The following is a 57,671-nucleotide window of genomic DNA, read 5'->3' as shown; positions in this document are numbered from 1 at the left end:
GTTTTCCACCACCTGTCGGCGCAAGGCCTCACGCTGTTGCTCGGTCTGGCTCAGGCGCGAATAGGATTCGCGGACCTGCGAACTGGTCAGGCCGCCGCTGTAGAGCGGGATGCTCAATTGCAGGCCGACCGTGGTCTGTTTCACCGGGCCACCATAGTTGCGGCCCAATGCATTGGGGTTGCTCAGGCCGAAGCCATCGTTATCGCCGGTCTGGTACTGGGCCACGGCATCCAGGGTCGGCGCATGGCCGGCCTTGCGCTGCTTGAGGGTTTCTTCGGCGGCGCCGACCGCATAGTTGCTGGCCAGCAGGTTGAGGTTCTGCTTGGCGGCGGTATCGACCCAGGCCTTGGCGTCATTGGGTGTTGGCGCCAGCACCGGCAACGTATGAACGATGCCCTGGATCGAATTGTACTGGCGGTTGGTCAGGGTGATCAGCGCTTCGAAGGTGTCTTCGACCTGGCGCTGAGCGACGATCCGGTTGGCTCGTGACGTGTCGTAGCTGGCTTGGGATTGCAGCACATCGGTCTTGTCCGAGAGGCCGACATCGAAGCGTTCGCTGGACTGATCGAGCTGGCGCTTGAATGCCGCTTCCTCGGCCTTGGTCGAAGCCAGGTTGTCCTGGGCCCGCAACACCGCGAAGTAGCTTTCGGCGCTTTGCAGGATCAGGTTTTGCTCGATGGCGGAGAGCTGCAGAGCAGCCTGTTGGTTGACGTTCTTCGCCGCCTGGAACTGGAACCAGCGGTCGGCGCGGAAGATCGGCTGGCTCAGCGTCGCCTGGTAGACATTGGCGCTGCGGTTCAGGGTCGCCGACGGTCGGTCGATCGAGGTGTGGATGTTGCTGCTGCTGGCCCCCGCCGAGAGGTTCGGTAACAGGCCGGCACGGGCCTGGGGCACGACTTCCTTGCGTGCATCATAGTCGGCGCGGGCGGCGGCCAGATCGGCGTTGTTGTCCAGTGCTTCCTGATAGACACTGACCAGGTCAGTCTTGGTCGACAGGGGCGCTTCAACTGCCCAGACCAGTCCGCTGGTCGCACAAGACACGGCCAGAGCCAGTGAGAGTTTGTGCAGCATTGAGGCGATCCTTGGAATAAATATTGCTATAATAACTTCGGCGACCGAGGCTACTGTGCAGTGCCGATAGCGTCAAGCGCACAGGCGAGTGTAGTTGGTGCGCAGGTTCGCAACAATCCAGCCTGTCGGCCATTTGTCCAGGCCAGCGCGAGGGTGGTGGCGTTATGTCGCAGTCTTGTCTAAACTCGGTCAGTTCTTGTCGGGGTGCCTTGCAATAGGCTGAGATCGGATAATTCCGGATCCCGTTGAACCTGATCAGGTTAGCGCCTGCGTAGGGAACAAGATTGCTCGTCCCGCGACGAGTCCTCTTGTGCGCCGTCCGCCATGTTGTTCGACAATCGAACGGCGTTCGCGAGGACAGAGCACGGCACCGCTCCTGGTGCGTCCGCGCCTTTCAGGTTCGTCCCGACAATCCCCCTGGATGCTGTCTGGAGAGCCGTGATGAGTACCAAATTGAGAGATGCCGCCAACCTCAGCGATAGCGCCAAGGTCGACGAGCAATCCGTGCAGCCGTTTACCCGCTCGCAAAAAATCTACGTGCAGGGTTCGCGCCCGGATATCCGCGTGCCGATGCGCGAAATCAGCCTCGACGTGACCCCGACCGACTTCGGCGGTGAGATCAACGCCCCGGTGTTGGTCTACGATACCTCGGGTCCCTACACCGATCCGAACGTGAGCATCGATGTACGCAAGGGCTTGGCCGATGTGCGCTCGCCGTGGATCGACAGCCGTGGCGACACGGAGCGCCTGTCTGGTCTGAGCTCGAACTTCGGTCAGCAGCGGCTGGCCGACCCTGAACTGACCAAACTGCGTTTTGCCCATGTCAACAACCCGCGTCGAGCCAGGGCTGGGGTAAACGTCAGCCAGATGCACTACGCTCGCCGGGGCATCATCACCGCCGAGATGGAGTATGTGGCCATCCGCGAAAACCTCAAGCTGCAGGAAGCCCGTGCCGCCGGCCTGCTGGAGCAGCAGCATCCGGGCCACAGCTTCGGCGCGAGCATCCCGAAAGAGATCACCGCCGAATTCGTCCGCGAGGAAATCGCCCGCGGTCGCGCGATCATTCCAGCCAACATCAACCATGTGGAGCTGGAGCCAATGATCATTGGCCGCAACTTCCTGGTGAAGATCAACGGCAATATCGGCAACAGCGCCCTGGGCTCTTCCATTGAGGAAGAAGTGGCCAAGTTGACCTGGGGGATTCGTTGGGGGTCGGACACGGTCATGGATCTGTCCACCGGCAAGCACATCCATGAAACCCGCGAATGGATCATCCGCAATTCGCCCGTGCCGATCGGTACCGTGCCGATCTACCAGGCGTTGGAGAAGGTCAACGGCGTGGCCGAGGACCTGACCTGGGAGCTGTTTCGCGACACGCTGATCGAACAGGCCGAGCAGGGCGTCGACTACTTCACCATCCACGCCGGCGTACTGCTGCGCTACGTGCCGATGACCGCCAAGCGCGTCACCGGGATTGTCTCCCGTGGCGGTTCGATCATGGCTAAATGGTGCCTGGCGCACCACAAGGAAAACTTCCTCTACACCCATTTCGACGAAATCTGCGAAATCATGAAGGCCTATGACGTCAGCTTCTCGCTGGGCGATGGTCTGCGTCCGGGTTCGATTGCCGATGCCAACGACGAAGCGCAGTTTGGCGAACTGGAGACCCTGGGCGAGTTGACCAAGATCGCCTGGAAGCACGACGTGCAATGCATGATCGAAGGTCCGGGTCATGTGCCGATGCAACTGATCAAGGAGAACATGGACAAGCAGTTGGCGTGCTGCGACGAGGCGCCGTTCTACACCCTTGGTCCGCTGACTACCGACATCGCCCCAGGCTACGACCACATCACCTCCGGTATCGGCGCGGCGATGATCGGCTGGTTCGGTTGCGCCATGCTTTGCTACGTCACGCCCAAGGAGCACTTGGGCTTGCCGAACAAGGATGATGTGAAGACCGGGATCATCACCTACAAAATCGCCGCGCATGCCGCCGACCTTGCCAAGGGCCATCCGGGCGCGCAGATTCGTGACAATGCCCTGAGTAAGGCGCGTTTCGAATTTCGTTGGGAAGACCAGTTCAATCTGGGCCTGGACCCGGATACCGCACGTGCCTACCACGACGAGACCCTACCGAAGGATTCGGCCAAGGTGGCGCATTTCTGTTCCATGTGCGGGCCGAAGTTCTGCTCGATGAAGATCACCCAGGAGGTCCGTGAGTACGCGGCCAACCAGCGCATCGAAGCGGTCGATGTGGACGCTGCCCAGGGCATGGCGGAACAAGCTGAGCGCTTTAAGCGCGAAGGCAGCCAGCTTTACCAGAAGGTCTGATCGATTCGGCTCCAGGGAGCGGAGCCGAACCTGAGTGCTGAACGGGCTGGTCTTATCGACGGGCGGGAAACCGCTCGGGCTTGAGGATGCCGTTGAGGCGCGAGTAGTCGATCTTCAGCTCGATCAGGCCCGTTGCGTAAGGCGCGATGGTCAGCACGTTGTACTTGAGGATCGCACCTTCGCTGGTCAGGGTGACGTTCGGGGTTTTCTGGAAGGGCCAGGACTGCACGAAGTCCTGATCCGCGCGGTTGTCGATCTGCCAGTTGTTGTGGGCGACCTTGGCCAGTTTCCAGAAAGCCTCTTCCTGGCCGGGTAGCAGCATGTCCTGTAGGCTCAGGGCTTTGTGCTCCTGGCGCGACCAGGTAATGAAGCCGCGTCCCGGCATGCCGTGGGCACCACCTTCATCCAGGTAGCTGGACAATTCGATGATCACCAAGCCGTCATGCTGCTCGCGTACCTTGGCTTGCAAGTAGCTGCTGTGACGGCTGGCGGCGGTGGCGAGGAACTGGTCCCGATAAACCTTGAGTGAAGGTGGTAACGGTGTGCCGGGCGCGGTGTGGGCCATCTGTAGCAGGCTGTGCTCGATCAATTGGTCCAGTTGCGGTTCCCCCGCAAAGTGCACCGTATCGATATTCACCAGCGGGCAATCCGGATCGCTGCAGCCTGGCTTGATCTGTTCCCAAGCCTCGGCCTTGAATGCCAGCGGTTTCTGCAGGGCCGGTTGGAACAAGCTTTGGCAGGCACCCAGAGTCAGGGCGATGCAGGTCAGTGAAGCGACTTTTAAAAACGACATGTACGTCCTTGGTCAGCGAAAGAAAGGCCAAAGTGATCGAGCTTCGACTCCCGGCGGCGTACTCGGTTCGCCACTAAGCTAATTAGAGTAGGTTTCAGGGCCAGCCGTCTATCCCGGCGATGGGAAAGGGGCTGCATTGGCGGGTAGCGGCGCGTTAGGATGGCGCGAAGTCGAGGGGGAACCTCGCCGCCACAGCAAAGAGGATCAGCATGACCGATACTATCAAGACCAGCCCGACGACCGTCGAAATCATCCGGCGGGAGAACTGCTTCAAAGGGTTCTATCAGCTTGATCGCCTGCACTTGCGTCACGAACTCTTCGCGGGCGGCATGGGTAAGGAGATGACTCGCGAAGTGTTCGTGCGCCACGATGCGGTCTGCGTCCTACCTTATGATGCGCGGCGCGATGAAGTGGTTCTGCTGGAGCAGTTTCGGGTGGGCGCCTTGATGGGCAAGGCCGCCAATCCGTGGCTGGTCGAACTGGTCGCCGGTCTGATCGACAAGGATGAATCACCGGAAGAGGTTGCTCACCGCGAGGCGCAGGAGGAAGCTGACCTGAGTCTGCAGGCGTTGTGGCCGATCACCCGCTATTTTCCGTCGCCGGGTGGCAGCAACGAGTTCGTCCACCTGTACCTGGGGCGCTGCGAGACCGAGGGGGCAGGCGGCCTGTATGGCCTGGCGCAAGAGAGTGAGGATATCCGGGCAACGGTCTGGGCTTTCGAAGACGCCCTGCAAGCTGTGCGTGACGGGCGAATTGCCAATGCGGCGTCGATCATTGCCTTGCAATGGTTGGCATTGAATCGCGCCGAAGTGAGGGGGTTATGGTCGTAGGTCTGCTGCGTGAGCGTTATCGGGTTGATCTGATCGGGCTGCAGGCGGCCTGCGAGGCAAACTATGCCCGCTTGATGCGCCTGCTGCCCGAGATGCGCGACCCGCAGCGCCGCGCCCGGCGGATCGCCGTGACCCAGGGCGAGCAGATGCTCGGCGTACTGGCGTTGGAGGTCTTGCAGGACAACCCTTACACCACCACTTTACTGGTTCGCCAGGAGCACAGCTTGCCCTGGTTGCCGGTGCCGCAGTTGCAGGTGCAGGTCTATCACGATGCGCGTATGGCTGAGGTCATCAGCGCCGAACATGCCCGACGCTTTCGTAGCATTTATCCGTACCCGAACGCGGCCATGCACCAGCCGGACGAGAAGGCCCAGCTCAACGTGTTCCTGGGCGAGTGGTTGAGCCATTGCCTGGCCTGTGGCCATGAATTTGAGGTAGTGCGCTAGTGGCCTGTACGGTGAGTTCGTTAGCTCAAGCTCGGATGCCATAAGTCCCTGGCCAAGGCGCTGTGACGAGTCATAGCCGGGCTATGGCGAGGAACAGCAACGCAGGCCAGGGATTTAGGGCGCCGAAATGGACTCATAGAACTCACCATACAGGCCACTAGGGTCTGTACGAGCTGTTTTCGAGCGAAGGCCAGGCATCGCGAGCCTGATTTCAACGCCACATGGGCGAGCGCAGATGCATTTCGTACAAAGCCTAGATATATCGGACTAAATGTGAACTGTGCCCTGTTTCGCCATTTCCTCTTTGCAAGTTCCTCGATCATAATTGCGCCCTATGCGTTTTGAACGAGCGGGTTCAAAACGGTCCCGCTGGTATTTCCCTGGAGAGCGCCTTGTCGAGCGTATCCACTCAGTCGGTCCCTGCTGATTCGGTGCTGTTGGTGCAGTTGTCCGACAGCCATCTGTTTGCCGAGGCGGACGGTACGCTGCTGGGCATGAACACCCGTGACAGCCTGCGACGGGTGATCGATTGTGTGCTGACCGAGCAGTGGCGGGTCGACCTGGTGTTGGCCAGCGGCGACCTGTCCCAGGACGGCACGCTGGCGTCCTATCAATGCTTTCGCCAGATGATCGGGAGCATCCCGGCCCCGGCTCGCTGGTTCCCGGGCAACCATGACCAATTGCATGAAATGGCTCAGGCGGCCCGTCACAGTGACTTGCTCGAGGCGGTGGTGGATATCGGCAACTGGCGCGTGACCCTGCTGGACTCCGCCGTGCCGGGCTCGGTGCCGGGGTATCTGCAGGACGAACAGTTGCGGTTGCTGGCGCGGTCGTTGAGCGAGGCGCCGCAACGTCATCATCTGGTCTGCTTGCATCACCATCCGGTGTCCATCCAGTGTGCCTGGATGGAACCGATCGGCTTGCGCAACCCAGAGGCCCTGTTCGCCGTGCTCGATCGCTTTCCCCAGGTGCGGGCGCTGCTCTGGGGCCATATCCACCAGGAATTCGACCAGCGGCGCAATGATGTGCGCCTGCTGGCTTCGCCCTCGACCTGTGTGCAGTTCGCGCCGGGTAGCGAAGATTTCAAAGTCGACGACAAGGCGCCGGGCTATCGCTGGCTGCGCTTGCATTCGGACGGACGGCTGGATACTGGTGTTTCGCGGGTCCAGGGCTTCGATTTCAGTGTTGATTACGGCGGCGGCGGTTACTGAAATTTGCCGCCTGACACGGAAAAGCCGCACGACCCACCCCACACGCCACCAGGCAGTCGATCTACCCGTGAAGCCGCCAGCGCCGCCATGCAGCGGTGGGCTGCTCGCGCCTCCAGTTCCCTGTAGAGTACGCTCTTTGGCTGCAGCACGGAGAGCTCTGCATGTCGGCGTCGATCTTGTATATCCACGGTTTCAACAGCTCGCCCGAGTCGAACAAGGCCACTCAATTGACCTCGGTGATGAGCCGCCTGGGCCTGGGCGAGCTGTTACGGGTCCCGGCCCTGCACCATCATCCACGCCAGGCCATGTGCCAGTTAGAGGCCGCCATTACCGAACTCGGTCGCCCGCTGCTGGTCGGCAGCTCGCTCGGCGGCTACTATGCGACTCACTTGGCTGAACGCCATGGTCTGAAGGCCCTGTTAGTCAATCCGGCAGTCAGCCCGCACAGGATGTTCGACGGTCGTCTCGGCCCACAGCAGAACCTCTATAGCGGCGAGTGCTGGGAACTGACCCTCGACCATGTGACGGCCCTGGCCGAACTGGAAGTACCGGCGCCCCAAGACCCGCACCGATTTCAGGTATGGTTGCAAACGGCCGATGAAACCCTGGATTATCGCGCGGCCCAACAGTATTACCGTGCGTGTGCCTTGCGTATCCAGGCCGGCGGCGACCATGGTTTCCAGGGCTTTGCCCGACAATTGCCGGCGTTGCTCGGCTTTGCCGGCATCGCTGCCGATAAGTACCAAGCGATTGATTTCTCTGCACTTTAGAGAATGACTCCTATTCATAGACGACTGACGACGAGACCCCATGGCTACTCCCAGCGCTAGCTCTTATAACGCAGACGCCATCGAAGTCCTCTCGGGCCTCGACCCGGTGCGCAAACGCCCGGGCATGTACACCGACACCAGTCGGCCAAACCACCTTGCCCAGGAAGTCATCGACAACAGCGTCGACGAAGCCTTGGCCGGGCATGCGAAATCGGTGCAGGTCATCCTGCATGCCGACCATTCCTTGGAAGTGTCCGACGACGGGCGCGGCATGCCGGTGGACATCCACCCGGAAGAGGGCGTGTCGGGTGTCGAACTGATCCTCACCAAATTGCACGCTGGCGGCAAGTTCTCCAACAAGAACTACCAGTTCTCCGGCGGCCTGCACGGCGTGGGGATTTCCGTGGTCAACGCCTTGTCGACCCAGGTGCGGGTTCGGGTCAAGCGCGACGGCAACGAATACCAGATGACCTTCGCCGACGGCTATAAGGCTACCGAGTTGGAGGTGGTCGGGAGCGTTGGCAAGCGCAACACCGGCACCAGCGTGTACTTTGCGCCGGATCCGAAGTATTTCGATTCAGCGAAATTCTCCGTCAGCCGCCTCAAGCATGTGCTCAAGGCCAAGGCGGTGTTGTGTCCGGGGTTGCTGGTCAGTTTCGAAGACAAGGCCAGTGGCGAGAAGGTCGAGTGGCATTACGAAGACGGCCTGCGTTCCTACCTGGTGGACGCGGTCAGCGAATTCGAACGCCTGCCGGACGAGCCGTTCTGTGGCAGCCTGGCTGGTAACAAGGAGGCAGTGGACTGGGCGTTGCTGTGGCTGCCTGAGGGTGGCGACAGCGTCCAGGAAAGCTACGTCAACCTGATCCCCACGGCCCAGGGCGGTACCCATGTCAACGGTTTGCGCCAAGGCTTGCTCGATGCCATGCGTGAGTTCTGCGAATTTCGCAGCCTGTTGCCGCGTGGTGTGAAGCTGGCGCCGGAAGATGTCTGGGAGCGGATCGCCTTTGTCCTGTCGATGAAGATGCAGGAACCACAGTTCTCCGGACAGACCAAGGAGCGCCTGTCATCCCGCGAAGCCGCGGCATTTGTCTCGGGGGTGGTCAAGGACGCCTTCAGCCTGTGGCTCAACGCCCACCCCGAACTGGGCATGCAACTGGCCGAGCTGGCGATCAACAACGCCGGTCGACGCCTGAAGGCCAGCAAGAAGGTCGAACGCAAGCGTATTACCCAGGGGCCGGCACTGCCGGGCAAGCTGGCCGACTGCGCCGGTCAGGACCCGGCGCGCTCCGAGCTGTTCCTGGTGGAGGGCGATTCCGCCGGTGGTTCGGCCAAGCAGGCGCGGGACAAGGAGTTCCAGGCGATTCTGCCGTTGCGCGGCAAGATCCTCAACACCTGGGAAGTCGACGGCAGCGAAGTGCTGGCCAGCCAGGAAGTACACAATATTGCCGTGGCCATTGGCGTCGATCCGGGCGCGGCGGACATGAGCCAGTTACGCTACGGCAAGATCTGCATTCTCGCCGACGCCGATTCCGACGGCTTGCACATCGCCACCCTGCTCTGTGCATTATTCGTCCAGCATTTCCGTCCGCTGGTAGATGCCGGTCACGTTTACGTGGCCATGCCGCCGCTGTACCGGATCGACCTGGGCAAGGAAATCTTCTATGCCCTGGATGAGGCTGAGCGTGACGGTATTCTTGACCGCCTGGTGGCCGAGAAGAAACGCGGCAAGCCGCAAGTCACCCGCTTCAAGGGCTTGGGCGAAATGAACCCGCCGCAACTGCGCGAAACCACCATGGATCCGAACACCCGACGCCTGGTGCAGTTGACCCTGGACGATTTCGAGGCCACTTCGGAAATGATGGACATGCTGCTGGCAAAAAAACGCGCCGGCGACCGCAAGAGCTGGCTGGAATCCAAGGGCGACCTGGCACAGGTGCTCGCCTGATGCGCGGAGCACTGGCGGCGCTGTGGCTGCTCGTCGCATGGCCGGCGTTCGCCGATTCGAGCACGCAGCTCAAGTTTACCGAGCTCAAGTTGTTGTCCGAGCATCCGGTCGAAGGCATGCGTGGCGGCAATCTGTCCGGGCTGGCGCGGTGCGGTAAGACTTTGTGGACGGTCTCGGACCGCGATGACGACCTGCTCTATCGGCTGGACATCTCGGACCGGGTCTGGCGGGCCGAGGGCGTGCACTTGGAGGTGCCGTCGATACCGGACAGCGGTTTGCCCAAGGATTTGCAGGTGCCGGCTTCGTTAAATCGCGGTGGCGATCTGGATTTCGAAGGGGTGAGCTGCGATGACGCGGGTAACCGTTATATCGTCAGCGAGTCCCATGCGACGGTATTGAAAGTACCCGTCAGCGGCGAGCCGCAGTGGCTCAAGATTGCTCCGAACCTGGTACGTCAGGCGCGAGATAATGAGATGTTGCTGCATTTCAATGCAATCTTCGAGGGCCTGGCCGTCAACCCGAAAGGCGATCGGATCTGGTTGGCCGCCGAACGCGAGCGCCGTGGCCTGTTGCAGATCAAGCGCCGGCAAACGAGGTGGGACTGCGATGGCGCCTGCGTGCTGTTCAGTGAAGGCGGTAGCGAGATGCAACCGCCGCAGTTCCCCAATGCCAAGGCGGGCAGCCGGGACTTTGCCGATTTGTCGCTGTTCAATGGCAAGCTGTTCACCCTGGAGCGCAATGCCTACAGGATCTGTCGTCGTAACGTGCGCGACGGGCAGGTCGAGCACTGCTGGTCGTTTGCCGCCGAAGCGCTCGCGGCCCCGCGCCTGTACCCACAGAACTACGGGCTGGCCGAGGCCCTGGTGGTGGATGCCGAAGGAGCCTGGCTTGGCCTGGATAACAACAACGGTGCCCGCGCCGATGGCGAGACCCGACCGATCGTCTGGCGCTTTGCCGCGCCGCAAGGCGGTTGGAGCGCCAGGCCATGAGTCAGCCGCCTGGCCGGCGTGCTGGACGTGTATTGATGATGTTGGCCTGGTGCGCCGGGTTGTTTCTCGCCACGCGCTTTTTCGGACAGTGGCAGCAGCACCAGGAAAACCCCAACAAAGTCATCGTCTCGCAACAGGGCGATGGTTACATAGACGTCCAACTGACGGGTAACGGCCAGGGGCATTTTGTCGCCGACGGCCTGATCAATGGCGTGCCGGTGGTGTTCATGCTCGACACCGGGGCCACCGACGTGGCTATTCCCACTGAGGTGGCGGATCGCCTGAGGTTGGAAAGAGGCCTGCCGGTCACCTTGAGCACCGCGAACGGGCGGGCCGAGGGCTACCGGACCCGGCTCGACCGCGTGCAAGTGGGTGATATCGTCCTGCGCGATGTCAGGGCGCTGGTGGTGCCCGGCTTAGGTGGCGAGCAGGTATTGTTGGGCATGAGTGCCTTGAAAAAACTTGAATTCACCCAGCGTGGCGGCACCTTGCTGCTGCGCCAGACAACGAACTGATGAGGCCCGCATGAGCGATTCCCTTGATCTCAGCCTGGATGGCGTGGAACGCCGGTCATTGGCTGACTTCACCGAACAGGCCTACCTCAACTACTCCATGTACGTGATCATGGACCGTGCGCTGCCGCATATCGGCGATGGCCTGAAACCGGTACAGCGGCGGATCGTCTACGCCATGAGTGAGCTGGGGCTGGATGCCGACGCCAAGCACAAGAAGTCCGCGCGGACCGTGGGTGACGTGCTCGGTAAATTCCACCCTCACGGCGATTCGGCCTGCTACGAAGCCATGGTGCTGATGGCGCAGCCATTCAGCTACCGCTACACGTTGGTGGATGGCCAGGGTAACTGGGGGGCACCGGATGATCCCAAGTCCTTCGCCGCCATGCGTTACACCGAGTCGCGGCTGTCGCGCTATTCCGAAGTGCTGCTCAGTGAGCTGGGCCAGGGCACCGTGGACTGGGTGCCGAACTTCGACGGCACCCTTGATGAGCCTGCCGTATTGCCGGCTCGTTTGCCGAACATCCTCCTCAATGGCACCACCGGCATCGCCGTGGGCATGGCCACCGATGTGCCGCCACACAACCTGCGGGAAGTGGCTAACGCTTGTGTGCACCTGTTGGACCAGCCTGATGCGGGTGTCGAAGAGTTGTGCAAATTCATTCCCGGCCCGGATTATCCGACCGAAGCCGAGATCATCACCCCGCAAGCCGACCTGCTGAAGATCTACGAAACCGGACGTGGCTCGGTGCGTATGCGGGCGGTCTATCGCATCGAGGATGGCGATATCGTCGTGCATGCGCTGCCGCATCAGGTCTCCGGAGCCAAGGTGCTGGAGCAGATTGCCGCGCAGATGCAGGCCAAGAAGTTGCCGATGGTCGCCGATCTGCGAGATGAATCCGACCATGAGCATCCCTGCCGGATCGTGATCATCCCGCGTTCCAATCGGATCGATCTCGATGAGCTGATGCAGCATCTGTTCGCCACCACCGACCTTGAGTCCAGCTATCGGGTCAACATTAATATCATCGGCCTGGATGGCAAACCGCAGTTGAAGAACCTGCGCACCTTGCTGGTGGAGTGGCTGGCGTTTCGGGTCAACACCGTCCGTCGCCGCCTGAAGTTTCGTCTGGACAAGGTCGAGAAGCGCCTGCACCTGTTGGACGGCTTGCTGATTGCCTACCTCAACCTGGATGAAGTGATCCATATCATCCGTACCGAGGAACACCCGCGAGCCAGGCTGATCGAGCGTTTCGCCCTCAGCGAGATCCAGGCCGATTACATCCTCGACACCCGCTTGCGCCAGTTGGCGCGGTTGGAAGAGATGAAGTTGCGCGCCGAGCAGGATGAACTGCTCAAGGAGCAGGCCAAGCTGCAAGCGCTGCTGGCCAGCGAAACCAAGTTGAAGAAACTGGTGCGCAGCGAACTGCTCGCTGACGCGCAAACCTATGGCGACGACCGTCGTTCGCCGATCGTTTCCCGTAGCGAAGCCAAGGCACTGTCGGAAAACGAATTGATGCCCGCCGAGCCGGTCACGGTCGTTTTGTCGGAAAAAGGTTGGGTTCGCTGTGCAAAAGGCCATGATATCGATGCCACGGGCCTGTCCTATAAGGCCGGCGATGGCTTCAAAACCTCGGCGGCGGGGCGCTCCAACCAGTTTGCGGTGTTTATCGACTCCACCGGTCGCAGTTATTCGTTGGCGAGCCACACGTTGCCTTCGGCGCGTGGTCAGGGTGAACCGCTGACGGGGCGCCTGACACCGCCGCCAGGCGCCGGCTTCGAATGTGTGCTGTTGCCAGAAGATGAGGCGTTGTACGTCATCGCTTCCGATGCCGGGTATGGTTTCGTGGTCAAGGGTGAAGATCTGCAGGCGAAGAACAAGGCGGGCAAGGCGCTGTTGAGCCTGCCCACTGGTTCCAAGGTGATGCTGCCCAAGCCGGTGACCGATCGCGAGCAGAACTGGCTGGCGGCGGTGACCACTGAAGGCCGCCTGCTGATCTTCAAAATCAGCGACCTGCCACAACTGGGCAAGGGCAAAGGCAACAAGATCATCGGTGTCCCCGGTGAGCGGGTTGCCAGTCGTGAAGAGTACGTCACCGACCTGGCGGTGATCCCGGACGGTGCGACGCTAATATTGCAGGCCGGCAAACGCACCTTGTCGCTCAAGGCCGATGACCTGGAGCACTACAAGGGTGAGCGTGGGCGACGTGGCAATAAACTGCCACGAGGCTTCCAGCGGGTCGATGCATTATTGGTAGAAGCTGGCAATTAAGCCTGTTTCGAGCGTTTGTCCTGGCTTTTTTACCGCAGGGCCGACGTTGCACACTGGAGTCACGGCGCATATTCACGGATGATATGCGCCTCTTGGGTACCCGCGTGGCGGAGTGTTCAAACGAATTTTCTGAATCAGACTGTGGCATGCCTTGTGGCGGCCACCTGGATGGGATGATGACTGTTCTGCGCCTTCCTCTTATGTTGCTGCTCACCAATGTACTCGGTTTGGCCGGTTGCAGTGTTCAGCAACCCGTTTCTTTGTATCAATTGGACGGTGGCACGCCGGGCCAACCTCAACAAAGCGCGGGTATGTTCGTGGTTCTGGGGCCTGTGTCTCTGGCAGATTACCTGCAACGCGAAACGCTCCTGCAACGTCAGCCAGATGGCAGCCTGACAGCGGCGACCGATGGTCGCTGGGCGGGCAGCCTGTCTTCGGACATCAATCAGTTGCTGGTTCGGCAACTGGCCTGGCGCCTGGATAGCCAGCGGGTGGTGCTGTCACCGGCGACGCCGGGCGCGACGCCGGATGTGCAGGTGCTGCTATCGATTACCCGCCTGGACTCCGGTGCCCAGCAGCCGGCGATCCTGGACGCGCAATGGCGCCTGCTCGACCGTCGTGGCCAGGTGCGCGATAACCGCATCGTCCACCTTGAGCAGCAACATGCCGGCACGTCGGCGGCGCAGGTCCAGGCCCAGGGTGAGCTATTGCAGCGCCTGGCCGAGCAGATGAGCGTGGCGCTCAAGCCATTGGCCAACCAGCCACCGCTGGTAGAGGTGCGCAAACCTGCTGCGGCGGCTCCGGCTAAACAGACCGAACCGGACAAGCCGAAGATCCCGATGGTTTCGCCGATCCGCACGGATATGGAAGTGTTTCGTTTCTGAAGTGATTGCCAGACAACAAAAAGCCCGCATCAGAGTGCAATGTTGTTTATTTAAGCGTGATCACTGAACTTAGCGAAATAGGTGGCGTTCGGACAAGTCTGCTCGCCACCAGACCACGCGGCGCCAAACATTGCTGATGGATAATCTTATGCCTCGTGCCAGTGCTGGCCGAGTTTTTCACCCTGGGCTGGTTAATGGCCTAGCAGAGTTGCTGGGTTTACTCATCCTTGATCACAGAACAAGGTGAATAAACGCCAGATTGTTCACGATTGGTCGCGGCACTCAGGCTCGCGTTTCATGCATCCGCGCCAGTTGGCGTTCGAGCATCGACGGATAAGGCTCCATCAAGCGTTCCACGCAGCACGCACCTTCAGGGCTGGCAATCGGACGGATACGTGCGCGCTGGCGGATCAGCGGGTCGTCGCTGATCTGGCGCTCCACCAGCAGCAGGTTGCGGCTGTGCTGTGACAGCGCCAGGGCATCCTGCGCGGTTTCGGTCAGCAGCAAGTCGATCTGGCTCATGCCGAACAGCTCGTCACCCAAGGTCAGGCCCAACTGCAGTTGCAGGGTGATGCCACTGTCGGCGACTTCGATCTGTAACTGGTGACCCAGCGCCCTGAGCAATTCACCACAGCAGATGGCATTGGTCAGGTAGTCGTCGCCGCTGTCCTCGCTATGGAACAGCATCAGCGTACTGCCGTCATTCAAGGTATGCAGTTCGCTCTGGTACAGCGAGGCAGCCTGGTCCAGGCAGTCGCGATAACGTTCCAGCAATTCGGTCAGGCGCGTGCGTGGCAGGCGACGTAGCTGATCCTGGGCGCCCAGTTGTACCGCGAGCACGGCGCTGTGCCGGGGTTGCGCGGGGGCTGATGGCTGGGGCCTTGGCGCAGCGGCCATGGCACCGGGCGGACTTTCCCGCAGGTCGGCGAACGGATCTTCTTCGTCCAGGTCCAGATCGTCTTCGGTAGCGCTGACGATAGGCCGCGATGCTGGCTTGGGCAGCGGCACCGTGGCGCTTTCGTCGAAGCTCGGGTCACGCAGGTTGCGGACCTGAAAGGCCGGCTCATCGGGCTCTTGATCGTAGTCGCCCTCGTCGTAGTCGATGGGCGCTTCGGGCTCGGGTTCCGGCTTGACCGGGGCAAAGCGCGAATGCAGTTGGCGGGCGAGGTCGCCGATTTCGTCCTGGCGCTGAGTGGCCGGGGTGTGTTCGTCCATGTCCCGCAACCAGACCCGCAGTTGCAGCAACGGCGTGGAGATATGCCGTCCCAGGCGCAGGCTCAAGGCCAGGGCCAATGCCAGCAGGATCGCACTGAGAATCCCCATGCTTTGTAGACTGATGGTCATTGGCTGCTGGAACTGGGCCATGTCCAGACTGATCCGCAGGTTACCGGCGGTCATCTCCTGGAAGGTGATCTTGGTCTGGTAGACCCCTTCGGTCTCCCCCAACAGGCCGCTTTTGGGCCGTTGGCCGGCCTCGGCGAGGATCCGGTTATCGACGCTGTAGATCGCCGCGTGGGCCACCAGCGGGTTTTTCGTCAGGTTGTTGAGCAGCACGTTGAGGCTGAGAATGTCGTTGGACACCAGCAGCTCGGTCGCCGATGTGGCGGTCTGAGTGGTCAGGCTCTGCCCAAGGGCATCGGCCTGCTGGTGCATGGCTTCCTTGAACTGCAATCCCATCACGCACGCGTAGATGACCAGCGCCAGCGCGACAAGAATCACGTTGTGGCTGGCGATACGCAATGCAAGCGGTACACGGCGATGACGCAATGCCCGGAAGATCAGCAGGAAGAAGTTATCGGTTTTGACTGGCGTGGGCCGGTTCACTGAGCGCGGCTCTTTTGTCCGTGAAGTTGACGCGCAGTATAGCGAGAGGCCCTAGGCCGGCAAAGCGCTGACGGTGCCGATGGTCACTGAAAGTGCGTAGAATGCGACTTTTTTAAGCAACGGGGGTGCGCTTTGCGCGAAATCGTCCTGATTAACATCACCGGCAGGGATCGTCCGGGTCTCACGGCGGCCATTACCGGCGTGCTGGCACACGGTGGTGTGAACATTCTCGACATCGGTCAGGCGGTTATCCACGACACGTTGTCGTTTGGCATCCTGGTTGAAATCCCGAGCACCGAGCCGGCCTCGTCGGTGCTCGCGGATATTCTGTTCACCGCCCACGCGCTCGACCAGCAGGTGCGCTTCACCTCGGTGTCGCCAGTCGATTACCAACATTGGGTCGACGGCCAGGGCCAGCGGCGCCATATCGTTACCCTGCTGACCCGCAAGGTCACGGCCGAGCAGTTGCAAAGAGTGAGTTCGATCACCGCGCGCTACGGACTGAACATCGAGCACATCGACCGCCTGTCCGGGCGCCTGCCGCTGGACGCTCCGGTTGACCGGGGCAAGGGTTGCATCGAGTTCTCGGTACGCGGCGAGCCGCTCGATGCGCAGGCGCTGCGCGCCGAATTCCTCGGCGTGGCTCAGGAGCTGAATGTCGACATCGCCTTTCAGGAAGACTCGCTGTTTCGGCGCAATCGGCGCTTGGCGGTGTTCGACATGGACTCGACGCTGATCGAGGCCGAAGTCATCGACGAGTTGGCCAAGGCGGCGGGCGTGGGTGAGCAGGTGTCGGCGATCACCGAGCGGGCGATGGCTGGTGAACTGGATTTTCGCGCCAGCTTCAAGGAGCGTCTGGCGCTGCTCAAGGGGCTGGATGTGAGCGTGCTGGATTCGATTGGTGCTTCGCTACGCTTGACCGAAGGGGCCGAGACCTTGTTCGCCGAGTTGAAGCGCCTGGGTTACAAGACCGCGATCCTCTCAGGCGGCTTTACCTATTTTGCCCGACAGTTGCAGGCAAAACTGGGTATCGACTACGTGTTTGCCAATGAGCTGGAAGTGGTGGATGGCAAGTGTACCGGGGTTGCTATCGAGCCGATCGTCGATGCCCAGCGTAAGGCGGACCTGCTGCGCGAACTGGCCCACAAGGAGGGCCTATGCCTGGAGCAGACCATTGCGGTCGGTGATGGCGCCAACGACTTGCCGATGCTGGCGATTGCCGGGTTGGGCGTGGCATTCCGGGCCAAGCCGCTGGTCAGGCAGTCGGCCCAGCAGGCGATCTCCACCCTGGGACTGGATGGAGTGCTGTACCTGCTGGGGTTGCGCGATCGCGAAGGGCAGAACTAGTTAAGGCTGCGATCATTCCCGTGCGAGGCGTGGGGATGATCGGAGCTTAAAGCGTTTTCCACAGCGAACCGAAATCTTCTTCGGGTCCCGTTGTGCCGCCCGTCGCCCATTCGTTGCCGATCGCTACCGGCTGATCGAGCAGTCGATATTCGAACTGATTGAAACCGCCGGTGCTGATCAAGCGTTTGTTCAGCCTACCGCGGTGTTCGTCGCCATTGGTATTGATCGTCACCTTGTGGCCTTCCTGGAACGGCAGGCGCGGTGTCAGCAGCGTTGCGGGAACTCCGATGGCGTTGATTTCCGGCAACAACAGGGCACGCAGGTAGTGGCTGTTCTCTTCGTTACCGCGCACCAGTTGCAGGCCACAGGGTTGGGCATGCGGCGCTATCAGTTCGATCCCCATCTGCGTGCCGCCGCGCACCTGGCGAATCCAGCGTACCACCGCGACGCTCCAGCCTCGAGCCGTCGAATCCTGGAGGCCGACCAGTTCTCCCGCCTGTAACTGGTCGGGCACTTCCTTGGGCCACACCAGGCAATAGCCACTGGGACTGTGGTTGATGATCTGTAAGCTGAAAATCGGAAAGTCTTCGGCACTGTTGGCCGCCGCTTGGTTGATCTGGGCCTGCGTGGGGTGATACTGGATTTCCTCGTAGGGCAGCAGGGTATCCGCACTGCCGTGGCGCTCGGCATCGAATGCAAGAGCCCAATTGTCCTTTTCGCTGCTGTCGGCCCGTTGCGCGGCGAAATGCGCCGGGCGGCTGGCGTCCGGGCGTTTGAGGATCTCGCTGAAGGAGCGTTGCCCGCCCAGGTAGTAGTGCAGGGCGCTCATGCCGATACACAAGGTCAGTTCTCCCTGGCTCGGCGTGCGCTGGAAGGTGCGCTCGGCCTCTTCGCCCCAGGCGGCGCTAAGGTGTTGCAGGGTGTCCAGGCTCAGCCCCCCAGGCACCGGCAGAGGCGACTCGGCGCGTTGGTCGGCGGGCAGTTCGAGGTAGTCCTGTATGGCCTTGACCAGTTGCAGGGTGTTGATGCCTACCAGACCCGGCCGTTGTTCGTCGAGCAACAGCGAGGTATATCGCGGTGGCTCACCGGCTTGCGGAGCAACAGCGAAGAGGCATGAAGCCAGCCCTGCGCCCTGGAGTGTGACCAGCGCGCTCCAGGGTTCGAGGACCTGCGCCAGGCGGGCGATATTACCCTGACGCATCTGGTTGCTACGCGAACAGCCCAGCAACAACGCGACAATATAAGTCTGCTCGATAGTCAGGGACGGGGTCTGGCTGGCCAGTTCGTCTCGTACCGGGTTGCCCTGCACCTGATGGGCGATGGCCAACTGGTACAACTGGTGGACGTCGAGCCACAGGCTTTGCGGTATCGGGCTATAGAGTTGACTGGCTCGGATCAGCGGACCGTTCAGACAATGCAGGGCCCGTTGTATGGCCAGGGTCAGCAGCGCCGCGCGGCTCTTGCGAAAGCGCGAGGCGACGCGCATCGCGATCTGCTTGTAACCGATGGCCAGGTGGTTTTGCAGGGCCTGGCAAAGGTTGGCGATCTTGCGTGGGCGCTCATCAAGGACGATGGACTGATTGAGGAAGTGGCGCTCCAGGTGCTTGCAGACGTAATACACCTCGGGACGCATCTGTTCGAGCAACTGCAGGCGGTTTTCGCTAGGAGTGAGCAACTGGTTGAGCTCACCTAGCCCTTGATACAGCAAGCGCGCGGTCTCGCCGAGATTAGCTTTGGGCAGCTCGGCGATCCAACGCTTCAGATCGCGTGGTGTTCCATCGCAGAATGACAAGCTCAACTGCGTGGGCGTCGGGGCGCGCAACAACAGATCGGGGCTCGGATTGCTCATGTAACGGGCCAGCTCCAGCAAAGAAACAACGTGCGCCATCCGTTGGCGGGGTGACCGTAAGATGGTGGCAATATGATGTTGCAACTCTAACAGCAATACGGGGTGAATGCAGCTTCGTCGGGCGGATTGGCATGCGCCCGATTGTCCGCTACGCGCACCCCGTCAGGTGCGAGTTTAGTCGTTCCCGCGAGCTCGTCGAAGTTTTCAGGCGCCTGCCGGCAAGCCCAGCCCCTGGCCCATGGTGACGGGAGAGCCGGCCACCAGGTCTTCGGCCCATTGCACCTGATCGGGACCGAACAGCACGATGGCCGTGGAGCCCAGTTTGAAACGTCCCAACTCCGCACCCTTTTCCAAGTGGATCGGTGCGCGGGCGGCTTCGTCATAACGCACGCTCTTGCGTTCGCGCTTGGGTGGCGTCACCAGTCCGGCCCAGACGGTTTCGATCGAGGCGACGATCATCGCGCCGACCAGCACCACGGCCATCGGGCCACGTTCGGTATCGAACAGACAGACCACACGCTCGTTGCGGGCGAACAGTTCCGGGACGTTTTCGGCGGTGGTCTGGTTGACCGAGAAGATCCGGCCAGGCACGTAGACCATTTCCCGCAAGGTGCCGGCCAGTGGCATGTGTACCCGATGGTAGTCCTTGGGCGACAGGTAGATCGTCGCGAAGTCACCGCCCATGAACGGCGCTGCGACACTGGCATCGCCGCCCAACAGCTCAAGGACGCTGTAGCTGTGGCCCTTGGCCTGGAATACCCGACCATGTTCGATAGGGCCCAGTTGGCTGACGGCACCGTCTGCCGGACAGAGGATCGCTCCCGGCGTCTGGTCCAGGGGCCGTGCTCCTTCCTTCAGGGCACGGGTGAAGAAGGCGTTGAAGTGCTCGTAGGCGGTCAGGTCTTCCACCAGCGCCTGGGACATGTCCACCTGGTAGCGTCTGGCAAACCAGGCGGTGAAGGCATTCTTGAACCAGCGCACGCGGCATTCGGCGATACAGCCGGCCAGGCGCGACAGCAGGTGGTGAGGCAACAGGTACTGGCTGAGGATGAACAAACACTTTTTCATCAGGGGTCCTTGGAAATCTCAAATCTCTACGGGGGTGTCGGGGTGGTTGCCCCATTCGCCCCAGGAGCCGGCATAACCTTTGACGCGCGGATAACCGAGCGCCTTGGCCACCAGATAGGTGAAGCCGGAACGGTGATGGGTCTGGCAGTGGGTGATGACTTCTTTGTCCGGGGTGATCCCCAGGCGATCAAGAATCTCCGGCATGTCCTTGCGGATGCGCAGGTTACGGGTTGGGTCCATGCCGGCGGTCCATTCGAAATTCACCGCGCCAGGGATATGCCCGCCCTTGGCGGCGAGAATTTTTTCGCCGCGATACTCCTGCGGGCTGCGGGCATCCCAGATCGCCAGATCGGCGGCGCCCAGGCGCGATTGCAGGTAGTCGCAGGTAGCGCTCGGCTCGTTGTGCAGGGTCAGGGGCTGCGGGCCGCCGGCTGCCGCCGGGGCGTCGGTGGACAGTGGCAGGCTTTCGGCTAGCCATGATAGGAGGCCGCCGTCGAGGTAGTGGTAGCGGCTGTGGCCGATGACATCCAGCAGCCAGATAAAACGTCCGGCCCAACCGCCGCCCTCATCGTCGTAGACCACGTAGATCGCCTCCGGGTTGTGGCCCAGTTCGCCGAACAGCGCTTCGAGCGCTGCCTTTGGCGGCAATAGTCCCGGTGCCGGCGGCTGGCCCAGTTGGGTGCGTTTGGGGTCGACGAAGCGCGCGCCGGGAATATGCCCGTTGGCATAACGGGCACTGCTGGTCAGGTCCACCAGGATCAGTTCGGGAGTGGTGAGGCGCGGCAACAAGTCGCTGGGCTCAATCACCAGCGGCAAGCCAGAGAAGTCAGGCATGTGAGGTCTCCTGAACGCAAAAGGGGAAGATTGTAGCGCAAGCTTCAGGCTCTGCGGTGGGTAAAGGCCTGCAGCGCCCTCTCGATACACTGTGCGGTTTTACCGAAAGCTTGCACAGTGATTTCCGAGAGCGGCCCGCCTCCCTGGTCGGCCATGATCAGCATGATCACCCGGCCATTGTTGCTCAAAGAGCGCAACAACAAGTGTTCCCCCGCAAACAGGACCCGCAGGTTGCCGGGCAGGAGGGCGGAAAACCGGGCATTGTTGACCGGCGTCAGACGAATCTGTGCCGGTTGGCTGAGCAGGCGCTGCAAAACGATGTGCTGGCCCACCTGGAAGATCAGGTTGGCGGCTTCCTTCGGCAAGCCGGCGATCTGATTGACCCGCAGCGCGCTGTGGCTGCGGTCGGCCATCAGGATCATCGTGCGGCGCATGCCGCAGGCAACCAGTGCGTCGCGGGCCACCGTGGTCAAGTGCATGGCGTTGCTCAAACGCACGGGCTCGGCCAGCAGTTGCGCACAGTGCTGGCGCCAGATGCCCAGCGCCTCGGAGCTGGGGGCTGAGGCCGGTAGCAGGCTGGCATGCACGCGCCGGACATGCCAGGGCCAGATCAGCGCTTGGGCCGGGTGCCAGAGATCCTCCATCGAATGCTGATTGGCACTCTGGGCTGCCTGCTGGTGGATCTGTTGTTGTAAGTGCTCCAGCGGCTGTTGCAGGTAAAGGCTCGACAGGAGCTGCCAGCGCAGGCAGTGCGGGCTGTTCCAGGCCTGCTGCGCCGCGAGGGCCAGGCCGTTGGCCAGCAGGATGGTATTGGCCGGCTGGTTCAGCCAGCGGCGCAGGGCCGGATCGGCATCCAGCCGCTGTTGCTGGCGCAGCCGGTCACTGCTGTCGCGGGCGATATGCAGCACCTTGGCCAGCGTGCGCGGTTCGCTGAGCAGCAACTGATAGCCCTGGCTCACCCAGACCGGCAAGCGCCAGGCATCGGCCAGCCCCTGGCACAACTCCAGCAGGCGGATGCCGAACAATTGCAGTTCGACGCCGGCGGCTGGCTGGTGTTTGTGCAGTACCCGTAACTCCCAGTCCTCGAGTAGCTTCGGGTGAGTCATCGCCAGCGGCCACAGGGGCGCGAGAAACAGCAGGCTGCCCCAATGGATATCCTGCCAGAGTCGCGCCAGGCGTGCGGCGAACAGGCCATTGGCCTGCTGGCTGGCATGCTGGCTGATCAGCTGTATTTGCCGCAGGGCTGCCGGGATGTCCTCCGACGGTCGCGTAGGCAGGCGTTCGAGCAACTCCTCGGTGCGCTTGAGGCCCAGGCGATTGATCGCCACCTCAAGGCTCTCGGCCGGCTCGGTCATGCTGCCATGGGTGTGCTGGTTGGCTTCGCAGATCACGCTCAGCGCCAGCGCGGGGCTGTCCTGCATCAGCTCGGCGATGTCACGCAGCGAACTGTGGCGGTCGCGGATCGCCCGGCAGACGCGGTCGTGACTGTCCAGGGGGACAGGCAAGCATACAGCTTGCAACAGCTTCATCCAGCCTTGCAGGGTGCTTGGCGTTGAGCTGGAGACAGTCGTTTCATTGGCCATAATCGAGCGCGATCATCATCACGGTTAACACGCCCGGAACGGGCCTGGCAGGCGGTGTAACGGCGTCGGCGCGAGGTATTGCGCGGCTTGCTTGCTGATTTTTCGCCTGGACTGGCTATAGTCTGGCGCAGATTCGCCGATAAGGAGAAGAAGAGATTGATTAACTTCCGAATGTGACCTTGAACCCGACTCAGTAAGTGCTCTGACCCTATGGCTAAAATTATCGGCATCATCGTCGTATTCGCGAGCGTACTCGGCGGGTACGTGCTCTCCCATGGCAAGATTGCCGCCCTGATCCAGCCCTTCGAGGTGATGATTATCGGGGGGGCCGCCTTTGGTGCGTTCCTGCAGGCCAACCCCGGCTACATGACCCTGCACGTGGTCAAGAAGTCCCTGGGCATGTTCAGTTCGCGCTTTACCCACACCTTCTATCTCGAGGTGTTGGGGTTGATCTACGAAATTCTCAACAAGAGCCGCCGTGAAGGCATGATGGCGATTGAAGGCGATATTGAAGAAGCCGCTGCCAGCCCGATCTTCGCCAAGTATCCGGCAGTGCTCAAGGACGAGCGTATGACCGCCTACATCTGCGATTACCTGCGCATCATGTCCTCCGGCAACATGGCGCCCCATGAATTGGAAGGGTTGTTCGACATGGAGCTGTTCAGCCTCAAGGAAGAGCTGGAGCATCCTTCCCATGCAGTGAACGGCATCGCCGACGCCATGCCCGGCTTCGGTATCGTCGCGGCGGTACTGGGGATCGTGGTGACCATGGCTTCCCTGGGCGAGGGCGACCAAAAGTCCATCGGCCTGCACGTGGGTGCGGCGCTGGTGGGTACCTTCTTCGGTATTCTCGCGGCGTATGGCTTCTTTGGCCCGCTGGCGACCTCGTTGTCCCATGACGCCAGGGAAGAACTGAATATCTATGAAGCGATCAAGGCGTCCCTGGTGGCCTCGGCCTCCGGCATGCCGCCTTCGCTGGCGGTGGAGTTCGGGCGCAAGGTTCTGTATCCGCAGCACCGTCCCAGCTTCGCCGAGCTGGAACAAGCGGTTCGCGGTCGCTGAGTCATGGAAAACAATCAGCCGATCATTATCAAGCGCGTCAAGCGCTTTGCCGGCAGGCATCATGGCGGTTCCTGGAAAATCGCCTTCGCCGACTTCGCCACGGCGATGATGGCATTCTTCCTAGTGCTGTGGCTGCTGTCCACGGCCACCCCGGAACAGAAGATCGCCATCGCCGGCTATTTCAAGGACCCGATCGGTTTCTCCGAGAGCGGTACGCCCTACATCATTGACCTCGGCGGTTCACCAGTGCTGGCACCGGACCAGACCCTCAACCCAGAGGTCAAGTCCCAGCCGCAACCGGACAAGATCATCGTCGACACCGATCAAGTCGAGAGCATGGCCGAACAGCTGGAAAGGGAGCGCCTGGAGTTGCTGCTACGGGAGCTGCATAAAAAGGTCGACGAGAGCCCGGAACTGCAAAAATTCAAGGAGCAGATCCAGTTCGAGATCACCCCGGACGGCCTGCGCATCCAGATCATGGACGCCGAAAACCGGCCGATGTTCGATTCCGGTAGCGCACGCCTGAAGCCTTACTTCGAAGACATCCTGCTGGCCATGGCCGACACCATCAAGGCGGTACCGAACAAGATCAGCATCAGCGGTCACACCGATGCCAAGCCGTACTCCGGCACGGGCGACTTCGGCAATTGGGAGCTGTCGGCCAGCCGCGCCAATGCTGCCCGTCGTGCCCTGGTGGCGGGTACTTATCCGGACACGCAAGTGGCGCGAGTGGTGGGTTATGCCTCGTCGTCGTTGTTCGACAAAGCCAATCCGCTCAATCCAGTCAACCGTCGCATCGATATCGTGGTGCTGACCAAGAAAGCCCAGAAGGCCATTGAAGGTGAGCAGGGCAGCGATGATGGCAAGCCCGCGCCGGTCCCGACTCCGGGCCAGGGCGCGCCGGGCGAAGTGCCTGTCGACCCGAATGCGCTGCCGGCGGACAAGCAACCGCTGCCCGCCCATGAGGTGCGACAACGGTTGAATATCTTCGAGGACGGAGTGCTGAAAATGGATGAGCCGGGCCAACCCAAGGCCGGCTCATGAGCGAAGCCACAAGAGCGTCCTCCACGAGGTATCGGTAGTCGCTCAGTAGCCTTCTTGCGGCAAGCTGGCAATGATCGAGCGGTAACTATTCATTCGCTGCTGTTGCACGCGGCCATCTTCCAGGGCTTTGAGCAGAGCGCAGCCGGGTTCGCGATCATGTTTACAGTCGCGGAAGCGGCAGGTGCCGATCAGGTCGTTGAACTCGATAAAACCGGCTTCGACGTCGGCGCGGCTGACATGTCCCAGGCCGAATTCGCGAATCCCCGGAGAGTCGATCAGCTCACCGCCTCCTGGGAAATGGAACAACCGCGCGGTGGTGGTGGTATGGGTGCCTTGGCCGGACAGTTCGGAGAGTGGGCCGACGCGGGTGTCCACCTCGGGTAGCAGGCTGTTGACCAGCGAGGATTTGCCGACCCCGGACTGGCCGACGAACACGCTGATGCGCCCGTCCAGTTGGTGTTGCAGTTGTTCCATGCCGTTGCCCTGGTGGGCCGAGACCTCCAGCAAGGGATAACCCAATTGCCGATAGACGGTCAGCAGCGCATTCAGCGCCGCCGCGTTGTGCTCGTCGATCAGGTCGAACTTGTTCAACAGCAGCAACGGTCGGATGCCGGCATGTTCGGCGGCCACCAGATAACGGTCGATCAGGTTGGCATGGGGCTCGGGTAGCGGCGCGAAGACGATGACGATCATGTCGACGTTGGCCGCCACCGGCTTGAGCAGGCCGCGGCTGTCCGGACGCTTGAGTTCGGTGGTGCGCGGCAGTTGCGCGACGATCACGCCGATGCCCTGGTTGCCGGCGCGCCAGACCACCTGGTCGCCGGTCACCAGCGCCGGCAGGTTGGCCCGCAGATGGCAGCGGAACACCTGACCCTTGAGCTCGCCCTCCAACGCCTCGACTTCGACCTGCACGCCGAAGTGAGCGATCACCAGGCCGGTCTGCTCAGCCCCCAGGTCGCCGCCCTCCAACGCTTCTACCGCCTGGGATTCGCGTTTGGCGGCGCGTGCGGCGCGTTCGCCCTGGATCTTTTCGATGCGCCAGTTCTGGCGGCGATTGAGCTGGCGTTTGGCCATGGGTGTTCCGTATCGTTGAATCGGCGGGGAAGGTCGAGCGGTCGCGAGTTTAGCACGCCCGGCAAGCGCGGCCTGCGCTAAACTGTGCGGCTATGTCGAGGAGCCAACTCATGCTAAACCCACAGAACCTGATCTGGATTGACCTGGAGATGACCGGCCTGAATCCGGACACCGACGTCATCATCGAAATGGCGACGATCGTCACCGACAGCAACCTCAACACCCTGGCCGAAGGCCCGGTGATCGCGATCCATCACAGTGATGAAATCCTCGCCGGCATGGATGAGTGGAACACCCGCCAGCACGGCGGTTCGGGCCTGACCCAGCGCGTGCGCGAAAGCCGCATCGGCATGGCCGAGGCCGAGGCGCGGACCATCGCCTTCCTGGAACAGTGGGTGCCCAAGGGCAAGTCGCCGATCTGCGGCAACAGTATCTGCCAGGATCGCCGCTTTCTCGCCCGGCATATGAAGGCCCTGGAAAGCTATTTCCACTACCGCAACCTGGATGTCTCGACTCTCAAGGAGTTGGCCGCCCGCTGGGCACCGGACGTGCGTGACAGCTTCCAGAAGGGCAGCACGCACCTGGCGCTGGACGATATCCGCGAGTCGATCGCCGAGCTGCAGCATTACCGCAAGCACTTCATCAAGTTCTGATCCGCACCGGTGCTTACCGCGCTGCGCTCTTTTGGGGCGCGGCGCAAGCCAGTAGACTGCGGGCCTTCTCCTGCCCGGATCGCCATCATGTTGCTGATGCTTTACCTCGTCGCCATTACCGCCGAAGCCATGACCGGCGCCCTGTCGGCCGGACGCCGTGGCATGGACTGGTTTGGCGTGGTATTGATTGCCTGCGTCACCGCGCTTGGCGGCGGTTCGGTGCGCGATGTGCTGTTGGGGCATTATCCGTTGACCTGGGTCAAGCACCCGGAATACCTGGTGCTGACCTCCGTGGCGGCGTTGGTCACAGTGTGCATCGCGCCGCTGATGCGTCATTTGCGTTCGCTGTTTCTGGTGCTCGACGCCCTGGGTCTGGTGGCTTTTACCCTGATCGGCTGTCTGACCGCCCTGGAAATGGGTCAAGGTATGATGGTGGCTTCGGTCAGCGGAGTGATCACCGGGGTGTTTGGCGGGGTGTTGCGAGATATTTTCTGCAACGATATTCCCTTGGTCTTCCGCCGTGAACTCTATGCCAGCGTGTCTTTTGCCGCCGCTTGGTGTTTCCTGGGATGCACTTATTGGCAACTGCCCAGTGAGCAGGCGGTTTTGATCACCTTGTTCGGTGGTTTTCTGCTACGCCTCCTGGCGATTCGTTTTCACTGGGAAATGCCGAAGTTTGTTTATAATGACGAGGCTTAGTGGGCGTATATATCTACCTTTTTAACTCTCATTGTTGATTCGTTCGGGCAGTATCTGATCAATAAATTCCGTTTTTCTTTTGAAAAGGACAGCGAGTAGCCTTGTGACTCATAAGTAGTAATAAGGATATTACGATGTTGGACTCGATTTTCCCTGATGGCCGCCTTCCATGCATTATTACGCGGGAAGGGGTGATTATATGAATACATTGCTGTTTGACTATGTCGGGAATCGTTATGAAATATCGGGCGATGCATTAGACAGCGACAGTCTTGCCTATCTTGGCGAAATTCAACGGGTCCTGGAAAAATATGAGGTTGTTTTTCCTGAGCTTTATCTGGAAGGTAAAGAAATACGTGCCAACCAACATGCAAAGGCCTACACGCTGGGCACCATTTATACCCAAGGTGCCAATGATCAGCGTATTATTTATCCCTGCTTTCGAGATGATTTTTTATTTGATTTCATTCGAGAAGTACCGTCTTTTTCTCTATGGAATGATCTGGATGGAGAGTTAGCCGCATCTTATGTGAAGCTCAAGTCGAACTTGATAAAGGATGGAACCGTTGACGAGCATCAGGTTAACCTGATGTTGATCCAAGATTTTATTGCCATGGTCAGTCCGGAGGGCGAGAATTTCAGGGCTAAAAAAGCAGAGCTGGATTTTTTGAAAGGCCTGGTCTCCCTCTATCAAGTTGGGGTGGCACAGGCGAAGGTTAGAAGTTTTCAGGGCGTGAGCCTGGTAAGTCCCACGACCGCAGATATCAGGGAGCGGCGCAAGCGTGCTGTCGAACATGCGTTAAATCTTCTGGTAGGTGACGATGTTGCCGATGTCAAACTTTATCAGGTGATTGCACAAAGAAGTCCCGATTCCATTGCGAGCATGTTTTTGATTTCAAAATACTACACGCGATGGAAAGGGCGCATCAATACAAGACAAGAATTTTCCAATTTTTTGCTTTCGAGTAACCTAGGGTCGATGCCACCTGCTCTGTTTGCTGGATTTCATCAATTAAGTGCATTAAGAGCGCGGCGTGTGACACAAATTCTCCTGACACTCCCTAGCGAGGGTTCCCCTGCGTGGCGAACGATGCTGGTCAATATCCATGCCGAGTTTGATCTGTTCAGGCAACGAGCAGTGGGTAACATACTTAGGCCAGGGGGGCGTCACTACCTGGAGTTAGGAGCTGACTACTCAATCAGTAATACTGAGTTAGCCATAAAATACTCTGCCGCAGCGGCACAAGGCGTCGATTTTGATGGGATTGTCAATGTCATGGCTCATGGTCATGATATCGAAAGACGTTTGTCCGGGCATCCTGAAAAAGTTGCAGGGTGGCTATATGACAATATCTTCACCACCTATGGCGTGACGGGGTTCAGAAGATTGAGAGCGATCAATTTTCAATCTTGTTATATTCCTAAGGTACTGGCAATGCACATTACTTGTCTTCTTCTGGAGAAGGCGATAATTTTTTTTGAAAAAGATAAAATCCCTAATGTGATGGTTATTTCCAGTCCCCGGTCGCCGCTGGTATTGACTTCGCAGATGTTGCTCGGTCGCCCTCGATCGAACGCATGGCAAGAGCAGCATTTTGTTTTTCCAGGGCATGTACTCAAGGCCTTCCGGTATCTCATCGATAATTCCTCAGATATTCAAGTGGCAATCAGAGAGGACTTTTATTGGTCCTATGATTCCGCCAGTTCTAACTATCTTTCCTATGTGGACTACTTAAGGAGTACACACGTTTTAGAGGTGGAGCGGCTTTCCGCGTATTCGACAGATGTTTATTATGTCAATAGAGCATCGCTCGACTTTCTCAAGGGATTTACACGAACAAAAATAGATATCCGCAACAGCGCTATGTACCAATGTACTCAGTTGATCAGTGACACGTTCCCCGAGGCGGTTAGCGATATCCGCAAGCTAGTGGCGATTACTTCTATCGGTGCGCCATCAGAGCTGCTTCCGCTCGGCGATGTCGAAACCACCCGCAAAGTGATAGATTTTCTGGCGAGCTTGAAGTCAGCAAGAGATCGCCGCGATTTCCTGGGTGGTTATCAGATTTACAATGAGACAAAAGTAAAAATTCTGATTGACCCCTACGATCCCCATGGACCTGCGAAGATAAAGCATTTCACTGATCTTATCTTCAGACTGTGCAGCTCCTTGGCTCCTAGCAGTGAAGCTCGCTATGAGGCCGCTTATAAAAAACTCTTTCTGCTCGACAAGGAAGACTATCGGGCGATGACCGGCATTGATATCGATTTCGCCGCTCGTCAATTTTTCAAAAATTATCCGTATATACAGTTTGCTCCGGTGGAGTTTCATTCCTTTCAAGGGAGTAGCCCTCGGTCGGACATGATGACAGTGGACGTTGGCCTGCGGCAAAGTCTATTGAGTAGCGAGCAGTTCGGGGTGTCGACACGTGAGCTGAGGGCATTGCTGGAGGGCGGAGACGAAACAAAGATCCTTCCAGCCATGGATCGATTGGAAAGCAGCTTGAGGGAGAAGAAGCCGCTTCTCAACGACTCGCGTTCGCTGAAAAACCTGCAAGAGACCCAGGAAAATCTCGCTCGCACCAAGACCCGTCTCGAAAAAAAACAGCTATCGCCTGTCGTTCTGAAGACTACCGCCCGCGTGGCCGCCGGCTCCAGCCGGCTGCTCGGGGCTTTTGGGGTCTTCGTGGATTTTCGCACCCAGCCCTTCCACCTCGATTTCTCTTCGGTTAAATCCAGCCTGTTCACCACCAGCGATTCGCTGGCGGTGGTCAAGGGGGTCTTTGATTTCACCACTGATGTGGGGCCGGCACTGGCCTTGCGCCTGGCCTCCAGCGCGTCGCGAGCGCTCTGGCAGCCCCGGCTTGATCATCTCTTCTTCAAGCTGAATAAGGTGCTACTGCCCCTGGATGTGCTGTTCACGGCAGTCAGCCTGTATCGCAACGTTGAAGGCGCGCGGTTGGCGAAGACCGTCGAAGAGCAAGCGCTGTATATCACCATGACGGTGATCGATGCGGCTTCGTTCGGTGTGAGCCTGGCGGGATTTATCCTGATCGGTGTACCTGGGGTCGGGGTTGCCCTGATTCTGGTGGGCATGGCCTTGGCAGTGGTGAACATCCTTTTGAATGCCATCGTCAGTCTCTCCCAGTTGGAGAACTACCGCTGGGACGAGAAGGTGGGACTGTTCTTCAGCAATCTGTTCGGTGCTACGACGCTGCCGGGTATTCTGACCCAGCAGCAGATGCGCCAAGCGGCGGATCAGTTGTTCGCCGGCTTGCGGGAAGAGGGCATCGATCTGCTGCTGACGCCGATGATCAATGATGCGGACGACACTGACCAGACCAATCCGCTCAAGGATATCGGTGCGCGCAGCCAGAGCGCCAGCGTCAAGGGTTATACGGTGTCGCCTTTGGGGCTTGGTCCCAATGATCTGAATACCCGGTCGGACGCTAACACTCAGGGAAAAAACCGGCAGGTCTACAGGGGCTGGTACTTGCGTCGCCGAGAGGCCCGCCGGGGGCAGGAGCGCAAGCTGATGGTGACCATGCCGTCCACGCCGAGCACGCGGCTGGAGGTGCTGGATTTCGGTCCGATCCCGACGATCCTGCTGTTCGGCGCCACGCCCCACTTGTTACTAGAGGCCAATCCGTTTGGCTGGGCGGCGGGAGAGTCGCCAGAGGAACAGGCCCTGAATAAATATCAGGTCAAGCTACATGCGCAGACGGCCTATACCCTGCAGTTCAAGAAAAGCGTGATGACGTCAAAGGACTTTGACTCGAACTTTGGCAGTCGCACGGAGCTGGTCGTCCCGCAAGAGGTCTTCCAGAAATTGCCGCAAGTGAGCCTGGACCTATCCGGGCAGGATCGCGAGACGCTGGCGGAACTGGACTTATCTCGGTCCTCGCTGGAGATCGTCAAGTTCAAGGGCAAGAGCACGTTTCGGCTCGACCTGGTGAACACAAATGGCCACAGCCATTGCGCGTTGGAGCAGGTAGTACGGACGGTTCAACTGCCTGCCTATATCCAGTTCAAGAGCGGCGAGACGCACCCGGTGATGGCGGTGGTGGGAGAGGGAACACGGGTTACGTTGAGAAACTCCACAGGCCATTCCCTGCTGTTGCTGAAGCGAGAGGTGCGTCGTTGCGATATCGATCTGCATGCCTCGGTCACGGGTTTTGCGATTTCCGTTTAGTTTTAAATAAAGTTGAAGCACTTTTTAAGGGAATATAAGTGATGAGTGACAGGAAAGTAATAAAAATTACCGGTCATGGAGCCGCGACGGATTCCAGGCTGGATAAAGTCGAGTTGATTCTGACGGATACCTCTCTACGGTACTATGATCTCACCAGCCGACTAGATCCGCGGGTGACTCCCATTAAGAAGCAATCATTTAACGTGGAAGATCGTGATCAAGCCAAGCTGCGGGTGTCTTTGGAAGGCAATTTTTTTGTCAGCGAAGTCAAAGGCAATGAGTTGGTTTTAAGGAAAAACATAGAAAGCAATTTAAAAATTATTCTGCAGAATCAGACTATAACCTTGAACCCTGATCTCTATTATGGAGGTCGGTTATATAACGTTATGGAAATGGATCTGCCGCAGTTGCTTATTCCGGGTAATAACCAGCCGGTTATGTTGGGTAGTGCCGCTAGCCGTTCCTATGACTCGACAGCGCTGGTATTCAATGCAGAAAGAGAGGCGGAGCTTGATCGGTATCCGGGCGATTCCATTGTCAATTACGAGATCAGGCTTGCCCGGTATGACGGGCAACCGACAAACCCAACGGCGGGATATCTGAGTTTTGAGGAAATAAAAAACACCAAATCAAAGGGGTTTGTTATTCTTTCGAGTGCTCCAATGTCTGCTTTTGATTTGAGTTCAATCCAGTTTTCCTATCGTATTACGACGCGCGGAGGCACTCGGATAGATTCCTTGGGGGATGAAAAAAAGGATTTCTTGCAGGTTAGGGTCAGCGCCTCGATCCATCAGCTTATCGATATGAAAGCGATTAACAAAACGCACACCCTCGATTCTTTGGAGATGAAATATCTGTTGAATGGCAGGGACTTGTTCAGGTACTTGAATATAGCTTTTCCTCGATTCAGGGTTTTTTATGAGTCAGGCAGCGAAGTGGCCTATAACAGCGTGCATCATCTTGATCTTTCGACGGCGGCAAAAAAGACAGAGCATGGATTGTTGATCGATATGGCGTCGCTTGCTTCGGTCGATTCTCTTGATAAGAAATCTTTTTTACGTATAAAGGGATTAGTGTACTTTGAGCAGAGGCCCCCAGAAGTCGCTAATTTTTCATATGAGATGCTCGACTCAGACTATAAAACGATGAGCGAGGAACATTACGTTGGTCGCTGCCACTTCAGGCAGGTTGTCGAGGACGCTGCTTCGGCGCGCGTACTCAATCTGGATGTCCGAGGAAATCCCTATTATTTTGAAATGGATATCAAGGATCCATTAAAGGAAGGTCTCTCAAAGCATGGCCCTTCGGTCTGTTATTATCGAGTCCATCTGATTTCTCCTTTCCCCCCGGTCGCCATGGACCAGCTATTTTTTTCCGAGGTTGATTTTTATTTCAACAGAAAATTGACCTTTGCAGATATTGCTCAAGGTTTGGATCTCCCTTATGAGGAGTTGGATATAGCGCCTGTGGTCCAGGAGGCAAAGCTGGAAGAATTTCTTGAGGAGTATGTGCTGGCCTATACGGCTATTCCTTTCTCTTTTGAGCGGATGGCGAAAGATGTGCTTATGCGAGCGGCTTTTCCCCAGGCAGTAGCGAAGCATGTTTCTGTACATGGTTATTCTAGAACGGGAAGAAAGCTGTTCAGTACGCGCTGGTTGGAAAAAGACCAAGTCGAAGAAGATCCCGTTTGGTGGTGTGGAGTTGAAATGCTGGTGCTCTGTATCTGGATGAAAAAAGAGGCCCTTGCGCAAACTCCTTCACCTTATAGCTACCGTGCGGAAAGAGAGTTTGACGGTGGAACCTATGATGCTCCGTACTTCCTGAACGTGGAAGGGAAATTCAATCCTTATACCTACATTCCTTGCCTGAAAGGCAACCATATCTATGAGCTCGATCCGCTTTTCTCCAACACCCTGTATGTGGGGCAGGGGCGCAGCCGAGTTCAAGGCCGAGGTTCAGCCAACACGATTTACCTGATGTGGGATTCTCACACCGTCTTTGATTTCGCCGCGCAAGAAGACTTCCAGAAGAGGCTGGCGCCCTCCCGCCTGAAACTCATGGGGGTCGAGTTGGAGAGCGTCGTGATCCAGGTTCCGGGGCCGGAGGATGAGCGCTGGGGGAGTATCGTTCTGGAGTGGGCGCTGTTGGTTGATCCGGAAAAGGAACTGGCAGCAACCGAGGATCCTGCGGTTCTGGCCAGATTGAGGGGCAGTCGGGCATCGCTCAAAGAAGGGTCATTGACGCTGGTCAATTTCTTGAAAGAGCCGATTGGCGAGTTTCTTGAAATCGAGATAAGGGGGCGTCTTTATGCCTTGGAAGTATCACCTAACGACGGCAAGATTTATTGGCGGCGACAAGTTGATCTCAGCCGTGAAACGTTGGGTGAGAAAACAGTGCTTCGGCGCTGGAGCGACAAGACCGAATACGTATTGCGAAACAGCATTTTAGGCAAACCCAATACGCCTGTTTATCCCAGCGACGACGGCCTGGATATCCTGATCGCTCGTGGAGAGGTGGCCTATCTGCATGGCGGCAAGCATGAGACTCAACTGGTCGGCAATCTGCCCGAGAACTTTTTTTACCTCGATCAGGGTGGCGCCGACAGTGTGATCGCCAACGGTTATAGAAACACCATTGAGATTTCCAGCGCGTTGGGTGGAGACAAGGTCCTCTTCCTGTCGACTAAAAAGGAGGCAACCCATTTCATCTCTGCTTCCGGCATCAGTTTCAGAACGGCTCAAATACAGGACGACGACCTGTTCTTTTTCCTGGAAGCCGAGACCTACCTGCTGACGATCTGCCTGAAGGGCGTCGTAGCGTGGCCGCGCTCCGCGCAAAGCCGAGTCAGGCTATTGCTTGAGGAGGGGACCTTCAGCGCCGATCAGTTGATTGATTCTCTGCGATGGTTGGCGTTGAGTCATCGAGAAGAAGCTTACCGGTATCAATCTGCCTTGCCGGAGCCGGCCCTGCAACAAGGGTTTACTCAATTGGCCGATAGAGTAGCCAAGGATGAACACTCGAGGGGCTATCTGAAAGATCAGATCAAACAATATGACGTTGTCGAAAAAGAATAAGGAGAGTCCCTGATGTCTGTGCAAGCCAAGCTATTGGAGATGAATGAAAGTCGTTATAAAGTGGCGTGTCCTTTTTATGGAGAAAAGGACTATACGTTCACGTTTGAATTTGCGGCGGTCAACGCCGTCTGGCAGGTACATGATGCCGATTCCGCCAGTCTTGTCGCCAAGCCGAATATCTGGATGGGCGAAGAGAAAGAAGATCATTATACCGTTGAGCAGCGGCAAGGAGCGACGGGTGAACGGGTGTTTGCTTATCGGCTAGGCCGCAGTTTTACCCTGGTCTGCCTGAACGATCAGTTGTACCTAATGCTTAGAATCTGGGAAGAAAATAAAGAGGGAGAGGTTTCATCGGCAAGTCGACGCAATAAAAGCGCGGTTAAAGTCGCCACTCGAATGGTTTCAGGAAAAACCGAGCCGCTGATTTTCTCCCACCAGGATCCCTGTGTCATCAAGTTGGAAACACAGGCCGGTCTCTCGACGATCAAAGTCTGGAATACAAAAAAAACCGGGGAGGCGCCTTATATTCTGGGTGATTTCGGTGATGCGTTCAAAGATTTCTTCTCCGGCTTCGGCGAGTTCCAGTTCAATACGATTCCGCTGGACATAAAAAATGCCCAGCACTCCTTGCGTATGGAGAGAGTGGCGGCCTGGGTGGGCAACACTCGGCCAGAGAGCGAGGGGAATTTCAGAGATTACCTGGAGGAAAGAAAAGCGCTGTTGAAGTGCTTTGGGTATCGACAACTCCCCCTTGAGCGATTAAGCGCTCATTACCCGCTACTGAAGAACAGATGGGGGACGCTCGATAACAGTCTGTTTTACTCCGTGGAAAGCGCTGACTTCTCCATCGAGGCGGATCGAGGGCTCTGCTTTGATGCCTTCAGGAATAAATGTTCTATTTCTTTGACGCCCTCGGCAGATCGAGGTGTCTCCAGTGCTTTCATGTTGGATGTGAGGCTAAAAGACCCACGGTCAGTCGAAATCCAGACGGTGGCTTCGTTGATTAACACATGGAGTCAGTCAGAAACTGTTTTCTCAAGGCGAAAGTACGGGTTTGATTTAAAAAAAATCGTTGAGGATGTGGAGCGTTTCGATCCGGCTGAACCCTTTGTGGCCGGCGCGCATTATAAAGATCCAAACCTCGCAGTCGTCATTAAGAGCAGCACATTGGCGAGTAGCCTCGCGAATTTTATCGGGCAGTTGAGTGCGTCCGATTTTGCCCTCGAAGGGCAGTTGAAGGACACAATGAATCAGCTTCAGTTCAAACTGAACGAGGATAAAAAAATACTCTACACCCGTCGCACGGATATTGGTGTTCTCACCTGTAAAACCTCCGCACCCGAGAGCAGTACCGTGTTCTCCGTGCAGATTTTAAGGCAAATGAGGTCAGGCTCGGCGGATGGAGACCCGAGTTATGAGGAGAAGATGGTTTTCAACGACCATCAGGGGCACGAGCGTGGGGCCATAGACTTGAAGGGGTTTCCCTGTTTCCTGCTGCTCTGCCTGAGTGACGATCGAAAGGCGTTCAATTTGTTTGCGGCACGGACCGACAGCGATCTTTGTACCGGGTTGGAAGCTTCTTTGACTTATGCGATGTCTCCCTCCACCGATCAAGCGACATCTAGAAAAGATCAAACCATCGATGAAGTCATTCTGACGCTTGGCCGGGGAACAGGAGCGGGGAATGGCCCGATGATCTCGATCAAGGATTTGAGTCTTTGGCGCAGCGCCTTGTGGCGACGTGAGGGCTTGCTGACAGCGGGGGAGAGGATTGACAGGGACTATAATGTAAAAACATTGGCCCATCTGAGTTTTTCTGGCTCGCTCGGTTCTCTGATCGAACAATATGAAAAATCTTCGAAGTTCTAGTGGCCTGTACGGTGAGTTCGTTAGCTCAAGTTCGGATGCCATAAGTCCCTGGCCAAGGCGCTGTGACGAGTCATAGCCGGGCTATGGCGAGGAACAGCAACGCAGGCCAGGGATTTAGGGCGCCGAAATGGACTCATAGAACTCACCACACGAGCCACTAGGTGGGCGTATGCAATGCTTATTGTTTGACTACAGCCTGAATCAATATGAGATACCAGGCTTCGGACTGGACGGCGCAGAGAATTGTATATCCCTGTTTCCGGGTTGGACCTGAGCAGGAATGGTAGGAGCACGGGTCACGTTGAGGCGCTCGACAGACCATGTCCTGCTGTTGCTGAGACGGGAGGTGCGTCGTTGCGATATCGATCTGCATGCCTCGGTCACGGGTTTTGCGCTTGCTGCCTGACTCGCGAGATTAGCGGCGCACGCCACTCGGTGTCCCACGCTCGGTATGTTGATGCAGTGCCCACTGCACATGTTCCCTGACCAATTCCGAGGGATAGTCCCGGCGGGAGTTGAGTGCCTCAAGCACCACAATCGTCGACGGTGCGTTGCCCAGGCCGACCGCCAGGTTGCGTAGCCAGCGCTCGTAACCGGCCCGGCGCAGCGGTGAGCCCTCGGTGTTTTTCAGAAAGGTCTCTTCGTCCCAGAGGAACAGTTCGGCCAATCCGGCATTGTCCAGGCTGTGCCGGGGCTTGAAGTCGCCCTCGTCGGACGTGCGGGCGAACCGGTTCCATGGGCAGACGATCTGGCAATCGTCGCAGCCGAACACCCGGTTGCCGATCAACGGACGCAAATCCTCCGGGATCGCAGTCTTCAACTCGATGGTCAAGTACGAAATGCAGCGCCGCGCATCCAGCACATAAGGCCCGACGAACGCCGCCGTCGGACAGATATCCAGGCACGCCGTGCAGCGCCCGCAATGCTCAGTGACGTGGGGAGCATCTACTGGCAACGGCAGGTCGAGGAATAGTTCGCCGAGAAAGAAGTAGCTGCCGGCCTTGCGGTTGAGCACCAGGGTGTTCTTGCCGATCCAGCCGAGCCCGGCCTGCTCGGCGATGGCCTTCTCCAGCACTGGGGCGCTATCGACGAAGGCGCGGTAGCCAAACGGGCCGATGACCTGCTGGATACGCTCGGCCAGTTGTTGCAGGCGTTTGCGGATCAGCTTGTGATAGTCGCGGCCCAGGGCGTAACGCGAGACATAGGCTGTTTCCGGCTGCCCCAGACGTTGGGCCATTTGCGTGTCGCCGGGCAGGTAGTCCATGCGCAACGACACCACTCGCAACGTACCGGGTACCAGTTCGTCGGGGTGCGAGCGTTTGCTGCCGTGAGCGCCCATATAGTCCATGTCGCCCTGGTAGCCGGCGGCCAGCCAGCGTTGCAGGTGTTGCTCGTGCTCGCCCAGCTCGACGCCCGCGATGCCGACTTGCTGAAAGCCCAGCTCACGGCCCCATTGCTTGATGGATTGAGCGAGAGCGGGAAGATCGACGCTATTTACAGGCATGAGACAGGAGAAACCTAGGCTTTGATGCGTATAATTCTGCCAGACATCAGAGCCGAACGACGCATGCCGCCGACTAAACCGCCTTTTCCCGATATTCAGTCACTGACACTCGCCACTTTGCCGAGCCTTCCCGCACGGCAACCGGACGCTCACAAGGGCCAGTTCGGGCATGTGTTGTTGATCGGTGGTGATCGACGTTTCGGCGGGGCGATCCTGCTCGGTGCCGAAACGGCACTGCGCGGTGGCGCGGGGCTGGTCTCTCTGGCGACGCGGCCGGAACACGTGGCCGCCGCGCTGGCGCGTCTGCCGGAAGTGATGGTGATCGGCGTCGAGTCGGCCAATCAACTGATGAGCGTGCTCGAGCAGGCCACGGTGCTGGTGGTCGGTCCGGGGCTCGGGCGGTTCGCCTGGAGCCGCAGCCTGTTGTCGCTGGCCGCGAATGCCACGATGGCGCAGGTCTGGGACGCCGATGCCTTGAACCTGCTCGCAGTGGGGGAGGCGTGGCTGCCAGCTGACTGCGTGATCACCCCGCACCCCGGCGAGGCCGCGCACTTGTTGGGCTGGTCGACAGCGCAGGTGCAGGCCGATCGTGTCGCCGCCGTGCGAGCCCTGGTCGAGAAATACCAGGCGGTATGCGTGCTCAAGGGCGCCGGCAGTCTGATTGCCGCCCCCGATGGACGACTGTCGGTTTGTGAGCGCGGCCATCCGGCAATGGCCACGGCTGGGCTGGGGGATGTCCTGGCAGGCCTGATCGGTGCCTTGCGGGCCCAAGGCCTGGCCGCATTCGACGCGGCCTGCCTGGCGGTCTGGTTGCATGCCCGCGCCGGCGAACTGCAAGGCAAAAATGGTCGTGGGCTGGCGGCCAGTGATCTGATTCCAACCATCCGCCAATTGCTGGAGGAGCAATCGCCGTGTCTGAACTAACCCTGCAATTGATGAATGAAGAGAGCATGGTGGCGTTCGGTGGGAAAGTTGCCGAAGTAACCGGCGGCGTCGGTGTGATCTTTCTCGAAGGCCAACTAGGGGCCGGCAAGACCACCCTGTCGCGCGGCATCATTCGCGGCTTGGGGCATGTCGGAGCGGTCAAGAGTCCGACTTTTACCCTCGTCGAACCGTATGAGTTCGCCGAAATACGGGCTTACCATTTCGATCTGTATCGCCTGGTCGATCCCGAAGAACTCGAATACCTGGGCATTCGCGATTATTTTGACGGCGATGCGCTGTGCCTGGTGGAGTGGCCCGAAAAAGGCGCAGGCTTTTTGCCAAAGCCTGACCTGACCATTACCATTAGCCCGCATAATGGCGGGCGTTCGTTGTGTCTGCTGTCCCAGGGCTCGCGAGGCGAGGCCTGGTGTGCCGCATTGGCATTGGAATTCAAATAGATGATGGGGTTTGGTATGCGCATTCGCGCGTTGGTTGCTGTCGTAGGACTGGTGCTTACGGCACTGGCCGTCGACGCTGTAGCGGCGACACAGGTCAAAAGTGTTCGACTGTGGCGAGCCCCGGATAACACACGACTGGTATTCGATCTGTCCGGTACCGTTCAGCACAGCGTGTTCACGCTGACCGCCCCCGACCGCCTGGTGATCGACATCAATGGCGCAACCCTGGCCAGTCCATTGAACGTACCAACGGCCAATACGCCAATCACCAGCATCCGCACCGCCCAGCGCACGCCGACCGACCTGCGGGTGGTGATCGACCTGAAGAAGGTCGTGACCCCGAAAAGCTTCACCCTGGCGCCGAACGCCCAGTATGGCAACCGCCTGGTGGTCGATCTGTTCGACAACCCTGCCGATGCGGCGCCACCGCCAGCACCGACAGCCGCCGTGGCAACTGTACCGGCGGTTCCGGTGAGGGCGACGGAGCCGGCGATCAAGCTACCGCCGGCGCCATCGGGCCAGCGTGACATCATCGTGGTGATCGATGCTGGCCACGGCGGCGAAGACCCAGGCGCCTCGGGCTCCCGTGGCCAGCACGAGAAAGACGTGGTGCTATCCATCGCCCGTGAGCTGCAACGCCAGGTCAACGGCCAGAAAGGTTACCGTGCCGAGCTGACCCGCACCGGCGACTACTTCATTCCATTGCGCGGCCGTACCGAGATCGCTCGCAAGAAGGGCGCCGACCTGTTTGTCTCGATCCATGCGGACGCCGCGCCTTCGGCCGCGGCCTTCGGTGCCTCGGTGTTCGCCCTGTCCGATCGTGGCGCCACCTCCGAAACCGCCCGTTGGCTGGCCGACAGCGAAAACCGCTCCGACCTGATCGGCGGCGCCGGTAACGTCAGCCTCGACGACAAGGACAAGATGCTCGCCGGTGTCTTGCTCGACCTGTCGATGACCGCCTCCTTGACCTCCAGCCTCAACGTGGGCCAGAAAGTGCTGAGCAACATCGGTCGGGTCACGCCGCTGCACAAGCCGCGTGTCGAGCAGGCCGGATTCATGGTGTTGAAGTCGCCGGATATTCCGTCGATCCTGGTGGAAACCGGGTTTATCTCCAACTCCAACGAGGCGGCCAAGCTGGCGTCCTCCAATCATCAGCAGGCACTGGCACGTTCGATCAGTGCCGGTATCCGCCAGTTCTTCCAGCAAAACCCACCACCGGGCACCTACATCGCCTGGTTGCGCGATTCCGGCAAGATCGCCCAGGGGCCACGTGACCATCGCGTGGCGCCGGGCGAAACCCTGGCCATGCTCGCCGTGCGCTACCAGGTGTCGGCGGCGACCTTGCGCAGTGCCAACAACCTGTCCAGCGACGAGTTGAAGGTGGGGCAGAACCTGACCATTCCCGGTACTGAACTAGCGGCCAAACAATGAGCGATGCCATCTTGAACGAACATGCCCGTATCGAGTTGCTCAGCCCGCGCCTGGCGAACCAGATCGCTGCGGGCGAGGTGGTCGAGCGACCGGCCTCGGTGATCAAGGAGTTGCTGGAAAACAGTCTGGACTCCGGTGCCAAACGTATCGAGGTGGACGTCGAGCAGGCTGGAGTCAAACTGTTGCGGGTACGCGATGACGGCAGTGGCATCTCTGCCGATGACCTGCCGCTGGCCCTGGCACGTCATGCCACCAGCAAGATCCGCGACCTGGAAGACCTTGAACGGGTGATGAGCCTCGGCTTTCGCGGTGAGGCCCTGGCGTCCATCAGTTCCGTGGCGCGCCTGACCCTGACCTCGCGGACCCGCGACGCCGATCAGGCCTGGCAGGTAGAAACCGAAGGTCGCGACATGGATGCCCGAGTACAACCGGCGGCCCACCCGGTGGGCACGTCGGTGGAAGTGCGCGACCTGTTCTTCAATACGCCGGCACGCCGCAAATTCCTCAAGGCCGAGAAGACCGAATTCGACCACCTGCAAGAAGTGATCAAGCGTCTGGCGCTGGCCCGTTTCGATGTGGCCTTTCACCTGCGCCACAACGGCAAGAGTATTCTCAATCTGCATGAGGCCCATGACGATGCAGCCCGTGCCCGGCGTGTGGCGGCGGTCTGCGGTTCGGGTTTCCTCGAACAGGCGCTGCCCATCGAGGTCGAGCGCAATGGCCTGCACTTGTGGGGCTGGGTCGGCTTGCCGACGTTCTCTCGCAGCCAGGCGGACCTGCAGTATTTCTATGTAAACGGTCGCGCGGTACGCGACAAACTGGTCGCTCACGCGGTGCGCCAGGCTTATCGCGACGTGTTGTTCAACGGTCGGCATCCGACCTTCGTGTTGTTTTTCGAGGTCGATCCCTCGGTGGTCGATGTTAACGTACACCCGACCAAGCACGAAGTACGCTTTCGTGATGGGCGCATGGTCCACGATTTTCTCTACGGCACATTGCACCGTGCTCTGGGCGATGTGCGCCCCGAAGACCAGTTGGCGGCACCGGCGGCAGTGACCGGCATCGTTCGCCCGAGCGGGCTCGACGCCGGTGAGTTCGGCCCCCAGGGCGAAATGCGCCTGGCCGCGCATTTGCTCGAGCAACCGCAGGCGCAGCCTTCGGCGCCTTTTGTGTCAACTGCCGGATCGTCTTCCGGGGCCGGTTATCAGTATCAATACCGCCCACAATCGACCCAGATGCCGCCAGCGGCAGAAGCACAAAGCGCTTACCGTGAGTTCTTCGCGCCGTTGCCCGAGGCTGGCGTAGCGAGCCTGCCCGAGAGTCAGGGTGATATTCCGCCGCTGGGTTATGCGCTGGCGCAACTCAAGGGCATTTATATCCTCTGCGAAAATGCTCAGGGCCTGGTGCTGGTGGATATGCACGCCGCCCACGAACGGATCATGTATGAACGGCTGAAAATTGCCATGGCCAGCGAAGGGCTGAGTGGCCAGCCGCTGTTGGTGCCCGAGTCCCTGGCCGTCAGCCAGCGCGAGGCCGATTGCGCCGAGGAGCATGTCGGCTGGTTCCAGCGCCTGGGTTTCGAGCTGCAACGCTTGGGCCCGGAAACCCTCGCCATCCGCCAGATTCCAGCGTTGCTCAAGCAGGCTGAAGCCAACCGACTGGTGCAGGATGTGCTGGCGGACCTGATGGAGTACGGCACCAGCGATCGTATCCAGGCGCACTTGAACGAGCTGCTCGGGACCATGGCCTGCCACGGTGCTATTCGTGCCAATCGGCGCTTGGCGCTGGCGGAAATGAACGGCTTGCTGCGGGACATGGAAAACACCGAGCGCAGTGGTCAGTGCAATCATGGTCGGCCCACCTGGACCCAGCTTGGGCTGGATGATCTGGACAAACTGTTTTTGCGTGGCCGCTGATGACGGATTCCAAGGCATTACCGCCGGCCATTTTCCTCATGGGCCCGACGGCGGCCGGCAAGACCGACCTGGCCATTGAGTTGACCAAGGTCTTGCCCTGCGAGTTGATCAGTGTCGACTCCGCTCTGGTGTACCGGGACATGGACATCGGCACCGCCAAGCCTGCGAAAGAGTTGTTGGCGCAGTTTCCGCATCGCTTGATCGATATTCTCGATCCGGCACAGAGTTATTCGGCGGCGCAATTTCGCTGCGATGCGCTGGCGGCCATGGCCGAGATCACCGCACGGGGGAAAATTCCCCTGCTGGTTGGTGGTACAATGCTCTACTACAAGGCTTTGCTTGAAGGTCTGGCGGATATGCCGGCGGCTGATCCGCAGGTTCGTGCAGACATTGAAGAAGAGGCTGCGCGTCATGGCTGGCGAGCGCTGCACGATCAATTGGCCCATATCGATCCGGAATCGGCGGCACGTATTCACCCCAATGACCCGCAAAGATTGAGCCGGGCATTGGAGGTCTATCGGGTCAGCGGGTCGAACATGACAGCCCTTCGGCGGCGACAATCTGCGCAAAGTACTGAGGTAGGCGCTTCGGGACGCCCGCAATTACCCTATACTGTCGCCAATCTGGCCATTGCCCCGGCAAGCCGCCAGGTATTGCATGAACGAATTGCACAAAGATTTACACAAATGTTGGAACAGGGATTCATTGACGAGGTCGTAGCCCTGCGTAGCAGAGGTGACTTGCATGTCGGGTTGCCCTCTATACGTGCTGTAGGTTACCGACAAGTCTGGGATCATCTGGATGGCAAGCTGGCGCCAGCCGAAATGCGGGAGCGAGGCATCATTGCCACGCGCCAATTGGCGAAGCGCCAGTTCACCTGGTTACGCAGTTGGGCTGATTTACACTGGCTGGACAGCCTGGATTGCGACAATCTGCCACGCGCCTTGAAATACCTTGGGACGATCTCCATATTGGGCTGAGTCCATGCAATGGCCGTCTATCCTTGGGGGAGTGGCGGCATAAGCCACCTGTTTACTCATTTTTTACTATTGATCCTTAAAGGAGTGCGGCACATGTCAAAAGGGCATTCGCTACAAGACCCTTACCTGAATACCTTGCGTAAAGAAAAGGTTGGGGTTTCCATCTATCTGGTCAACGGGATCAAACTGCAAGGCACGATCGAATCCTTCGACCAGTTCGTGATCCTGCTGAAGAACACCGTCAGCCAGATGGTCTACAAGCATGCTATCTCGACAGTGGTGCCGGTTCGTCCAATTCGTCTGCCTAGCGCAACCGAATCCGAACAGGACGACGCTGAGCCAGGTAACGCCTGATAGGAGTCTCCTTTGTTCTTTGAGCGCCACGGTGGTGGTGAACGGACAGTCCTCGTTCACTTGGAAGGTCAGGACCCTGAGGCGCGCGAAGATCCGCAGGAGTTTCAGGAGTTGGCGCTGTCGGCAGGTGCCGAGACCGTCGCGTTTTTCAACGTGCCGCGTCATCGACCTACCGCCAAGTATCTGATTGGCACTGGCAAGGTTGAGGAGCTTCGCGACCTGGTCAAGGCCGAACAGGTCGATATCGTGATTTTCAATCACATTCTCACCCCCAGTCAGGAGCGTAACCTCGAACGTGCTTTCGAGTGTCGCGTGCTTGATCGCACGGGCTTGATTCTCGATATTTTCGCCCAGCGCGCGCGCACCCATGAAGGCAAGTTGCAGGTTGAACTGGCCCAGCTTGAGCATATGAGCACGCGCCTGGTCCGTGGCTGGACGCACCTTGAGCGGCAGAAGGGCGGTATCGGCCTGCGCGGTCCCGGTGAGACGCAACTGGAAACCGACCGGCGCCTGTTGCGGGTGCGTTTGCGACAGATCAAGAGCCGGCTGGAAAAGGTCCGCAGCCAGCGCGAGCAATCCCGTCGTGGGCGCAAGCGCGCCGATATCCCGACGGTGTCGCTGGTAGGCTATACCAACGCCGGCAAGTCGACGTTATTCAACGCCGTCACCGAATCCGATGTGTATGCCGCCGACCAGTTGTTCGCCACCCTCGATCCAACCTTGCGCCGTCTCGATCTAGAGGACCTCGGGCCAGTCGTGCTGGCCGACACGGTGGGTTTTATCCGGCATCTGCCCCACAAGCTGGTCGAGGCTTTCCGGGCTACGCTCGAAGAGTCGAGCAACTCCGACCTGCTGCTGCACGTGATCGACGCCGCGGAGCCGGACCGCATGCTGCAGATCGAGCAGGTAATGGTGGTGTTGGGCGAGATCGGAGCCCAGGACTTGCCGATCCTTGAGGTGTATAACAAACTCGACCTGCTTGAGGGTGTCGAGCCGCAGATCCAGCGCGCTGAAGACGGTAAGCCACAACGAGTCTGGCTTTCGGCGCGTGACGGTATCGGCCTTGAATTGCTCGAACAGGCGATTGCCGAGTTGTTGGGCAGTGATTTGTTCGTTGGTACCTTGCACTTACCGCAGCGTTTTGCTCGACTGCGTGCACAGTTTTTCGAGTTGGGCGCAGTTCAGAAAGAAGAACATGACGAAGAGGGTGCCTGCCTGCTGTCGGTGCGTTTGCCCAGGGCCGAACTCAATCGAATGGTCTCGCGCGCGGGAATGACGCCGGCGGAGTTCATCGAGCAACACACTTTGCAATATAAAGCCTGACAAAGCGGTTATGCCGCTGTAGCAGGCATTCTGTAGCATGGGGCGGCGCGCCGTGGGCGCGTCTTTGCTTTATCAGATGGAGAGCGCTATGGCTTGGAATGAGCCGGGTGGCAACTCGAACAATCAGGATCCTTGGGGTGGCAAGCGCCGTAACAATGGCGACCGCAAGGGGCCTCCGGATCTTGACGAGGCCTTCCGCAAGCTGCAGGAAAGCCTTAATGGGTTGTTCGGTGGCGGAAAGAAACGCAGTGACGACGGTGGCGGATCGAGCAGCCGGGGCGGTGGTTTCGGCCTCCTGGGCATCGGCCTGGTCGTGCTGGCGGCTGTCTGGCTGTACAGCGCGGTCTATGTCGTGGACGAGCAGGAGCAGGCCGTGGTGCTGCGCTTCGGCAAGTACTACGAGACAGTCGGCCCGGGTCTGAATATCTATTTCCCGCCGATCGACAAGAAGTACATGGAAAACGTCACGCGTGAGCGTGCCTATACCAAGCAGGGGCAGATGCTGACCGAAGACGAGAATATCGTCGAAGTGCCGCTGACCGTGCAGTACAAGATTACCAACCTGCAGGATTTCGTGCTGAACGTCGATCAGCCGGAAATCAGTCTGCAACAGGCCACCGACAGTGCGCTGCGCCATGTGGTAGGTTCCACCGCCATGGACCAGGTGCTGACCGAAGGTCGTGAGCTGATGGCCAGCGAAATCAAGGAGCGCCTGCAGCGGTTCCTCGATACCTATCGCACCGGTATCACCGTGACCCAGGTGAACGTACAGAGCGCTGCGGCGCCTCGTGAAGTTCAAGAGGCCTTCGATGACGTGATCCGTGCCCGTGAAGACGAGCAGCGTTCGCGCAACCAGGCCGAGGGTTATGCCAACGGCGTGGTTCCGGAAGCCCGTGGTCAGGCCCAGCGTATCCTTGAGGATGCCAACGGCTATCGTGATGAAGTTATCTCCCGCGCCAAGGGTGAGGCCGACCGCTTTACCAAATTGGTCGCCGAATACCGCAAGGCACCTGAAGTCACCCGTCAGCGTCTGTACCTGGACACCATGCAGGAAGTCTTCAGCAACACCAGCAAGGTGCTCGTGACCGGCAACAAGAACGGCCAGAGCAACCTGCTCTACCTGCCGTTGGACAAGATGATCCAGAACAGTTCGGGCGCTAATCCGCCAGTAACCGGTTCGGCCGCCGCCTCTAGTAACTCGGGTGCCGTGCCGCATATCACTGACCTGCCGCAAACGCGCACGAGGGAGAGCCGCTGATGAGCAATAAATCGCTGATCGCCCTGATCGTTGGCGTCGTTGTCGTACTGGTCGGCTGGAACTGCTTCTACATCGTGTCGCAGACCGAGCGGGCCGTACTGCTGCAATTTGGTCGCGTGGTCCAGGCGGATGTCCAGCCGGGCCTTCACGTGAAGGTTCCCTACGTCAACCAGGTGCGCAAGTTCGATGCGCGCCTGATGACCCTGGATGCCCCGACCCAGCGCTTCCTGACGCTGGAAAAGAAAGCCGTGATGGTCGATGCCTACGCCAAGTGGCGGGTCAAGGACGCCGAGCGCTTCTACACCGCGACTTCCGGTCTCAAGCAGATCGCCGACGAGCGTCTGTCGCGCCGCCTGGAGTCGGGCCTGCGTGACCAGTTCGGTAAGCGCACCCTGCATGAAGTGGTGTCCGGTGAGCGTGATGCGCTGATGGCGGATATCACCTCCTCACTGAACAAGATGGCCGAGAAAGAGCTGGGGATCGAAGTGATCGATGTCCGGGTCAAGGCCATCGACCTGCCGAAGGAAGTGAACCGCAGCGTGTTCGAGCGCATGAGCACCGAGCGTGAACGTGAGGCTCGCGAGCACCGCGCCAAAGGTAATGAGCTGGCCGAAGGCATTCGTGCCGATGCCGATCGTCAGCGCCGCGTGCTGCTGGCTGAAGCCTATCGCCAGTCCGAAGAGGCCCGCGGTGATGGTGATGCCCAGGCGGCGGCTATCTATTCCAAGGCATACGGCCAGGATCAGGAGTTTTATGCGTTCTATCGCAGCCTGCGCGCCTACCGTGAAAGCTTTGCGAACAAGAGTGACGTGCTGGTCCTGGATCCAAGCAGTGACTTCTTCCATTACCTGGAAAAAGCCAAGCCCTGATCCATCGCGCATCAACACTCCCGCCGGGCGGCTAAAACGCCTGGCGGGGTGATCCTTTCGGAAAACGTGTGTATGATACGGTAGCCGGGAAATTCCCGGCTTTTTTGCGTCTGTATGGTTGATTAACCGGCAGGCCGGCAAAACCGAGTTGGCTGATTCGACAGGTTTTTCGAGGAAAGTGGTAGGCGAAGCCGTTTGCGGCTGTTCGTCGCGTCGTGCTTGCGCGCGCGTTAACCATTTTCTGCTTCACTCAAGGCTCGCCTTTAGGCTTGCCGCCCGGATCATAGGGGAAAGGCGTAATGGCAACGGTAGACCGCTGGCTCCTGCCAGATGGTATCGAAGAAGTACTGCCGCCTGAAGCGGCGCGCATCGAGGTGGCGCGCCGCCAGGTGTTGGATCTGTTCCAGAGCTGGGGCTATGAGTTTGTTGTTACCCCGCATATCGAGTACCTGGAGTCCTTGCTGACCGGTGCGGGGCAGGACCTGGACTTGCGTACCTTCAAGGTGATCGACCCGCAGTCGGGTCGGCAAATGGGTTTTCGTGCCGATATCACGCCGCAGGTGGCGCGTATCGACGCCCATACCCTGCGTCGCGAAGGACCGAGCCGCCTGTGTTACGCCGGCAGTGTGCTGCATGCTCAGCCGCGGGCCTTGTCGTCCTCGCGCAGCCCGATCCAGTTGGGGGCCGAGCTGTATGGCGATGCCAGCCCGAGCAGCGACGTGGAAGTCATCAGTCTGATGCTGGCGATGCTGCAACTGGCCGACGTGCCGGATGTCCATATGGATCTCGGGCATGTCGGTATCTACCGTGGCCTGGCCCGTGCGGCCGGCCTGTCCGGTGAAGTGGAGCAGCAACTGTTCGATGCCCTGCAACGCAAGGCCATCGATGAAGTGATCGACCTGACCGCAGGCCTGCCGACCGAGCTCGCCGCGATGCTGCGTGCGTTGGTTGATCTGTGCGGCGGCCGTGAAGTGCTGGCGGCTGCACGTGTGCGTCTGGCGGGGGCTCCGGCACCGGTCACAGCGGCGCTGGACGACCTGCTGGCGATTGCCGAGCGGCTGTCGGCGCGGTTCCCGGATCTGCCGCTGTACTTCGATCTGGGCGAGTTACGTGGCTATCACTACCACACCGGCGTGGTGTTCGCGGTGTTTGTCCCCGGTGTCGGGCAGGCCATCGCCCAGGGCGGTCGTTATGACGATATCGGCGCGGACTTCGGTCGTGCGCGCCCGGCAACGGGGTTTTCCACCGACTTGAAAACCCTGGTGACCTTGGGGCGTGCCGAGATCGAGTTGCCATCTGGCGGTATCTGGATGCCTGACAGTGCGGATGCGGCACTCTGGCAGCAAGTCTGTCAGTTGCGCGGTGAGGGGCAGCGTGTCGTCCAGGCCCTGCCTGGGCAGACACTCGCCGCCGCCCGTGACGCGAACTGCGACCGGCAATTGATTCTGCAGAATGGGCTTTGGCAAGTATTGCCGCTGGCTTCTTGAGTTTTCCTGCCGGCGGCTGCCGGCACCAAGTTTGCGCGAATGAGGACAAGTGTTATGGGTAAGAATGTCGTAGTCCTGGGCACCCAATGGGGTGATGAGGGCAAAGGCAAGATCGTTGATCTGCTGACCGAACATGCTGCCGCCGTGGTGCGCTACCAGGGTGGTCACAATGCTGGCCATACCCTGGTGATCGACGGCGAGAAAACCGTCTTGCACCTGATCCCTTCGGGCGTGCTGCGCGAAGGTGTGCAGTGCCTGATCGGCAATGGCGTGGTGGTTGCGCCGGATGCCCTGCTGCGGGAAATCACCAAGCTGGAGGAGAAAGGCGTGCCGGTGCGCGAGCGCCTGCGTATCAGCCCGTCCTGCCCGCTGATCCTCTCTTATCATGTAGCCCTGGACCAGGCCCGCGAGAAGGCTCGCGGCGAGCTGAAGATCGGTACCACCGGTCGTGGCATCGGCCCGGCATACGAAGACAAGGTCGCGCGTCGCGGTCTGCGTATCGGCGATCTATTCCACCGCGAACGTTTTGCCGCGAAGCTGGGCGAGTTGCTGGACTACCACAACTTCGTGCTGGTCAATTACTACAAAGAGCCGGCCATCGACTTCCAGAAGACACTCGACGAGTGCATGGAATACGCCGAGTTGCTCCAACCGATGATGCTCGACGTCACCGCCGAGCTGCATAACTTGCGTCGCGCTGGCAAGGACATCATGTTCGAAGGCGCCCAGGGTTCGCTGCTGGACATCGACCATGGCACCTATCCTTATGTCACCAGCTCCAACACCACCGCTGGCGGTATCGCCACCGGTTCGGGCGTGGGACCTATGTACCTGGATTACATCCTCGGCATCACCAAGGCCTACACCACCCGTGTGGGCTCGGGGCCGTTCCCGACCGAGCTGTTCGATGACGTCGGCGCCTTCCTGGCTAAGCGTGGTCACGAGTTCGGTGCAACCACCGGTCGTGCTCGTCGTTGTGGCTGGTTCGATGCGGTCATCCTGCGCCGCGCCATCGACGTCAACAGCATCTCGGGTCTGTGCCTGACCAAGCTGGACGTGCTGGACGGTCTTGAAACCATCAATATCTGCGTGGGTTACAAGAACGAAAACGGTGCGGTCATTGACGCCCCGACCGATGCCGACAGCTACATTGGCCTGGAGCCGGTGTACGAGCAGATGCCAGGTTGGAGCGAGTCGACCCTGGGTGCCAAGACCCTGGAAGAGCTGCCGGCGGCTGCCCGTGCCTACATCAAACGCATCGAGGAATTGGTCGGCGCGCCGATCGACATTATCTCGACGGGTCCGGATCGCAACGAAACCATCGTTCTGCGTCATCCTTTCGCCTGATAACGTATTGATGTAAATCACAAAGGGTCCCTTACAGGACCCTTTGTCGTTTCTGTCTGCAGTACGGCACGGCCCTTGCTGGGATTATCCTCTAACAAGTGCGCCATCAAATTAATGGCGCCAAAGGGGAGGTGTCTCCAGTGTCGGCCGTTCTCTCACTGCTACAAAGCCGTTTGCTGCGGCCTGTGTTCGTTACGCTCGGTATCGCTCTTTTGGTACAGGTGCTGGTAGCGGTCGCCCTGACGCGAAGCACGGTCACGGCCCTTGAGGCCGATCTTGCCAGTCATCTGGATATCGATAGCCAGAAACTTTCCAGCGAGCTGGAGCAGGCTAGTAAGGAAGTGACGTTGAGCCTCGACACGCTTTCTTCCAGTACGCGCCAGCGCCTGACCGGCGGTTTGTCTTCGCGTCTTGAAAGTGAACAGGCGCAACTGCGTGCTACCTTGGAGAAGGATTTGCGGGAGTCGGCCAACGATATGGCGCAATTGCTCGCCTCCGTCGCTCCCCGGGCGATGTGGGACAGTGACGTGCCAATCCTATCGGAATTTGCCCGTCGCGCCCAGCGCAATCCGAATGTGCTGTTTGTGGTGTACGACGACGCCAATGGCGAGCACCTGACCCGTTACCTGAATCGGGGCAATCCGATCAATCAGGCCCTACTGGAAAAGGGCCAGGGTGAGGGAGCGCTGGATAAGGTGTTGAATGCGGCGAAAAACGATCCATCGGTCTACTACCTCGAGGCGTCGATCAATCCTAATGGCGTAGAGATCGGCAAGGTCCTGATGGGGGTTTCGACGGCCTCGGTCGAAGCTGATCTGAAAGCCCTGGACCAGCGTTTCTCCGCCTTGATCGCCAGTAGCGACAAGCTGGTGGGCGACAGTTTGCAGAGCGCTGCGACCGAGAGTTCGACGGCTATGCGCGCACGTTTGCAGTCGGCACAGTCCACGGCTGCGCAAATGCAAGTAAATATCGCCAGCACCGTCCAGGACGCGGCGCGGACCCTGCGGTGGCGGATCGGCCTGGGCCTGGCACTGGTGGGTCTGGGCGTACTGCTGGTGCTGACGGTGATGTTGGGATGGCGAGTGGTGAGCAAATTGCACCTGCTGATTGGCGCACTGAATGACCTGGCGGCAGGCGAGGGCGACCTGACCAGACGGGTTCGGCTCAGCAGCAATGACGAAATCGGCGACATGGCCGCGGCGGTCAATCGCTTTGTCGACAAGTTGCAGCCCATCGTGCGTGAAGCGGGAGAGGTGGCTCAGCGTACCGGTGTCGAGATCGGAGCCATGAGTTTGCGTAATGCGGGCGCCGACAAGGCGGCTCAGCTACAGCGTGACGAAGTGGAGCAGAGCCTGCGGGCGCTGGAGCACATGGCGGATGAGGCGCAGGCGGAGAGTCAGGCGATGCAGGCGGCGCTCCAGCAGATGGTCGATATTCGCCAGGCCACCGACGAAAATACCCGCACCTCGACCCAGGTCGGTGGCCTGATCGAGGCCCTGGCGGTGCAGGTCGATACGGGCTCCCAGGTGATCGAGCGGTTGGCCCGCCAGAGCGAGCAGATCGAGGTGGTGCTGACAGTGATCCACGGTATTGCCGAGCAGACCAATCTGCTAGCGCTCAACGCGGCCATCGAGGCGGCGCGGGCAGGTGAGACCGGTCGCGGGTTTGCAGTGGTGGCGGATGAGGTGCGGGCTCTGGCGAGCAAGACCCAGAGCTCCACGGGGGATATCCAGGCACATATCGGCGCCTTGCAACTGGGCGCCCGCGAGGCGGTGGCAGCCATCGAGCAGGCAGGGCGGCAGGCGAGCGAAGGGCTGGCGGTGTTGCGTGCCAGCGTCAAGTTGCAACAGTCAGTGCAAACCTCGGTCGAGCAGGTGCATACGGCCATCGCCCTGGCGACCCAGGCTGCGGCGCAGCAAGCCGAAGGCGCGCATGCGGTACGTGGGCGGGTGCAGGTAATTCATGCCCAGGCCGAGCGCTCGGCGCAGGCGGTCGTGGAAACAACGGCTAGCGGTCAGGTGCTCGACAGCCTAGCTGCGCAGCTCAAGGCGAGTTTGGGGCAGTTTCGGGCCTGACCAGAAATGGGAAAGGCTGGAGGGCGACGGTGGTGTGGTTAGAAAGAATGCTAAGGCCAGAAACGCAAAAACCCGCTTTCGCGGGTTTCTGGAAAACCTCAGAATCTCTGAAGCCTTGAATTGGTGCCCAGAAGAAGACTCGAACTTCCACGACCTTGCGGTCACCAGCACCTGAAGCTGGCGTGTCTACCAATTTCACCATCTGGGCAGCATCTTCAGCGTTGCAGCCGTTGACGTGGCGAACTATACGGAGGCTGTTTTGATCTGTAAACCCCTGTTTTGCTTTTAATAAATCAAATATCAGGAGGGCGGGCGTCGGTTGCGGCGCGCTGGCGGGGCGAGGAAATCATGGGGCTAGAAACGCAAAAACCCGCTTTCGCGGGTTTCTGGAAGACTTCAGAATCTCTGAAGTCTCGAATTGGTGCCCAGAAGAAGACTCGAACTTCCACGACCTTGCGGTCACCAGCACCTGAAGCTGGCGTGTCTACCAATTTCACCATCTGGGCAGTCTCTACAACGTCTCCGTCGCAGATGGCGCGCACTATACGGAGGCACTCGTGTACTGTAAACCCCTGTGATTGAAAAAGTAAAAGAAATATCGCGAACGGTCCGCGGCGATGCCTGAAGCCACCGAGAAAGGGGTTTTCAGGTGTCATCCGTGCCTGAAATTTCCCGTTTTAATACGCGTATGCCAAACTAACCCGCATATAGACAAGGTGAAATTTATCTAATGGCCGATTGGCAGTCCCTCGATCCCGAGGCCGCTCGTGAAGCGGAAAAATATGAAAACCCTATCCCTAGCCGTGAGCTGATCCTGGCGCACCTCAGCGAGCGCGGCTCGCCGGCGAGTCGCGAACAGTTGGTGGAAGAGTTCGGTCTGACCACCGAAGACCAGTTGGAGGCCCTGCGCCGCCGCCTTCGTGCCATGGAGCGCGATGCCCAACTGATTTACACCCGCCGCGGTACCTACGCGCCAGTGGACAAGCTTGACCTGATCCTTGGTCGTATCGCCGGCCATCGTGACGGTTTCGGCTTTCTGATCCCCGACGACGGCAGCGACGATCTGTTCATGAGTCCGGCGCAGATGCGTCTGGTGTTCGATGGCGATCGTGCCCTGGCGCGGGTTTCCGGTTTGGATCGGCGTGGTCGGCGCGAAGGGGTGATTGTCGAAGTGGTGTCCCGTGCCCACGAGACCATCGTTGGCCGTTACTTCGAAGAGGGCGGTATCGGTTTTGTCGTGGCCGACAATCCGAAAATCCAGCAGGAAGTGCTGGTTACGCCGGGGCGCAATGCCGATGCCCGTGTCGGGCAGTTCGTCGAGGTGAAGATCACCCACTGGCCGACACCGCGCTTCCAACCCCAGGGCGACGTGGTCGAAGTCGTGGGCAACTACATGGCTCCCGGCATGGAAATCGATGTGGCCCTGCGCACCTACGATATTCCCCATGTCTGGCCCGAAGCCGTGCTCAAAGAAGCGGGCAAGCTCAAGCCGGTTGTCGAGGAGAAAGACAAGGAGAAGCGCGTCGACCTGCGCCATCTGCCGTTCGTCACCATCGACGGCGAAGATGCCCGCGACTTCGATGATGCGGTCTATTGCGAAGCGATCCCCGGCAAGCTGCGCCTGTTCTCCGGTGGCTGGAAGCTGTACGTGGCGATTGCCGACGTTTCCAGCTACGTGAAGATCGGCTCGGCGCTGGATGCCGAGGCCCAGGTTCGCGGCAACTCGGTCTATTTCCCGGAGCGCGTGGTGCCGATGCTGCCGGAAGAACTGTCCAACGGCCTGTGTTCGCTGAACCCGCATGTCGATCGCCTGGCCATGGTCTGTGAAATGACGATGTCGAAAAAGGGCGAGATGACCGACTATGTGTTCTACGAGGCGGTGATCCACTCCCATGCCCGCCTGACCTACAACAAGGTCAGCTCGATCCTGGAACAGCCGAAAACCACTGAGGCGAGGAAGCTGCGCGGCGAGTATTCGCAAGTGATCCCGGACCTCAAGCAGTTGTACGCGCTGTACAAAGTGCTACTGGCGGCTCGCCATACCCGTGGCGCGATCGATTTCGAAACCCAGGAAACCCGGATCATCTTCGGCTCCGAGCGCAAGATCGCCGAAATCCGTCCGACCACCCGCAACGACGCCCACAAGTTGATCGAGGAGTGCATGCTGGCGGCTAACGTGGCTACCGCCGAGTTCCTCAAGAAACACGAAATTCCGGCCCTGTACCGGGTGCATGATGGTCCTCCGCCGGAGCGCCTGGAGAAACTGCGAGCATTCCTTGGTGAGCTGGGCCTGTCCCTGCATAAGGGCAAGGACGGTCCGTCGCCGAAGGATTACCAGGCTTTACTGGCCAGTATCCAGAGCCGTCCGGATTTCCATCTGATCCAGACCGTCATGCTGCGCTCCTTGAGCCAGGCGGTGTATAGCGCCGATAATCAGGGCCACTTCGGCCTGAATTACCAGGCCTACACCCACTTCACCTCACCGATCCGTCGCTATCCCGACCTGCTGACGCATCGCGCGATCCGCAGTGTGATCCATTCCAAGCAGAACACCCCGCATGTGCGGCGTGCAGGCGCGATGACGATTCCGAAGGCGCGGATCTATCCCTACGACGAGGCAATCCTGGAGCAGTTGGGCGAACAATGCTCAATGAGCGAGCGGCGTGCCGACGAGGCGACCCGCGACGTAGTGAACTGGCTCAAGTGCGAGTTCATGAAAGATCGCGTGGGCGAGTCGTTCCCCGGCGTGGTCACTGCCGTGACCGGTTTTGGCCTGTTCGTCGAGTTGACCGATATCTACGTCGAGGGTCTGGTACATGTCACCGCCTTGCCGGGTGATTATTACCACTTCGACCCTGTGCATCACCGTCTGGCGGGCGAGCGCAGCGGACGCAGCTTCCGTCTCGGCGATACGGTGGAAGTGAAGGTCATGCGCGTCGATCTCGACGAACGTAAGATCGACTTCGAAATGGCCGAGAAAACCCTCAGCGCGCCTATCGGTCGCAAGAAGCGGGTTGCCGAAACCGGCGCTCCGGTCGCCGTTGAAAAAACTGCCGAGCCGGTCAAGACCGGGCGCCGCACGGCCGCCGAGAAGAAGTCGAGCGAAGTCTATCGCCCAAGCGATGCCGCTGCGAAAAACGCTGAAGTGCGCAAGAGTCGCGAGATGAAGCAGGCGCTGCTGGCTGAAGCGAAAAGCGGTGGCAAGGCCAAGGCCGATGGCAAGCCCGGTCGTGGTACTACCTCGGAGAAGCCGAGCAAGCATCGTAAAGGTCCACCCAAGGCGGGCAGCGGTCCGGCGAAAAGTGGCGGGCCCCGTAAACCTAAGGCCAAGTCATGAGTCAGTTGGAAAAAATCTACGGCGTGCATGCCGTGGAGGCGTTGTTGCGTCATCACCCCAAGCGCGTCAAGCAGATCTGGCTGGCTGAAGGTCGTAGCGACCCACGGGTCCAGGGCTTATTGCAGCTTGCCAGTGAAAACAAGGTATCCGTTGGCCAAGCCGAGCGTCGCGAGATGGATGCCTGGGTCGAGGGGGTGCACCAGGGTGTGGTGGCGGAAGTCAGTCCGAGCCAGGTCTGGGGCGAAGCCATGCTCGACGAGTTGCTTGATCGCACCGAGGGCGCGCCGTTGATCCTGGTGCTGGATGGCGTGACCGACCCGCACAACCTCGGCGCCTGCCTGCGTACCGCCGATGCGGCGGGTGCGCTGGCGGTGGTGGTGCCCAAGGATAAGTCGGCGACCTTGACGCCGGCCGTGCGCAAAGTCGCCTGTGGCGCGGCGGAAGTGATTCCGCTGGTGGCGGTGACCAACCTGGCGCGTACCCTGGAGAAACTCCAACAGCGCGGCCTGTGGGTGGTCGGTACGGCCGGTGAAGCCGAGCAGGAGCTGTATCAGCAGGATCTGACCGGCCCGACGATCCTGATCATGGGCGCCGAAGGCAAGGGCATGCGCCGTCTGACTCGCGAGCACTGCGACTACCTGGTGAAGCTCCCGATGGCTGGTAGCGTCAGTAGCCTGAACGTCTCCGTGGCCACTGGCGTTTGCCTGTTCGAGGCCATGCGCCAGCGCAGCGTCAAGGCTGCCACCAAAAAGGCTTGACCCGGGAAGCCGATCTCTGTGATGGACTGCCCCTGTGGCTCGCTCGCCATAGGGGTTGTCTGCATAAAGTCGATGGGCTGCTCAAATAATCGCCAATTACCTTGCGCCGCTGCCGCCCGTTCTCTACAATTGCGCCCCTTGCCGTGATGGCTGGCGCATTTGTGCCTGTTCGAAGGCAAGACACACCCGTGTCATTCACTCCTTGTCTGACCGCTTTTAAGTGGCAGGCTACAACCCGTAAGGAGCATTCATGCGTCATTACGAAATTATCTTTTTGGTCCACCCGGATCAAAGCGAGCAAGTCGGCGGCATGGTTGAGCGTTACACCAAGCTGATCGAAGAAGACGGCGGCAAAATCCACCGTCTGGAAGATTGGGGTCGTCGTCAACTGGCCTACGCAATCAACAATGTTCACAAAGCTCACTACGTGATGCTGAACGTTGAATGCACCGGCAAGGCCCTGGCCGAGCTGGAAGACAACTTCCGCTACAACGATGCTGTGATTCGTAACCTGGTCATCCGTCGCGAAGAGGCCGTTACCGGCCAATCCGAGATGCTCAAGGCTGAAGAAAACCGCAGTGAGCGCCGTGAGCGTCGCGACCGTCCTGAGCACGCCGACGCCGAAGGCGTTGAGGGTGATGACAGCGACAACAGCGATAACGCTGACGAGTAATCCACGGACCTTTTGAGGAGCCTATTACATGGCACGTTTCTTCCGTCGTCGTAAATTCTGCCGCTTCACCGCTGAAGACGTGAAAGAGATCGATTACAAAGATCTCAACACCCTGAAAGCCTACGTATCCGAAACCGGCAAAATCGTTCCGAGCCGTATCACCGGTACCAAAGCTCGTTATCAGCGTCAGCTGGCTACCGCTATCAAGCGCGCCCGCTTCCTGGCCCTGCTGGCCTACACCGACAGCCACGGCCGCTGAGACCGGGCCGTCGACAAGTAGTAAGGGATTGAATGTATGCGTGCCTTAGCTGACTTCATCATGCGGGGACGCGTGCAGGCCACGTTAGTAGTGGCCGGATCTGCGGCATTGCCGCTGTTGTTCTGGTTGAGTGCCGCCGCCGGATGCCTTGTGCTCCTGCGGCGTGGTTCGGATGCCTTGAGCGTCCTGGGTATTGGGTTGCTGTCAGTGTTGTTGAGCTGGCATTTCCTGAAAGATCCGACGGCCCTTTTGGTGCTGTTCGGGGCTTGCAGCCTGGCGTTGGTTTTGCGCGCCGGGCATACCTGGAACCGTGTGCTGCTATGCAGCATGGCCGTGGGATTGTTGTGTGCGGTGAGCCTGGGAACGGTGTTCAGTTCCTTCATCGAGTCACTGGCACGGACGTTCGAACACGTCCTGCCGCTGGCGATGGGTGAGGTCTACGAGAAATTCTCGGCAGACCAGAAGGCGTTTCTCACTGCCCTGATCGTTCCG

44 protein-coding genes, 2 tRNA genes and 1 riboswitch (2 of these 47 cut by a window edge) are annotated in these 57,671 nt (G+C 59.4%); of the genes, 35 read left to right on the top strand and 11 right to left on the bottom strand.

The window, feature by feature from the left end; translation table 11 throughout:
* On the bottom strand, nucleotides 1-1,071 hold the 5' portion of the coding sequence (locus tag AWM79_RS19765) for a TolC family outer membrane protein (protein ID WP_017133359.1). 369 nt of this gene lie to the left of the window's left edge; 1,071 of the gene's 1,440 nt are visible here — the first part of the coding sequence; it begins with the start codon at nucleotides 1,069-1,071; its stop codon lies beyond the left edge, outside the window.
* Between the two features lie 190 nt (nucleotides 1,072-1,261).
* A riboswitch (TPP riboswitch) is annotated at nucleotides 1,262-1,366 on the top strand.
* A 146-nt stretch (nucleotides 1,367-1,512) separates the two neighbouring features.
* On the opposite strand from AWM79_RS19765, the gene thiC reads away from it, so the two are divergent.
* Nucleotides 1,513-3,402, top strand: a complete 1,890-nt coding sequence (gene thiC / locus AWM79_RS19760) for a phosphomethylpyrimidine synthase ThiC (RefSeq protein ID WP_017133358.1) — start codon at nucleotides 1,513-1,515, stop codon at nucleotides 3,400-3,402.
* Nucleotides 3,403-3,454: 52 nt separating this feature from the next.
* On the opposite strand, the gene AWM79_RS19755 is transcribed toward thiC, so the two are convergent.
* Complete coding sequence (locus AWM79_RS19755) at nucleotides 3,455-4,195, bottom strand: DUF3298 domain-containing protein (RefSeq protein ID WP_060783594.1); 741 nt, start codon at nucleotides 4,193-4,195, stop codon at nucleotides 3,455-3,457.
* Nucleotides 4,196-4,404: 209 nt separating this feature from the next.
* Between AWM79_RS19755 and AWM79_RS19750 the strand changes: the two genes are divergently transcribed.
* The 9 genes from AWM79_RS19750 to AWM79_RS19710 all read left to right on the top strand — a co-directional run bounded on the left by AWM79_RS19750 (nucleotide 4,405) and on the right by AWM79_RS19710 (nucleotide 14,054).
* The gene (locus AWM79_RS19750; RefSeq protein WP_017133356.1) at nucleotides 4,405-5,025 is read left to right on the top strand and encodes an NUDIX domain-containing protein; all 621 of its coding nucleotides are present in this window, start codon (nucleotides 4,405-4,407) and stop codon (nucleotides 5,023-5,025) included.
* Nucleotides 5,016-5,471, top strand: a complete 456-nt coding sequence (locus AWM79_RS19745) for a DUF1249 domain-containing protein (protein WP_017133355.1) — start codon at nucleotides 5,016-5,018, stop codon at nucleotides 5,469-5,471. The genes AWM79_RS19750 and AWM79_RS19745 overlap by 10 nt, the downstream gene beginning before the upstream one ends.
* Nucleotides 5,472-5,863: 392 nt before the next feature.
* Nucleotides 5,864-6,682, top strand: coding sequence for a 3',5'-cyclic-AMP phosphodiesterase (cpdA, locus tag AWM79_RS19740; protein ID WP_017133354.1), 819 nt, complete (start codon nucleotides 5,864-5,866; stop codon nucleotides 6,680-6,682).
* Between the two features lie 161 nt (nucleotides 6,683-6,843).
* On the top strand, nucleotides 6,844-7,452 hold the full coding sequence (locus AWM79_RS19735; protein WP_060783593.1) for a YqiA/YcfP family alpha/beta fold hydrolase: 609 nt from the start codon (nucleotides 6,844-6,846) through the stop codon (nucleotides 7,450-7,452).
* A gap of 40 nt (nucleotides 7,453-7,492) precedes the next feature.
* Nucleotides 7,493-9,397 carry a DNA topoisomerase IV subunit B gene (parE, locus tag AWM79_RS19730; RefSeq protein WP_017133352.1) on the top strand — a complete coding sequence of 635 codons (1,905 nt, stop codon included), beginning with the start codon at nucleotides 7,493-7,495 and terminating at the stop codon, nucleotides 9,395-9,397.
* Entirely contained in the window at nucleotides 9,397-10,386 is a 990-nt protein-coding gene (locus AWM79_RS19725) for an esterase-like activity of phytase family protein (protein ID WP_060783592.1), read from the top strand. Before parE ends, AWM79_RS19725 begins: the two co-directional genes overlap by 1 nt.
* A complete protein-coding gene (locus tag AWM79_RS19720; protein WP_060783591.1) occupies nucleotides 10,383-10,901 on the top strand; it encodes a retropepsin-like aspartic protease family protein in 519 nt (172 codons plus the stop codon). The genes AWM79_RS19725 and AWM79_RS19720 overlap by 4 nt, the downstream gene beginning before the upstream one ends.
* A 10-nt stretch (nucleotides 10,902-10,911) precedes the next feature.
* Nucleotides 10,912-13,170 (top strand): DNA topoisomerase IV subunit A, encoded by a 2,259-nt coding sequence (parC, locus tag AWM79_RS19715; RefSeq protein WP_017133349.1) that lies wholly within the window; start codon nucleotides 10,912-10,914, stop codon nucleotides 13,168-13,170.
* A 200-nt stretch (nucleotides 13,171-13,370) separates the two neighbouring features.
* Complete coding sequence (locus AWM79_RS19710; RefSeq protein WP_017133348.1) at nucleotides 13,371-14,054, top strand: PqiC family protein; 684 nt, start codon at nucleotides 13,371-13,373, stop codon at nucleotides 14,052-14,054.
* Nucleotides 14,055-14,336: 282 nt separating this feature from the next.
* Here AWM79_RS19710 and AWM79_RS19705 read toward each other — a convergent pair whose 3' ends face one another.
* Nucleotides 14,337-15,878: an AhpA/YtjB family protein gene (locus AWM79_RS19705; protein WP_017133347.1), complete on the bottom strand. Its 1,542-nt coding sequence runs from the start codon at nucleotides 15,876-15,878 to the stop codon at nucleotides 14,337-14,339.
* A gap of 132 nt (nucleotides 15,879-16,010) precedes the next feature.
* Between AWM79_RS19705 and serB the strand changes: the two genes are divergently transcribed.
* Nucleotides 16,011-17,225 (top strand): phosphoserine phosphatase SerB, encoded by a 1,215-nt coding sequence (gene serB, locus AWM79_RS19700; protein ID WP_060783590.1) that lies wholly within the window; start codon nucleotides 16,011-16,013, stop codon nucleotides 17,223-17,225.
* 46 nt (nucleotides 17,226-17,271) lie between these two features.
* On the opposite strand, the gene AWM79_RS19695 is transcribed toward serB, so the two are convergent.
* The 4 genes from AWM79_RS19695 to AWM79_RS19680 all read right to left on the bottom strand — a co-directional run bounded on the left by AWM79_RS19695 (nucleotide 17,272) and on the right by AWM79_RS19680 (nucleotide 22,559).
* A complete protein-coding gene (locus AWM79_RS19695) occupies nucleotides 17,272-19,074 on the bottom strand; it encodes a hypothetical protein (RefSeq protein ID WP_060783589.1) in 1,803 nt (600 codons plus the stop codon).
* A 204-nt stretch (nucleotides 19,075-19,278) separates the two neighbouring features.
* Nucleotides 19,279-20,142 (bottom strand): archaetidylserine decarboxylase, encoded by an 864-nt coding sequence (gene asd / locus AWM79_RS19690; RefSeq protein WP_060783588.1) that lies wholly within the window; start codon nucleotides 20,140-20,142, stop codon nucleotides 19,279-19,281.
* A gap of 18 nt (nucleotides 20,143-20,160) precedes the next feature.
* A complete protein-coding gene (rhdA, locus tag AWM79_RS19685; RefSeq protein WP_060783587.1) occupies nucleotides 20,161-20,976 on the bottom strand; it encodes a thiosulfate sulfurtransferase in 816 nt (271 codons plus the stop codon).
* 44 nt (nucleotides 20,977-21,020) lie between these two features.
* Complete coding sequence (locus tag AWM79_RS19680) at nucleotides 21,021-22,559, bottom strand: HDOD domain-containing protein (protein WP_017133342.1); 1,539 nt, start codon at nucleotides 22,557-22,559, stop codon at nucleotides 21,021-21,023.
* A 210-nt stretch (nucleotides 22,560-22,769) separates the two neighbouring features.
* Between AWM79_RS19680 and motA the strand changes: the two genes are divergently transcribed.
* Together motA and motB are read left to right on the top strand one after the other, a co-directional pair.
* Nucleotides 22,770-23,621, top strand: a complete 852-nt coding sequence (gene motA / locus AWM79_RS19675) for a flagellar motor stator protein MotA (RefSeq protein WP_017133341.1) — start codon at nucleotides 22,770-22,772, stop codon at nucleotides 23,619-23,621.
* 3 nt (nucleotides 23,622-23,624) lie between these two features.
* Complete coding sequence (motB, locus tag AWM79_RS19670; RefSeq protein WP_017133340.1) at nucleotides 23,625-24,665, top strand: flagellar motor protein MotB; 1,041 nt, start codon at nucleotides 23,625-23,627, stop codon at nucleotides 24,663-24,665.
* 42 nt (nucleotides 24,666-24,707) lie between these two features.
* On the opposite strand, the gene rsgA is transcribed toward motB, so the two are convergent.
* Nucleotides 24,708-25,739, bottom strand: a complete 1,032-nt coding sequence (gene rsgA / locus AWM79_RS19665; protein ID WP_017133339.1) for a small ribosomal subunit biogenesis GTPase RsgA — start codon at nucleotides 25,737-25,739, stop codon at nucleotides 24,708-24,710.
* 110 nt (nucleotides 25,740-25,849) lie between these two features.
* Here rsgA and orn point away from each other — a divergent pair, with 110 nt between their 5' ends.
* The 5 genes from orn to AWM79_RS19640 all read left to right on the top strand — a co-directional run bounded on the left by orn (nucleotide 25,850) and on the right by AWM79_RS19640 (nucleotide 36,226).
* Nucleotides 25,850-26,392 carry an oligoribonuclease gene (gene orn, locus AWM79_RS19660; protein WP_060783586.1) on the top strand — a complete coding sequence of 181 codons (543 nt, stop codon included), beginning with the start codon at nucleotides 25,850-25,852 and terminating at the stop codon, nucleotides 26,390-26,392.
* A gap of 84 nt (nucleotides 26,393-26,476) precedes the next feature.
* Nucleotides 26,477-27,091: a trimeric intracellular cation channel family protein gene (locus AWM79_RS19655; protein ID WP_176986863.1), complete on the top strand. Its 615-nt coding sequence runs from the start codon at nucleotides 26,477-26,479 to the stop codon at nucleotides 27,089-27,091.
* Between the two features lie 199 nt (nucleotides 27,092-27,290).
* Nucleotides 27,291-31,283: a hypothetical protein gene (locus AWM79_RS19650; RefSeq protein WP_244159577.1), complete on the top strand. Its 3,993-nt coding sequence runs from the start codon at nucleotides 27,291-27,293 to the stop codon at nucleotides 31,281-31,283.
* 41 nt (nucleotides 31,284-31,324) lie between these two features.
* Nucleotides 31,325-34,357 (top strand): hypothetical protein, encoded by a 3,033-nt coding sequence (locus AWM79_RS19645; protein ID WP_060783585.1) that lies wholly within the window; start codon nucleotides 31,325-31,327, stop codon nucleotides 34,355-34,357.
* A 12-nt stretch (nucleotides 34,358-34,369) separates the two neighbouring features.
* Nucleotides 34,370-36,226, top strand: coding sequence for a hypothetical protein (locus AWM79_RS19640; RefSeq protein ID WP_060783584.1), 1,857 nt, complete (start codon nucleotides 34,370-34,372; stop codon nucleotides 36,224-36,226).
* Nucleotides 36,227-36,641: 415 nt separating this feature from the next.
* Here the strand turns inward: AWM79_RS19640 and queG are convergent, their stop codons facing one another.
* The gene (gene queG / locus AWM79_RS19635) at nucleotides 36,642-37,730 is read right to left on the bottom strand and encodes a tRNA epoxyqueuosine(34) reductase QueG (RefSeq protein WP_017133333.1); all 1,089 of its coding nucleotides are present in this window, start codon (nucleotides 37,728-37,730) and stop codon (nucleotides 36,642-36,644) included.
* 63 nt (nucleotides 37,731-37,793) lie between these two features.
* Between queG and AWM79_RS19630 the strand changes: the two genes are divergently transcribed.
* The 12 genes from AWM79_RS19630 (at nucleotide 37,794) to AWM79_RS19575 (ending at nucleotide 52,152) form a co-directional block, all read left to right on the top strand.
* Nucleotides 37,794-38,654 (top strand): NAD(P)H-hydrate dehydratase, encoded by an 861-nt coding sequence (locus AWM79_RS19630; RefSeq protein WP_026013328.1) that lies wholly within the window; start codon nucleotides 37,794-37,796, stop codon nucleotides 38,652-38,654.
* On the top strand, nucleotides 38,642-39,112 hold the full coding sequence (tsaE, locus tag AWM79_RS19625; RefSeq protein ID WP_026013327.1) for a tRNA (adenosine(37)-N6)-threonylcarbamoyltransferase complex ATPase subunit type 1 TsaE: 471 nt from the start codon (nucleotides 38,642-38,644) through the stop codon (nucleotides 39,110-39,112). Before AWM79_RS19630 ends, tsaE begins: the two co-directional genes overlap by 13 nt.
* Nucleotides 39,113-39,115: 3 nt before the next feature.
* A complete protein-coding gene (locus tag AWM79_RS19620) occupies nucleotides 39,116-40,543 on the top strand; it encodes an N-acetylmuramoyl-L-alanine amidase (protein ID WP_208599957.1) in 1,428 nt (475 codons plus the stop codon).
* Nucleotides 40,544-40,554: 11 nt separating this feature from the next.
* Nucleotides 40,555-42,459 carry a DNA mismatch repair endonuclease MutL gene (mutL, locus tag AWM79_RS19615; RefSeq protein WP_167375471.1) on the top strand — a complete coding sequence of 635 codons (1,905 nt, stop codon included), beginning with the start codon at nucleotides 40,555-40,557 and terminating at the stop codon, nucleotides 42,457-42,459.
* Nucleotides 42,459-43,439, top strand: coding sequence for a tRNA (adenosine(37)-N6)-dimethylallyltransferase MiaA (gene miaA / locus AWM79_RS19610; protein WP_017133329.1), 981 nt, complete (start codon nucleotides 42,459-42,461; stop codon nucleotides 43,437-43,439). The genes mutL and miaA overlap by 1 nt, the downstream gene beginning before the upstream one ends.
* A 93-nt stretch (nucleotides 43,440-43,532) precedes the next feature.
* On the top strand, nucleotides 43,533-43,793 hold the full coding sequence (gene hfq / locus AWM79_RS19605; protein WP_017133328.1) for an RNA chaperone Hfq: 261 nt from the start codon (nucleotides 43,533-43,535) through the stop codon (nucleotides 43,791-43,793).
* 12 nt (nucleotides 43,794-43,805) lie between these two features.
* The gene (gene hflX, locus AWM79_RS19600; RefSeq protein WP_017133327.1) at nucleotides 43,806-45,116 is read left to right on the top strand and encodes a ribosome rescue GTPase HflX; all 1,311 of its coding nucleotides are present in this window, start codon (nucleotides 43,806-43,808) and stop codon (nucleotides 45,114-45,116) included.
* A gap of 88 nt (nucleotides 45,117-45,204) precedes the next feature.
* Nucleotides 45,205-46,374 carry an FtsH protease activity modulator HflK gene (gene hflK / locus AWM79_RS19595; protein WP_017133326.1) on the top strand — a complete coding sequence of 390 codons (1,170 nt, stop codon included), beginning with the start codon at nucleotides 45,205-45,207 and terminating at the stop codon, nucleotides 46,372-46,374.
* Complete coding sequence (gene hflC / locus AWM79_RS19590; RefSeq protein ID WP_017133325.1) at nucleotides 46,374-47,243, top strand: protease modulator HflC; 870 nt, start codon at nucleotides 46,374-46,376, stop codon at nucleotides 47,241-47,243. The genes hflK and hflC overlap by 1 nt, the downstream gene beginning before the upstream one ends.
* A gap of 299 nt (nucleotides 47,244-47,542) precedes the next feature.
* The gene (locus AWM79_RS19585; protein ID WP_060783581.1) at nucleotides 47,543-48,730 is read left to right on the top strand and encodes an ATP phosphoribosyltransferase regulatory subunit; all 1,188 of its coding nucleotides are present in this window, start codon (nucleotides 47,543-47,545) and stop codon (nucleotides 48,728-48,730) included.
* A gap of 54 nt (nucleotides 48,731-48,784) precedes the next feature.
* The gene (locus tag AWM79_RS19580) at nucleotides 48,785-50,077 is read left to right on the top strand and encodes an adenylosuccinate synthase (protein WP_017133323.1); all 1,293 of its coding nucleotides are present in this window, start codon (nucleotides 48,785-48,787) and stop codon (nucleotides 50,075-50,077) included.
* A 140-nt stretch (nucleotides 50,078-50,217) separates the two neighbouring features.
* On the top strand, nucleotides 50,218-52,152 hold the full coding sequence (locus AWM79_RS19575) for a methyl-accepting chemotaxis protein (RefSeq protein ID WP_026013326.1): 1,935 nt from the start codon (nucleotides 50,218-50,220) through the stop codon (nucleotides 52,150-52,152).
* 121 nt (nucleotides 52,153-52,273) lie between these two features.
* On the opposite strand, the gene AWM79_RS19570 is transcribed toward AWM79_RS19575, so the two are convergent.
* Both AWM79_RS19570 and AWM79_RS19565 read right to left on the bottom strand, forming a co-directional pair.
* Nucleotides 52,274-52,360 (bottom strand) — tRNA-Leu (locus AWM79_RS19570).
* Nucleotides 52,361-52,571: 211 nt separating this feature from the next.
* Nucleotides 52,572-52,658 (bottom strand) — tRNA-Leu (locus tag AWM79_RS19565).
* A 224-nt stretch (nucleotides 52,659-52,882) separates the two neighbouring features.
* Between AWM79_RS19565 and rnr the strand changes: the two genes are divergently transcribed.
* From rnr to AWM79_RS19540, 5 genes are all read left to right on the top strand, one after another.
* Complete coding sequence (gene rnr, locus AWM79_RS19560; RefSeq protein ID WP_060783580.1) at nucleotides 52,883-55,489, top strand: ribonuclease R; 2,607 nt, start codon at nucleotides 52,883-52,885, stop codon at nucleotides 55,487-55,489.
* A complete protein-coding gene (gene rlmB / locus AWM79_RS19555) occupies nucleotides 55,486-56,247 on the top strand; it encodes a 23S rRNA (guanosine(2251)-2'-O)-methyltransferase RlmB (protein ID WP_060783579.1) in 762 nt (253 codons plus the stop codon). The genes rnr and rlmB overlap by 4 nt, the downstream gene beginning before the upstream one ends.
* 250 nt (nucleotides 56,248-56,497) lie before the next feature.
* On the top strand, nucleotides 56,498-56,920 hold the full coding sequence (gene rpsF, locus AWM79_RS19550; protein ID WP_060783578.1) for a 30S ribosomal protein S6: 423 nt from the start codon (nucleotides 56,498-56,500) through the stop codon (nucleotides 56,918-56,920).
* A 28-nt stretch (nucleotides 56,921-56,948) separates the two neighbouring features.
* Nucleotides 56,949-57,179, top strand: a complete 231-nt coding sequence (gene rpsR, locus AWM79_RS19545; RefSeq protein WP_002551829.1) for a 30S ribosomal protein S18 — start codon at nucleotides 56,949-56,951, stop codon at nucleotides 57,177-57,179.
* A 36-nt stretch (nucleotides 57,180-57,215) separates the two neighbouring features.
* Nucleotides 57,216-57,671 carry the 5' portion of a YybS family protein gene (locus tag AWM79_RS19540; RefSeq protein WP_017133318.1) on the top strand. Its footprint extends 435 nt past the window's final position, so 456 of the gene's 891 nt are visible here — the first part of the coding sequence; the start codon lies at nucleotides 57,216-57,218; its stop codon lies off the right edge, out of view.

This window comes from Pseudomonas agarici (assembly GCF_001543125.1).
Classification (GTDB): Bacteria; Pseudomonadota; Gammaproteobacteria; order Pseudomonadales; family Pseudomonadaceae; genus Aquipseudomonas; species Aquipseudomonas agarici.
Note: the sequence above shows the minus strand (reverse complement) of the source record. Positions and strands in the feature narration are given on the sequence as shown.

Coding starts and splice junctions, on each gene's coding strand:
- AWM79_RS19710 (WP_017133348.1), top strand. CDS start 13,371: ATGTTGCTGCTCACCAATGTACTCGGTTTGGCCGGTTGCAGTGTTCAG.
- AWM79_RS19750 (WP_017133356.1), top strand. CDS start 4,405: ATGACCGATACTATCAAGACCAGCCCGACGACCGTCGAAATCATCCGG.
- AWM79_RS19745 (WP_017133355.1), top strand. CDS start 5,016: ATGGTCGTAGGTCTGCTGCGTGAGCGTTATCGGGTTGATCTGATCGGG.
- orn (WP_060783586.1), top strand. CDS start 25,850: ATGCTAAACCCACAGAACCTGATCTGGATTGACCTGGAGATGACCGGC.
- hflK (WP_017133326.1), top strand. CDS start 45,205: ATGGCTTGGAATGAGCCGGGTGGCAACTCGAACAATCAGGATCCTTGG.
- motA (WP_017133341.1), top strand. CDS start 22,770: ATGGCTAAAATTATCGGCATCATCGTCGTATTCGCGAGCGTACTCGGC.
- AWM79_RS19725 (WP_060783592.1), top strand. CDS start 9,397: ATGCGCGGAGCACTGGCGGCGCTGTGGCTGCTCGTCGCATGGCCGGCG.
- rpsF (WP_060783578.1), top strand. CDS start 56,498: ATGCGTCATTACGAAATTATCTTTTTGGTCCACCCGGATCAAAGCGAG.
- AWM79_RS19580 (WP_017133323.1), top strand. CDS start 48,785: ATGGGTAAGAATGTCGTAGTCCTGGGCACCCAATGGGGTGATGAGGGC.
- AWM79_RS19650 (WP_244159577.1), top strand. CDS start 27,291: ATGAATACATTGCTGTTTGACTATGTCGGGAATCGTTATGAAATATCG.
- AWM79_RS19755 (WP_060783594.1), bottom strand. CDS start 4,195: ATGTCGTTTTTAAAAGTCGCTTCACTGACCTGCATCGCCCTGACTCTG.
- queG (WP_017133333.1), bottom strand. CDS start 37,730: ATGCCTGTAAATAGCGTCGATCTTCCCGCTCTCGCTCAATCCATCAAG.
- parE (WP_017133352.1), top strand. CDS start 7,493: ATGGCTACTCCCAGCGCTAGCTCTTATAACGCAGACGCCATCGAAGTC.
- AWM79_RS19585 (WP_060783581.1), top strand. CDS start 47,543: ATGGCAACGGTAGACCGCTGGCTCCTGCCAGATGGTATCGAAGAAGTA.
- parC (WP_017133349.1), top strand. CDS start 10,912: ATGAGCGATTCCCTTGATCTCAGCCTGGATGGCGTGGAACGCCGGTCA.
- hflC (WP_017133325.1), top strand. CDS start 46,374: ATGAGCAATAAATCGCTGATCGCCCTGATCGTTGGCGTCGTTGTCGTA.
- rhdA (WP_060783587.1), bottom strand. CDS start 20,976: ATGCCTGACTTCTCTGGCTTGCCGCTGGTGATTGAGCCCAGCGACTTG.
- rnr (WP_060783580.1), top strand. CDS start 52,883: ATGGCCGATTGGCAGTCCCTCGATCCCGAGGCCGCTCGTGAAGCGGAA.
- hfq (WP_017133328.1), top strand. CDS start 43,533: ATGTCAAAAGGGCATTCGCTACAAGACCCTTACCTGAATACCTTGCGT.
- AWM79_RS19735 (WP_060783593.1), top strand. CDS start 6,844: ATGTCGGCGTCGATCTTGTATATCCACGGTTTCAACAGCTCGCCCGAG.
- AWM79_RS19645 (WP_060783585.1), top strand. CDS start 31,325: ATGAGTGACAGGAAAGTAATAAAAATTACCGGTCATGGAGCCGCGACG.
- AWM79_RS19620 (WP_208599957.1), top strand. CDS start 39,116: ATGGGGTTTGGTATGCGCATTCGCGCGTTGGTTGCTGTCGTAGGACTG.
- rpsR (WP_002551829.1), top strand. CDS start 56,949: ATGGCACGTTTCTTCCGTCGTCGTAAATTCTGCCGCTTCACCGCTGAA.
- rlmB (WP_060783579.1), top strand. CDS start 55,486: ATGAGTCAGTTGGAAAAAATCTACGGCGTGCATGCCGTGGAGGCGTTG.
- miaA (WP_017133329.1), top strand. CDS start 42,459: ATGACGGATTCCAAGGCATTACCGCCGGCCATTTTCCTCATGGGCCCG.
- asd (WP_060783588.1), bottom strand. CDS start 20,142: ATGAAAAAGTGTTTGTTCATCCTCAGCCAGTACCTGTTGCCTCACCAC.
- AWM79_RS19630 (WP_026013328.1), top strand. CDS start 37,794: ATGCCGCCGACTAAACCGCCTTTTCCCGATATTCAGTCACTGACACTC.
- rsgA (WP_017133339.1), bottom strand. CDS start 25,739: ATGGCCAAACGCCAGCTCAATCGCCGCCAGAACTGGCGCATCGAAAAG.
- motB (WP_017133340.1), top strand. CDS start 23,625: ATGGAAAACAATCAGCCGATCATTATCAAGCGCGTCAAGCGCTTTGCC.
- AWM79_RS19680 (WP_017133342.1), bottom strand. CDS start 22,559: ATGGCCAATGAAACGACTGTCTCCAGCTCAACGCCAAGCACCCTGCAA.
- AWM79_RS19640 (WP_060783584.1), top strand. CDS start 34,370: ATGTCTGTGCAAGCCAAGCTATTGGAGATGAATGAAAGTCGTTATAAA.
- AWM79_RS19695 (WP_060783589.1), bottom strand. CDS start 19,074: ATGAGCAATCCGAGCCCCGATCTGTTGTTGCGCGCCCCGACGCCCACG.
- thiC (WP_017133358.1), top strand. CDS start 1,513: ATGAGTACCAAATTGAGAGATGCCGCCAACCTCAGCGATAGCGCCAAG.
- AWM79_RS19720 (WP_060783591.1), top strand. CDS start 10,383: ATGAGTCAGCCGCCTGGCCGGCGTGCTGGACGTGTATTGATGATGTTG.